The organism is Klebsiella planticola, from assembly GCF_000783935.2.
GTDB lineage: Bacteria > Pseudomonadota > Gammaproteobacteria > Enterobacterales > Enterobacteriaceae > Klebsiella > Klebsiella planticola.
In genome coordinates, this window is sequence record NZ_CP026047.1 from 5,119,777 (window position 1) to 5,177,447 (window position 57,671).

The following is a 57,671-nucleotide window of genomic DNA, read 5'->3' on the forward strand; positions in this document are numbered from 1 at the left end:
CTCGGTTAAGCGCCCGCTGTTGAAGTCGCGCTCAATGTAGATATCGAGGAAAGTGGCGGTGCGGCCCAGCGACATGGCGCCGCCGTTTTGCGATTTGACCGCCGCCAGATAGGCAAAATAGACCCACTGTACCGCTTCCTGGGCATTGCACGCCGGGCGAGAGATATCGCAGCCGTACTTCGCCGCCATCTCCTGCATTTGCAGCAGCGCGCGGCGGTGTTCTGCCAGCTCTTCGCGCAGGCGAATCGTCGCTTCCAGATTCTGCCCGTACTCCAGGCTGGACTGCAGATCGGCAAACTGCAGCTCGCGTTCGCGCACCAGGTAACGAATACCGTACAGCGCCACGCGGCGATAGTCGCCGATAATGCGCCCGCGGCCGTAGCCGTCCGGCAGCCCGGTCAGCACGCCGGATTTGCGACAGCGCAGCATATCCGGCGAATAGGCATCGAACACCCCCTGATTGTGCGTTTTGCGCACGTCGGTAAACAGATATTCAAAGTGCGGATCCATTTCACGACCGTAGGCATCGAAAGAACTTTTGATCATGTTGATGCCGCCGAACGGATGCAGCGCGCGCTTCAGCGGTTGCTCCGTTTGCAGCCCAACGATCTTTTCCAGTTCCTGTTCAATATAACCGGCAGCATGCGCGGTAATCGAGGTGGCTATATTGGTATCGAAATCGACCGGGGCGTGGGTCGCATTTTCAATATGTATTCCCGCCATCACTTTTTCCCACAGTGCGGTGGTTGCCGGCGTGGCCTCGGCAAGAAAGGATTCGTCCCCTTCATATGGCGTATAGTTGTGCTGAATAAAATCACGGACATTAATTTCTGCTTGCCAGTCCGTCCCTTTAAAACCTTGCCACGCTTCGGCATACAGCATATCGCTGGTATCGATATCTACCTTCATGAAAAATAGTCTCTCTGCAGGACAAAAAAAATAAATTATGCAAATTCCACTTGTGCGTTAATTTTCCCTAAGTGAATCGCATCGAGGGCAATCATTTTCTCTTCATTGGTCGGGATAACCGCGCAAATAACCCGGGCGGAGTCGGTGGAAATAATTCTTTCACCGTGGGAATTGGGCAGGCTATTCATGTCAGGATCGAGGGTGACCCCCAGTACCGCCAGATGTTCAATCACCAGGCGACGAATTAATAACGAGTTCTCACCGATACCGCCGGTAAAAATAATTCCGTCGAGACGATGTAGCGATGCGGCATGACCGGCAATATGGCGGGCAATCCGATGGACAAAGGTTTTAATCGCCAGCCGGGCGCGCTCATGACCGGCGTGCCAGGCCTTCTCCAGCACCCGCAGATCGGAAGAGAGGCCGGAAATGCCAAGCAGCCCGGACTCCTTATTCACCACCCGCTCAAGGTCGCTGAGGGTCTGGTTGGTTTCGCAGGCGATCCATGCCATGGCGCCGAAGTCGACATCGCCACAGCGGGTGCCCATCATGAGCCCTTCCAGCGGCGTCATCCCCATTGAGGTATCCACGCTCTGCCCGTTGCGCACGGCGCAGATAGAGGCACCGTTGCCCAGGTGGGCGATAACCAACCCGGAATCCGCTTCCGGCAGCGCCAGCAAGGTCTGCGCCCGCTGAGCGACATAGCGATGCGAGGTGCCGTGAAAACCGTAGCGGCGCACGCCGAGCTCCTCAAAATACTTCCACGGCAGCCCATAGAGATAGGCCTCTGGCGCCAGCGTCTGGTGGAAGCTGGTATCAAACACCGCCACCTGCCTGACCCCCGGAAAGAGCTGTTGCGCTGAGGCAATGCCGCTAAGATTGGCGTAATTATGCAACGGCGCTAATGGCGACACCCGACGGATATTGTCAATCACCTCCTCGGTAATCACCACGGACTGCGTAAATATATTTCCGCCGTGGGCAATACGGTGGCCAATTAAGGCCACGCTGTCGATTAACGACCGTTTTTCCAGTTCAAAGGCAATGGCCTTTAAGGCGCCCTCGTAGTTACGCTGAGCCAGCTTAACTGGCTCTCCGTCGTTGATAGATAAAAAAGCGTTTTCAGAATTAATCCCGTCGGCAATTCCCGCCATTAAAACATCACAGCTGCTTGCATCAAGGACTGAAAATTTAATAGAAGACGATCCACAGTTAATGACCAGTACTACCGGGAATTCATTCATTTCATCACTCCGTTGATCCTGAGCTGAATTAAAACAGTTTGTAGACGATATTCAGAATGGTCAGTAAACCCACCGCGGTGACGAACACGTTATCCAGCCGGCCGCGATATTTCGCCAGCGACGGCGCTTTACGGATGGCATACATCGGTAACAGACACAATAGTGAGGCAATAATTGGCGCGCCCATCGCTTCAATCAGGTCGAGGATATTTGGGTTGGCATACGCCACCACCCAGGTGGAACCCATAATAAAGACCATGCTGATGGTGTTGAGCTTGCGGGTAGAAACTTTGGTTTTATCACCTTTATAGCCGAACTTGAGAACCAGTCCGTTCAGCCCTTCGAGGGTACCGAGATAGTGGCCGAAGAACGATTTGAAAATAGCCACCAGGGCGATAATCGATGCGCCGTACTCCAGTACCGTTGCAAAGGTCGATTTGCTGCCGGACATGGAGGCAAAGTGGTTCGCCAGGTAAGAGAGCACCGGAATGTTCTGCGCTTTCGCATCCGCCATGTTTTCCGGCGACAGCGTGAACAGGCAGCTGAAGGCGAAGAACATCACCACCGCTACCATCAACATACTGGCGCGGGAGATAATCTGCGAACATTTGCGCTCGGTAAAATCGCGGCCGTAATCCTTTTCATACTCTTCCCGCTTAGAGACCACAAACGAGGAGACAATCGGCGAAAAGTTAAAGGAGAAAACCATGATAGAAATCCCCAGCCACACGGTCACGAGGATGCCATCGTGCCCGGTTAAGGCGATATCACTGAGGTTCACCTGATCGATAACCGCAGAGTTCCAGTAGGGAATCAGCGACAGGGAAATCAGCACCAGGCTGGCGATGAACGGAAAGACCAGGAAGCTCATCACTTTAACCATCAGATCCTTACCGAACCAGATGACAAACGCCATCAGCAGCAGCAGGAACAGCGCCACAAAGCCGCGGTTCAGCGCCGGCATCTGCAGCTGGTTTTCCCAGAAGGTCATAAAGGTGTTGGTAATGGTGACGCCGTAAATCCACAGCAGCGGGCAAATGGCGAAGAAGTAGAGGAGCGTGATGACCACGCCACCCGTTTTCCCGAAATGCTCTTCCACCGTCTCGGTGATGTTACCGGAGGCATTCGAACCGGACAGACAGAGCCGGGCCAGCGCCCGGTGGCAATAAAAGGCGATCGGATAGGCTAAAACCAGCATTAAAAGAATCGGGATTAAACCGCCAAATCCGGCGCGAATGGGGAAAAAGAGCACCCCGGCGCCGATGGCCGTACCAAATAATCCCAGGGTCCACGTGGTGTCCGATTTACGCCAGGATGACTGTCTTGTCTCGCTGGATACAATGCTATCAGTAGTACTCATATCCTGTCCTCAACATAAGATTAAGCGTCAACTAAACCAGTAATTTGCGAAACGCGAGAAAGATCGATATTGCCACCAGAAATAATGCTGACGGTTTTCCGGTTCTGAATATAGCTATCTAACTTCCCGCTTAATAATGCGGCGCAGGCTAACGCCCCGGCGCCTTCAGTAATAACTTTATTGCGCTGAATTAATGCGATCATGCTATTACGGATTTCATCTTCACTAACCAGAAAAATATCATCGACGAGTTCGCGAACGATTTCGTAAGTGAGATTTCCCGGACGTGAAACATCGCAGCCATCGGCCAGGGTGCCGGTCGTTCGGTGACTGGTAATCGCGCCGGCGTAATAAGATGCGGCCATACCGTGGACATTTTCTGATTGCACGCCAATAATTCGAATTGTCGGGTTAATCGATTTAATCGCTACCGCGATCCCGGCAATCAGACCACCGCCGCCGATGGGCACAATCACATTATCGACATCATAAAGATCTTCCATGATTTCCAGACCAATGGTCCCCTGCCCGGCAATAACTTTGGCATCGTCATACGGAGGAATAAATATGCGACCTTCCATTTCGACAATTTCGCTGACTTTAGCGATGGTGTCATTGAAGTTGTCACCGTGGAGGATCACCTCCGCCGAATAATCACAGGTGGCGGCGACCTTGGATTTCGGCGCCCCTTTTGGCATCACCACTTTGCCGTCGATTCCCAGCATGGCGCAGGAGAGCGAAACCCCTTGCGCATGGTTGCCGGCGGAACATGCCACCACGCCCTTGCGCTTTTCAGCTTCGTTGAGTGAACTGAGTTTGTTAAAGGCGCCGCGGATTTTAAACGACCCGGTGCGTTGCATATTCTCAAACTTGAGGAATATTTCACCTTTACAGCGCTCGCTAAAATAATTAGAGCGCGGCATGCCTGTTTTATAAATCTTTCCTGCCAGTCTTTTCTTTGCTTCGAGGATATCGTCAATGGCAACCGGGAGATCGTATGTAATGTGCATTATAGCCTCTTAACTGGATATCAAATAATAATCCCGTCATGTTTCAAAGCGTATTTATCCCGGCAGGATTATGTTCCCGCCAACGCTACGATTTGAATTATTCAGGGTATAGTTAGCCGGTACCACCGGCTGATAATCAGCGCGATGATATGAATTTATAACCAAGAATAAATCTGTTTAACTAATCAACTTCAATTAATTGTCTTTTTCTGCAACCGCCAGATGCTGAATATTCTTTCGCTAATTCCACCAATACCGAAGCGGCATTTTTAATGCGGTAATTCTTTGACCAAATTGCCGCATAGCGGGCAACGGGTAAGGCTTCGGTAATCGGGATGGTAATAAACTGGTTGGAGCCAAAGGGCGTCGTCATATCGCAAGGAATAACTGTCAGGAAATCAGCATTGAGAACAAGATTATAAATTGTGACGACGGAGTCGGTTTTAACGATGTTTTCACTGTTGATGCCGCTGCGCTGTAGCGTGGTGAGGAGTTCACTGTAGTAACCCATGTTGGTTTGCGGCAACACCCACTGTTCGTTCTGCAACGACGCCAGCGTGGTGGTGCCGGTGCATGTTCGTGACTTGCTGGCCACCAGCACAAACTCCGATTCAAACAGCGGCTCCACGTGCAGATCGTGGAGCTTCATTTCATCACTCAGCGTGCCAATGGCGAAATCAAGCCGCCCGTCGCGAATGGCCGGCAGGAACGAGGAGAGCTGCGCTTCGTACATCGATACCTGGGCTTTAGGAAACACTTTCTTGAACTTGTGAATCATGTCAGACATAAAGGTGAAGCCAATCAGCGACGGAAAACCGAACGAGACGTCGACGACCGTGTTACAGGTCATGCTGTGCATTTCATTGACCATATTTTTCATTTCACGGGTAATGGATTCCGACCAGGACAGCAGCACCTGACCGGTATTGGTCAAGGTGACGCCGGTATTTTTACGCACCACCAGTTCCGTGCCAAAATATGCCTCAATGTCATTAATGATCTTACTCACTGCGGGCTGAGTTAATCCTAATTCTTTTGCTGCCGAGCCGATGGAACCGCTTCTGATAACTTCCTGGAAAACGACCAGGTGCTGTGTTTTTGGCAGAGGAATCGTATTCATATCAACCTGCTTTAATTATCTTTTCGACGCGGTGAAGTGTACCAAATGGCGATCGCAGGGTTATGTGAGACCACTCACAAACACCTCTGACAGATATTTTCCCGATCAATTAACATAGAAATAAAATCAATAATATCAATATATTACTAATTAAATGTCGATTTTTTGCATGATTTTCGTCAAAAAAAGATGTGGGGATAACAATATTTTATGGGGATAACAAAGGCTAATTTTTGAGCTATTTTGAAAGAAGTTAAACATGATATTTCAACCTTCAGCGTGCAATTATTCAGCGATATTGTTATGCAACTGTTAGCGTAAAAAATAAAATATAATGAGAAATCAGGTTTTTCTTTTTTTAAAAATCGTATGGGGTCACACTTTTCGCCCCTGGTTGTTTGTAAAAGTATCTTTCATTCATTATTGCGCAAAATAACAGACACAACGCATTAGCATTTTGCATACAATTTTAACTCTGCATTTTTCATAATTTTTAGCACGTAATTTCTTGATTAAAATCAAATGTAACTTTTCATACGACAAAAACTTTCATCCATAGACGTTTGTGCCATACATCACAAATTCTGAAATCAATATTCTGCGCCTCCCCCTTTCATCGCGCCAAACGGCAGCAGAATCGTCGTTTTCGCCACGCCTGCAGAACAAAAACGCGCCCTGTGCGGCCGGGCCAGATAAAAACTGCGTTCTGGTGGGACAGAATTGAACAGATTCCAACTATGCAATTGCGAATAACGTATTTGCCCTCCCCATAGCCGCTCTGTAATTTGTATTTTATTCGTGCCGCCGTAAAAGCCATAAATTCTCAATAAATTCAGAGTGCTACAATTCCCCATGATCAGATTAGAAAACATTCATAAGACCTATCCCGGCAGCGCGCATGCGGCAATACGCGGCCTTAACCTGATGATTAATAACGGTGAATTCTGCACGTTTGTCGGCCCCAGCGGATGCGGCAAAACCACAATCCTGCGCATGATTAATCAACTCGATAAACCGGACGCCGGCAGCGTTTATGTCCAGGGCGTTAACATCGCGCAGGCCGATATCATTCAGGTGCGGCGTAAAATTGGCTTTGTCATGCAAAGCGCCGCGCTGTTTCCCCATCGTACCGTGGCGCAAAATATCGCCACGGTCCCTCGCCTGCTGGGCTGGCGTAAAGCGCAAATTCGCGCCCGCATCGATGAACTGGTGGACTTAATGTCGCTAGACCGTCATCTGCTGGCGCGCTACCCGCATCAGCTCTCCGGCGGGCAGCAGGGACGCGTCGCCATTGCCCGGGCGTTAGCCGCCGATCCGCCGATTCTGCTGATGGACGAACCCTTCGCCGCCATTGACCCGGTGGTCCGCGAGCGTCTGCAGGATGAGCTATTGCTTATTCAGCAGCGCCTGCATAAGACCATCGTGCTGGTGACGCATGACATCAATGAGGCCATACGGCTGGGAGATAAGATCGCCATCTTCCAGGAGGGGGGCGTGCTGGCGCAGTGTGATACGCCGGACCGGATTCTGGCGCACCCGGCGAGCGAGTTTGTCCAACGCTTTATCGGTCCCGAACCCAACCTGAAACGGCTGGGGATGATTCAGGTCGGCCAGCTACCGCGACATGATGTCACGCTGGTTGACGAAGGTTTATCCCCGATAGCCACCGCGCATCCGACGGTCACCAGCCCGCTGCGGCTGGTGCTGGATAAAGAACGCCGTCCCGTCCACTGGTTCGACCCGGATAAACGCGTCACGCTGCCGATTGTTCAGCCGCTGCAGGCCCTGAATACGCTGCGTTTTGCCTATAGCGCGCTGCTGGATGCGCCGGGGGGCGTGCTGGTGCACGTGGACAGCAATGGTCAATATCAGGGCACCATTTCTCATGCCCTGCTCCAGCATGTGCTGGATGGCCACGTGGAAATTCGCCGCTATGATTGACTGGCAGTGGATGGTTGACAACAAAATCCTGATTGGCGAACTGCTGTGGCAACATACGCAGCTGGTCTGCATCTCGCTGTTTTTTGGCACGCTGTTAACGGGCGCGCTGCTGGTCGTAACGCTACGCTGGCCCGCCACCGCTCAGCCTTTGATTTATCTTTGCGGGGTCATCTTTACTATCCCGTCGTTGGCGTTATTTATTCTGTTACTGCCCTTTACCGGCCTGTCGCTGACAACCTCGGTCATCGGCTTAACCATCTATTCACTGTTGATCCTGCTGCGTAACGTTATCGCCGGAATCGAAAAACTGCCCGCCGCCGTGCTGGAGTCGGCGCGCGCGCTCGGCTACACGCGCCACTACCGGTTTATGGATATTGAGTTACCTCTGCTGGTGCCCTCTCTGTTTGCCGGTCTGCGGATTGCCTCCGTGACGCTGGTGGGGCTGGTCACCGTCACCGCGCTGATTGGCCAGGGCGGTCTGGGGCAATTGCTGCTGGCGGGCTTTAATCAGGATTTTCTCACTCCCATTGTTGTCAGCCTGGCATTAAGCCTCGTGCTGTCGTTTTTACTGGACTCGCTGATCGCCCACGTTGGCTATTGGCTTACGCCCTGGGCACGCTAATGGATATATTACTGGCCACCGTCCGCTGGTTTTCACAACCCGAACACTGGTTCGGCGATGCGGGTATTTTACTGCGCCTGCGCGAGCATATTTATTATGTGCTGATCAGCATCGCTTGCTCATCGGCCATCGCTTTGCCGCTGGGTATTGCCCTCGGCTACTGGCGGAAAGGCGCCTTCCTTATTATTAATCTGTTTAATATTGGCCGCGCCATTCCCTCATTAGGGCTTATTTTGCTATGCATTATTTTATTTGGTTTTAATGATGTGCCGGTTTTTGCCGCGCTGGTGGCCATGTCGATTCCCCCCGTGCTGACCAATACCTGGGTCGGTATTTATCATGCCGATCGCCCGCTTTGCGACGCCGCCACCGCGCTGGGAATGACGCCATGGCAAAGCCTGTGGCAACTGCGTATCCCGCTGGCGGCGCCGCTGATTATCGCCGGACTGCGCACCGCGCTGGTACAGCTGATCGCCACCGCCGTGGTCGCCGCCTACGCCGGCCTGGGCGGTCTGGGGCGCTTCCTGATCGACGGTCTTGGTCAGCGCGATATTCCACAGGTTATTGCCGGGTCGCTGGTAGTCTCGCTACTGGCTATCGGCAGTGAACTGCTGTTCAGCTACTGTAGCCGGAAATGGAGTCATACCGCCATCGCACCAGAGTATTAAACAACAACCATAAATCATCTGCATATAAAGAGGCACTATGAAGCATATATTGGGGTTCCCTGTTAACGCCCGACGGTTCCGTTTATCTCTCCTCGCCGCCGGATTATTCAGCTTGAGTTTTAGTGTGCTGGCAGAAAGCGTAACTATCGGCGGAGCCAATTTTACGGAGAGCTCTATTCTCGCCAATATTTACGCCAGCGCGCTAAAGAAAAAGAATATCGAGGTCAAAACCCGGCTTAATCTCGGCAACCGCGAGATTATTCTGCCGGCGCTAAAGAGCGGCGAGATCGATATTGTGCCGGAATATCTTGGCGCCCTGCTTAACTATTATGACGGGAAAACCCTGGCTACGCGCCAGAGCGACGTGAGCGCCGAGCTGGCGAAAGTATTGCCCGCCGATTTCACGCTGCTTGACCCCTCCCCGGCCACGTCGATTACCGCCTGGGCGGTACGCGCGGACACGGCAAAGAAATACCAGTTGACGAAACTGTCCGATCTTCAACCTATCGCCCATCAACTGACCATCGGCGGGCCGCCGGAGCTGGCGGTGCGCGCGCTCGGCTTACCGGGGCTCAAGCGCGTCTACGGACTTGAGTTTAAGGCGGTGAAATCGCTGGATATGGGCGGGCCGCTGACTCGTCTGGCGCTGAACTCCGGCAAAATCGACGTCGCCACGGTGGTCTCTACCCAGGGCAATCTGGCCAAAGAGGATTGGGTGGTCTTAGCCGACGATAAGCACGAACAACCCAGCCAGAACGTCGTGCCGCTGGTGCGCAAAGCCAGCCTGTCGGCGAACGTCAGCAGCGTGCTCAATGCGGTCTCCGCCAGACTCGACAATGCGGCGCTGATTGCGCTGAACCAGCAGGTGGATCTTCAGCATAAGGACCCGGCGGCCGTGGCCGAACAATGGGTTAATGCCAACCTGACGACCCCTTAATCATCCGGCCAGGGAGTGGCCATCAGCCAAATGAGCGCGACGATGTCTAAAAACCCGATGATTCTGAATCTGTTCTTCTTCAATCCCCAGGGCGATTATCGCTTCTCCTGGCGTCACCCGCAGGCGCCGGGAAAAGAAATTTTTACCCTTAGTTATTATGCCGAACTGGCCAGGAAAGCCGAGGCGGCCACGCTTGATGCCATTTTTATTGCCGATCATATTGCTATCTGGGATACGGTGCCCAGCGGTCTGACCCACTACGCCAACGCCCGGCTGGAACCCATCACCCTGCTAGCCGCGCTGGCGGCCGTCACCGAGCATATTGGCCTGATGGGGACGGCGTCGACGTCGTATAACGAACCCTACAACCTTGCACGCTACTTTGCCTCGCTCGATTTCCTGAGTAATGGCCGGGCAAGCTGGAATATCGTCACCTCGTGGCTGGAGGAAGAGGCGGCCAATTTCGGCCTCCGGCAGCTGCCCCGGCACGACAACCGCTATCAGCGCGCCGGTGAATTTATTGATGTCGTCACCCGGCTTTGGGACTCCTGGGAAGAGGATGCCGTCCTGTACGACAAAGCGAGCGGTCTGTTTGCCGACAAACAGAAAGTCCATCACCTCGACCATCACGGCGAATTCTTTAACGTTCGCGGACCGCTGAACGTGCCGCGCCCGCCGCAGGGCCATCCGCTGCTGGTACAGGCCGGATCGTCGGAGGCAGGGAAAGAGCTGGCGGCAACCTGGTCAGATATGCACTTCGTGTTTATTAAATCCGTTGCAGAGGGGCTGCGCTATCGCCAGGAGATGAACCAGCGGCTACTGGCGAAGGGACGCGACCCGGCACACTTCAAAATCATCGCCGGCGTGCTGCCGGTGGTGGTGAACTCCAGTGGCGAAAAGGAGGCCCGTCAGCAGCTCAACAACCGGTTGATGAGCGATCGAATGGCCATCGACCTGCTCTCTTCCTACCTGCGTATGGACCTCTCGACCTGCGCTATCGACCAACCGCTGCCGCCGCTGCCGGATGAAGAGACGTTTGACGGCATTCGCACCGCGCTGCGGCTGATCCGCGACTACGACCCGGCGCTGACCATACTGGAACTGGGGCGCTTACTGCTGCAAAGCTCCGATAGCTGGCTGCTGATTGGCAGCGCAGAAGAGGTCGCCAACGGGCTTATCGAGATCTGGCGCGCCGGCGCTGCCGATGGATTTAACTTGATGTTCCCGCTATTGCCTGGCGATTTTGACCGTTTTGTCGAGCAGGTGGTGCCGATTCTTCAGCGCAGCGGTGCCATGAAAAAGAGCTATCCGCCGGGTACGCTGCGGGAAAAACTGGGCTTGCCGAAGGCCGATAACCGCTTTGCCCGCTAGCAGGCGGCAACCTACGCGACGCCTTGACCGGAGGAGGTCAACCTTCTCCGGTCTGTCAAAGTTGCGTCACGCCCAGTTGTCGCGCCTCTTCGCGCCACGCCAGCAGTCTGGAATAGGGCTCCCGGGTCACCGGGCTGAAACCACAGATAAACTGCGCGTCACAGCGCTCCCGATATTGCGCATCGCTGACCAACTGCCGCAGCGCCGATCGCAAACCGGCCAGGGTTTGCGCTGTCGTTTGCGGGCCGGTAATCAGCGGCAGCCCTGGCGCCGACGGCGTCTGGCCGATAACACACAACCCCTCCAGTACCGCAGGTTCATGGCGCGCCAGCAGCGCCCAGCTAACGCAGTCGATGGCGGCAATATCGCCCGCCCCCTGCTGTAAGCCGAGCAGCGACTGTCGGTGGCTGCCGCTGAAATTGACCCCGGAAAAAAAGCGCCCCTCGTGGGCGAGCGGAGCCACCATTTTCAGTAAGACGTTATAACCTGACTGCGAATCGGGCGAATTGCAGATCGCCCGCCGCCCACGGAAATCGGCGAGCGGCCGCGCGTTATCCGCCTTACGGGCCACCAGCAGGCTGCGGTAATCAATCCCTGCGCAGCCGGGCGCCGAATAGTGAAAACAGCCCACCGTCTGAACCTCCGGCAGCAGCGTCGCCAGCGGGTAGCCGCAGGTCTGGCTCAGCAGCAGATCCGGCTGACGCCAGTGCGAAAGTAAGTCCGCCGGCGGCGACGATGGTGAACTCACGGCAATGCCTCGGGCGAGCAACAGCTCCCGCACCGCGGCTTCTAACGCCTGGTTCTCCGGCGGGTGAAGCGCGTACATCGGCAAATTCACGCTATGACTCATCACTTTCTCCCGCCTGCTCTCCTGCCCGGGAGGCTTTCCCGATCCCCGGATGGGCGTTCACCGCCACCGCGCTGAAGAAAAAGGCGCGCAGCCACTCACCATAGCCGCGCACCACGAACCCGTGATTACGCTGCTGGTAGCGCTCCCGCTCCAGCAGATAGAGTTTTCTCAGACCGTACCACGGTACGCCGGGCAGATCATGATGCACGGAGTGGTAGTTCAGGTTCAGAAACAGCAGCCGCCACAGCAGCCCGGCTTCATTGATGACCGAGCGCGCCAGCGGGTCGTCAGCGGCCCGATGCTCGAGGAAGGAGCGAATTTTGGTCAGCGCCAGCGCCGGGTAGCTGATGACCACCACGAAATAGAGCGGCGAAAAATCACAGCGTGCCATCCACGTCAGGAGTGCGGCCAGCAATCCGCCGTGAACCAGCCACATGATCATCGCTTTCCCCTGGCGATAGCGAAAGGCGTTCGCCGCGCTGGCGAGCGTTTGCACAATATCCAGCAGCGGGGCCAGCAGCAGACGGCCGAAAAACGTATTGCGCAGATGTATCACTTTACGCTGCCAGGGCGAGAAACGGCGCCAGCTTTCGGCGCTAAAATAGTAGGATTCGGGGTCATCCACCGGCAGCGTCAGCCGGTCGTTATTGTGGTGCGCCAGATGCGAATCGCGATAAAGCCCGTAGGGATACCACACCGCCAGCGGTAGCGTGCCCAGCAGCTGATTACACCACCGCCAGGGCGTCGGGTGGCCGTGGATCAGCTCATGCTGCAACGACATGTACCAGGCGGTAAACCAGATGAGCAGCACGGTCGCCGGGAAAAGCCCCAGCGTCTGCCAGTAGATCAGGGTCATAAACCAGCCGCTGTAGACCGCAATAATTAATAGCCAGGTGGGTAATTCGCTGCGCCACAGCCAGCGGCGGGAAAGCTGGCGAATCAGATCGCGCTGCTGCTGATGCAGATACTTCGACGAGTGCTGTGTCATCACTACCGGTACTCTCTCCGCGTAACTTTTTGCCTCCAGAAGATGAGAGAAAACGCGGAAAATAACAAAGTATTTAAATCACTTAGCTTTGCCAGAAAATGATGATGCGCGCACTTTTCTGCCCGGCGGGATAGCGCCCCCGGCCCCCATGAGACGCCCGCGCCGCCCGCAGGCCGAGAACAGGTATTCCACAGCGTGCGGCGGATAAAAACGGCTATCGTCTCTTGACATAACAGTATAATGTTAACGACCGGATCCCGTCCGAACGCTGCTGAATGCGCCAGCGCTTTTGGCTAATGAGACAGGACCTGAGCTCCGTGTGAAAGCGCGTAAACCGAGCGAATGAGAGCATCGCCCGGTGGGGGCCTGAAACGGCTCGCGGAGTATAAGACCTGAAGATCAACATTCTTTGACTCGCCTGATGCGGTCATTTTACAGGAGTATGCCATGCCATCGTTAAACGTCGCCTTTATCAAAGCTAACTGGCACAGTGACATCGTCAGCCAGGCGCAGAGCGGTTTTCAGCAGGAGCTGGACCGTCAGCAGGTTGATTATTCGCTCGACAGCTGGGATGTCCCTGGCGCATTTGAAATGCCGCTTCTGGCGCAGAAGCTGGCAAAAAGCGGACGCTATGATGCCATCGTGTGCGCCGCGCTGGTGGTCGATGGCGGTATCTATCGCCATGACTTTGTCGCCCAGGCCGTGGTCAGCGGTCTGATGCAGGCCCAGCTGGCCACCGAAGTCCCGATGTTCTCCGTCTCTCTGACGCCGCACAACTTCCAGCCTGCCGACGAGTTCATCGATTTTTACAGCCAGCATTTCATCAAAAAGGGTCAGGAAGCCGCCAGAGCGGTACTGCAGATCCACAACTTGCCGCTGGCGAAAGAGTGAATCAACGCCTTTAACCGCGTGGTCCGAGCCCCCGCCGGCGGTCCTTTGCGTGGGCTCATCCGCGACGCACGGTGCGGGCGTTGCTGAATTGCGCCGGCGGCCTACTTCATCAATGCCTGAAACTGCGGATTAAACTCATCAAAGATCGGCAGTGCGGCAGCGCCGAGGGCGGCGGTGTCGGTGCCCGTCATCCCCATTTTCACCCGCATTGCCGGGAGATAACGCCCGCGCACCGACTGATACAGCGGCGGCAGGCGGGCCAGCACTTTCTCCAGCAGCGGCGCGGGCATCATGCCGCCGACCACCACCGTTTCCGCATCGAAAACGCATTCCAGCAAATTAATGGCCTGGCGCAGCGACGGTAACGCCGTCTCCACCCAGCGATCGAACAGCGACGCCTCCACCGCCAGCAGGTCCTCGGGCAGCGCCCGGTAGGGGTCGAGACCGCAAAACTCATAGGCCGCCTGCAGAGAAACGTAGCGTTCAAGACAGCCCTGGTTACCGCAGTAACAGGCGCGCCCTCCCGGTTGCACCACGATATGCCCGACCTCTCCGGCGTTGTGGGCGTGGCCGGTATAAATATGGCCGTCGGTGAAGATCCCGGCGCCAAGCCCGGTGCCGATATACAGATAAACAAACGAATTCAGCTGGCGCGCCACCCCGTGGAAGCGCTCGCCGATAGCCGCCACCGTGGCGTCATTCTCCAGGGTGACCGGCAGACCGCTTATCCGCTCCAGCTCCGACGCTACATCCACCCCCTCCCAGCCGTTGAGAGTGGTCGGCCCGGTCGAAGAAATGCCCTCCACACCAAACGGCCCAGGCATCACTACGCCAATGCCCAGCACCCGACTCCAGTCGAGCCCGGGTAGCGCTTTCATCTCCTGCACCACCTCGGCAATGCGGGCAAAGGTGGCACCAGGTTGGGGCTTTTGCACCAGAATGAGCCGGCGGAAATGGATCTCGCCGGTGAGATCCACCAGCACGATGATCAAGGTTTGATGGTCGAGATGGATCCCGATGGACCACGCGCTGGCGGGGTTGAGGCTCACCGGCACCGCCGGCTGACCGCGTCCTGCGGCGCGACGCGGCTCATGGCTGGTGAGCAACCCCATCTGCTGTAGCTCGGCGACAATATTGGAGACCGTTTGCGGCGTCAGCGCGGTAATTCGCGCCAGCTCCGCCCGGGTCAGCGTACCGTGCAGACGCACGGCCTCAATCACCACCCGCCGGTTGTGTACTCGCGCGTGTTCAAGGTTCGTTCCCGAGGTTTTCATTCCGTCCCTTCCTGGTCGCATCATGCTGCAATTCTAGCCAGCGTCACAATTCGCGCAACGACATTCTCCTCCCCCCTTTCGGGTGGCATAAGCTTTGCTACGCTTATGCTAAGGGCCACGAATGACGTTTGGGCCGTATTGTCGCCCCGATTAAATCAATCAAATTGATTTAATAAATCATATCCCTCTTTTCAGTACCGCGGAGAGCAACATGAACGACTACAGTGCATTTCGGGTTAAAGCCGGTCTGCTGGCTATGCTGGTCATCAGCGGGAGTGCGGCGGCGGCCACCCAGGTTAACGCCCTGTTTATGACCCAGGCGGCGTACAGCGAAAATGACATTCGCGCCATGACCGCCGATTTCGAAAAACAAAACCCGGATATCAAAATCAACCTTGAGTTCGTCCCCTACGAAGCGTTGCATGACAAAATCGTTGCCGCACGCGGAGCCGGCGGCAACGGCTACGACGTGGTGCTCTTCGATGCCATCTGGCCTGCCGAATTTAGCCACTTCGATCTCCTGCAGGATGTCTCGGCACGTATTCCCGCCGCCGAACGGGAGAAGGTTTTCCCCGGCGCCATGAATACCGTGGTTTACAAAGGCAAAACGCTGGGCATGCCGTGGATCCTCGACACCAAGTATCTTTACTACAACAAAGCGATGCTGGACAAAGCCGGGATCAAGCAGGTGCCGACCACCTGGCAACAGGTGCTGGACGACGCCAAAATCATCAAGGATAAAGGTATCGTTAAATACCCGCTGGTGTGGAGCTGGTCGCAGGCAGAAGCGCTGGTGTGCGACTACACCACCCTCGTCTCCGGGTTTGGCGGGCAGTTTTATCAGAACGGCAAACTGGACTTTTCCACTCCGGCGTCGTTGAAAGCGGTTACGCTGATGAAACAATCGCTGGATGACGGGTTAAGCAATCCGGCCTCCCGTGAATATCTGGAAGAGGATGTGCGCAAGGCCTTCTCCAACGGCGACGCGGCATTTGCCCTGAACTGGACCTATATGTACAACATGGCCAACGACCCGAAACAAAGTAAGGTAGCGGGCGATGTCGGCATTATGCCGGCCCCCGGCGATACGCCGGATAAACCCGGCGCGGTGAACGGCTCAATGGGGTTAGGCATTGCCAAAGCCAGCCAGCATCCGGAACAGGCGTGGCAGTATATTCACTATCTGACCTCGCAACCGGTGCAGGATAAATATGCGAAGCTGAGCCTGCCGGTGTGGAAATCCTCCTATCAGGACCCGGCGGTGGCGAAAGGTCAGGAGAGCCTGATCGCCGCAGCGGATAAATCGCTGAACGTGATGCTGTCGCGTCCGGAAACCGCGGACTACTCGCGCCTCTCCAACGCCTTACAACAGCAGCTTCAGGCCGTTCTGCAGGGCAAGGCCGCCCCGGATGCCGCGATGCAAGCCGTCGACAAAAGCGCGGCGCGCCTGCGTTAAGGACATTTGATGCTGAGTTTGCAACAACGCGAGCAGCGTCAGGCATGGGTGCTTCTGGCACCCATGCTGATCGTGATGTTTCTGCTGACGGCCTGGCCGCTGGCGCGCACGCTATGGCTGAGCTTTACCGACACCGCGCTGGTGGGCAATGGCGATGTGACGAATTACCTCTGGCTGGATAACTATCTGTATGCGTTAACCGACCCGGATTTTCGCGCCGCCTTCGCCCGCACCCTCTACTTCACCGTGGTCTCTGTCGCCATTGAAGGGGTTATCGGCGTGCTGGTGGCGCTGTTGCTCAATCAGCCATTTTTCGGACGCAATATCCTGCGGGTGCTGGTCATTTTGCCCTGGGCGCTGCCGACTATCGTTAACGCGATGATGTGGCGGCTCAACTTCAACCCGGACTACGGCAGTATTAACGCCTTGCTCAGTCAATGGGGCATTATCGACGGTTACCGCAGCTGGCTGGGGTCGCCGGACTCGGCCCTCAACGCGGTGATGCTGGCGGATATCTGGAAGAACTATCCGCTGGTCACCCTGCTGGTGCTGGCCGCGCTGCAATCCATTCCGGAGGATTTATACGAAGCGGCTCGCCTTGACGGCGCCTCGTCGTGGCGGCGTTTTCGCGCCATTACCTTCCCGGCGATCGCCGCCCCGCTCGGCGTGGCCCTGGTCCTGCGCACCATCGATGCGTTTAAGGTCTTCGATATCATCTACGTAATGACCCGCGGCGGGCCGCTGGACAGTACCCGCACGCTGAGTTTCTTCGTCTACCAGGAGTCCTTTAGCTACCTGCGGGCGGGCAGCGGCGCGGCCTACGCCATCCTGATGACCCTGATGTGCGCCCTGCTGATCGCCCTGTATCTGTTTATGCTGCTGCGTCAGCGCCGCCGGAGCACTCATGATGAAACGTAAACTGCGTATTCTGCTGCGCTACCTGGCGGCCCTGCTGGTGGCGCTGTCGATCCTGGCCCCCATGGCGTGGCTGTTTTTGATGAGCGTCAGCGCCGCGGCCGATCTGACCCGGGTGCCGCTGGAGTGGCTGCCGCGTCAGTGGGACTTCAGCCGCTACGCCCGTCTGCTGTCGCTGCAGCCCGGTGAGCCCGGCGCGCTGTTTCTCCCCGCCCTGCGCAACAGCCTGCTGGTTGCCGCTGGGGCGACGCTGGTGTCGCTGCTGCTGGCGGTGCCCGCCGCCTTCAGCTTCTCGCGCTACCCCGGACGCGACGGCTGGCTGTACGCCGGGCTCGGCATCTATATGGTGCCGCCGGTGGCCTTCGTGCTGCCGCTCTATTTTATTCTCGAACATTTCGGGCTGCTGAATACCCGCAGCGGGCTGGTGCTGGTCTACTGTTCGCTGATTATGCCGTTTCTCACCTGGATGGTGAAAAATCAGTTCGATGCGCTGCCGCAGGATATTGAGCAGGCCGCCCGACTTGACGGTCTGCGGGTCTGGCAGGTGCTACTGCGCATCACCCTTCCACTGGCAAAACCCATGCTGGGGGCGTCGGCGCTGTTCGGCTGGCTGCTGGCCTGGGACGAGTTTTTCTATGCGCTACTGTTTACCAGCAACATTGCCGCCCAGACGCTGCCGGTCACCATTGCCGGATTCACCGCCGGGCGCGCCACCGACGATGGACTGGTGGCGGCGGTCGGCATCCTCGCCTCGGTCCCGCCGCTGTTTATCGCCATCTGGCTGCAAAAAACGTTGGTCAGCGGTCTCACTCACGGTGGAAGTAAAGGATAACTATGCAAACGCTCACCGCGCCTGTGCTCTATATCGCAGGTAATTACAATATTGATTTAGTTATGGGAACCCTCGCGCAGTGGCCGACTCCCGGCACCGAGGTGATGCTGGAACACAGCGCGCTGCGCCCCGGCGGTTCAGCGGGTAACTGCGCGCTGGCGGCCGCGGCCATGCAGCTCCCCCACTGCACCGTCGGCTGCCAGGGCGACGACGCCTTTACCGCCTGGCTGGCGGCGCAGTTCCCCGGCAGCGCCGAACGCTGGCCGCAGTATCCCTGCGAGACCTCGCTGACGGTGGCGGTGACGCATCCCGACAAAGAGCGTTCGTTTCTCAGCAACTATGGACATATCACCCGCCTGTCCGCCGACGACATCCTGACTCAGCTCCCGGCCAGGGCGACGCCCGGCGATATTCTGCTGCTCTGCGGCACCTTCTTATGCACCGCGCTGTTGCCGGACTATCCGCGGCTGCTGACGACCCTGCGCGACCGCGGTTTTCAGGTGGCGGTCGATACCGGCTGGCCGCCGCACAACTGGGACAGCGCGCTGCGTGAGGCGACCCACCGCTGGCTCGGCGATTGCGACTGGCTGCTGCTCAATGAAGTCGAAACGCTTGGCCTGGCGAACCAGGCCCCTCTGCCGACGGCGGCCCGCGCCCTCGCGGCGCGTCTCAGCGGCCGGGGCGGCTGCATTGTCAAATGCGGCGCCGATGGCGCCTGGTGGTGGACGGCGGACCAGGGGCATCACGCGCCGGTGAAACCAGTCGAGGTCATCGACACCATCGGCGCCGGAGACAGTTTTAATGCCGGGTTTCTTGCCGGTTTGTTAAACGGCCAGTCGGCCTCACAGGCGTTACGTTGGGGCAACGCCGTGGCCGCCTACGCGATCGGTTCATCCCCACGTCGCTATCCCGACTGGCGAACCTTGCAACACCATATCGAGGAGGTCGACTATGGCCAGCGTTGAACTGCTAAACGTCGCCAAACAGTACGGTAAACAGACGGTGCTGCATCCGCTGGACTTGACCATTCCGGACGGCAGCTTTACGGTGCTGGTAGGGCCATCCGGCTGTGGAAAGTCAACGCTGCTGCGCCTGCTGGCCGGGCTGGAAAGCCTGTCCGCTGGAACGATATTGATGAACAACCGCCCGATCAACGATCTCGATCCCGCGGACCGCGATGTCGCCATGGTTTTTCAGAGCTACGCGCTCTACCCCCATCTGACGGTGGCGGAAAACCTCGCCTTTCATATGCAGGTCAAAAAAGTCGACAAGGCGACACAGAAAAACAAGGTTCAGCACATCGCCAGTATGCTGGGTATCGATAAACTGCTCGGCCGCTATCCGCGAGCGCTCTCCGGCGGCCAGCGTCAGCGCGTGGCTATGGGCCGGGCGATGGTGCGTAATCCGCAGGTTTTTCTGTTCGATGAGCCGCTCTCCAACCTCGATGCCCAGCTGCGCATGGAGCTGCGGGCCGAGATCAAATCCCTGCACCAGCGCTTCAACACCACCATGATTTACGTCACCCACGATCAGGTTGAAGCCATGACGCTTGCCGACCAGATCGTGGTGATGCGCGATGGCGTGATCGTGCAGCAGGGGCCGCCGCTGGAGATTTACGATCGCCCCTGCAACACCTTCGTGGCGCGCTTTATCGGCTCCCCGCCGATGAATCTGCTGGAGGGGCAGATTCAGCAGCGCGATGGCCAGCCCGGCGTGCAGTGCGGCGAACTGTGGCTGGCCCTGCCTGAACGCTGGTATCCGGCGGCGGCACAGCAGGGTCAGGCGCCGGTGATTGTCGGTCTGCGTCCGCAGGATATTCAGCCTGCCGCCGAAGGACTGCCGGGGGTCGTCAATATTGTCGAGGTCACCGGCGAGTCCACGCTGCTGCATCTCGACTGGCAGGGCTTCCCCCTCCATGTCCAGGTCGCCGGGCGTCTCGAAGCGACTATCCGTCAGCCCTTATCGCTGGCGGTACGGCGCGAGAAAATCCATCTTTTCGACGCCGCCAGCGGCGAACGGCTGGCTTCCACGCGCTGAGCCTCGCGGGCGGGTCAGGTCGCCTCCGCCCGCGCGGTGCGCAAACAGCGGCCGTAGCATAGCCCGGCGATGCAGCTGACGCTGGCGCACACGATCAGCGCCCCTCCCAGCGATTGCCCCCATCCCACTGCCGCCAGTCCCAGGCCAATCAGCACATAATAGGCCAGGCCGAAGATAGCCCCGGCGGTTCCCCGACAGTGGCCGTATGCGCCCAGCGCCGTGCCGAGCAGCAGCGGGATCGCCATGGCGTAGGCAAAGGTGATGCCGATCATCGGCAGCAGGAACAGCAGCGTATCCGGCAGGCAAAACACCGCTACGCTGCTCATCAGCTGTATCAGACAGGCGAGCAGCAATATTCCCGCTTCCGCGACGGCTTTGCGCAGCAGCCAGCGATTGAACAGCGCCCCGGCCAACGATCCGACGGCCAACGCGATGCCGCTGTAGCCAAAAATCACGCTCCCCTGACGCAGCTGCGCGAAGATGAACGGCGCCAGGCTGTAATAGCTGAACAGACTGACGTTGAAGGCCGCCACCAGCAGGACCGCCAGCGCCAGCGGCTTATCCGTCGCCATCCGGCGTAAGAGCGGTAAAAACGCGGTATGAACATGCTGCGACGGGCGAGTCTCCGGCAATAGCCAGCAGCACAGTAGCAGTAATACCGCGGCCAGCAGCGCGAGGGCCGTCAACACACCGTGCATTCCCCAGCCGGCAACGATTGCTCCGCCGAGGTAGACGCCTGCCGCCGGGCTGACCGCCAGCACGAGGCCCATCACTGAAAAAAGAGCGGCAAGCTGGCGGCCGTTAAAACGGTCGCGAAGGATAGTCTGGCTCACCACCGATCCCGTTGCCGCACCGAACGCCGACAGCATCCGGGCGACCAGCAGTAACGTGAAATCACGCGCCGCCAGCGCCAGCACGCAGCCCAGGGCATAGGCCGCGAGGCCCGCCAGCAGCGCCGGACGCCGGCCATAGCGGTCGCTGAATCGTCCCCAGTACAGCACGCCGATGGCGAAGCCGATAAAGTAAACCGACAGGGTCTGCGTCGCCTCTACCGCGCTGACGGAAAAATAGCGGCTGATATCGGTCAGCGCCGGACTGTAAATCGTCTCCACGATCTGCGGAAACATCAATAATGCGGTAACCAGCACCATGGCCGAACGCCCGAACATCATCACCTCCGATACAATTAAGAGGCGCTATTGTAGGCGGGCGGTGAATCGTACATTATAAACATAATGACTTTTTATATCGGAAATCAGACATCATGGCCTGGCTCGAGGCGAATGCGCTATTTAATCCGGAGGATCTGCATAACAGAGTGATTGGCGTGTGCTCGGCGCTGGGTCAGCATGATTCCGGCAGCCACCTGCACCGGATGGGACAGCTGCTTTTTACCCGTCAGGGCTGCATACGACTGACCCTCAACAACGGCGCGCTGCTGTGCCTGCTGCCGCCCACCCGGGCGGCCTGGATACCGGCCGGCATGGACCACCGTGCGGAGATGAAAAGCATCGTCGACTATCGCTCGGTCTGGTTTCATCCGACCCACTATCCTGCCCTCCCGCGCCATCCGGCGATCCTCAACGTCGGCCCGCTGCTGCGCGAACTGCTGGAGCGAATCGCCGCCAGCCCGTGGGATAGTGACTGGCAGAACGGTATCGGCTGGCACCTCGCCGCGCTTTGCGAGGCGGAAATGTGCAGCGCGGCGCAGGAGCCGATGATGCTCGCCCTGCCTCAGGATAAGCGTCTGGCGCTGCTCGCCGGCGACGCCCTGCCGCCGCTGCTGCAGCAGCTGGCGGTCCGCTGCGGAGCCAGCGAAAAGACCATCAGCCGGATTTTCCGTCGCGATACCGGGATGACTTATCAGCAGTGGCGGCAGCAGTGGCGCCTGATGAAGGCGGTGGAGCTGCTGGCCACCGGGGAGCGCATTACCGATACCGCGCAGGCGCTGGATTTCGCCAGCGACAGCGCCTTCATCTACTTTTTCCGCACCATGACCGGCATGACGCCGGGACGCTATTTCTCACCGCAGACCGCGCCTTAGCGATCGCCGCCCGGCGCATAGGGCGGCAAGGTCTGGAACGTGTTTTGCAATCCTTCCGACCACGCCTTGCGGATGGTGTTGAAGTACGGATCGCTTTCGGTGATGCGATGCTGGCCGGCGCTGCTCAGGCTCCCGCTGCGGTACAGCAGCGTATCCAGCGGCAGGCCAACGGAGAGATTGCTGCGCAGCGTGGAATCAATCGAGATAAGCGCGCAGCACATCGCCTGTTCCAGCGGTGTCTCCCGGCTTAACACCCGATCGATGATCGGTTTGCCGTATTTGCTCTCGCCAATCTGGAAGTACGGGGTATCGCGCGAGGCTTCAATAAAATTGCCTTCCGGATAGATATGAAACAACCGATGCGTTTCTCCGGCAATCTGCCCGCCCAGCAGCAGGTTGCAGTTGAAGTTAGTATTGCCGCAGTGCTGCTGATTGCTGCTATCGCGCTGAATCACCTCCTGCAGCGTTTTGCCAATCAGCATCGCCGCGTCATACAGCGAGCTCACCTGCAGCAGATTAGGCTCCTGCTGAGTCGCAATCCGCGTACTCAGCAGGCTTATGACGCTCTGGGTGGTGGCCAGGTTGCCTGCGGACTGCAGCACCAGGACCCGTTCGCCGTCCTCGGCAAACACATGGAGTTTTTTAAAGGTCGCGATATGATCCACTCCCGCATTGGTGCGGGAGTCGGAGGCAAAGACCAGTCCATCCGCTAAACACATGGCCACACAGTAGGTCATCGTTCTTTGTTCCTGCCTTTATTGCTGCTGCGCCTGTTGCGAATGCTCGCGCACTTCAGCGTTGGTTAACATTATTTCCCCGCCGCCGCCCAGCCGGGTGCCGCGCACCGGACAGGCATCCAGATAGTCCAGCCCGGTCGCCAGCCGCAGATGCTGGTTGAGGTGACGGGTATTATTGGTGATATCAAAAGATTGCCAGCGTCCGTTCACCCACACCTCTGCCCATGCGTGCATTGCGACATGCTGGGCATTATCGCTGTAAACGTAGCCGCTGACGTAGCGCGCCGGGATCTCCAGCGCGCGACAGCAGGCGAGGAAGACGTGGGTATGATCCTGGCAGACGCCTTTTGCCCTGGCAAAGGCGTCTGCGGCAGAGTCCTGCACCTGCGTGGCTCCCGGTGAGTATGGCATTCTCAGCAGCAGGTCCGCCATCAGTTGATTCAGACTCTCCTCCGGCTCATCGCGGCGATACAGACGCTGGGCAAATTCGCGAATCCTGTCGTCGGCGCGGGTCAGCGGCGTACAGCGTAAATAGACCAGCGGAGAGAGCAGCTCCTCTTCCGCCACATCGCTCTGTTCGCTGTCCTCGGCAATATCCACGATCCCGCTGGCGCGGATGGCAATCTCTTTGTGGGGATTGTCGAGCGTTAATACATGCAGGACATTTCCCCATGCGTCGGTGGTCGTCACCGCCGCCCCCTCCGGCAAGGTCAGGGTCCAGGAGGTAATGGTTTGCCGTCCGGTACTGCGCGGCGTCAGGCGCAGGTACTGGGTCGAAAACTTCACTTCTTCATCGTAGCCGTAGCGGGTCAGGTGATCGATGACCAGTTTCATAGCGCCTCCAGATAAGTTTGTCTGATGCTGTCGGACAGAGCATTAATACGCGCCAGCAGTCCGTTGAGGTAACTTTGTAAATCGGCGCCCGCCAGATCGTCGCGGGTGCTGAAGCGCAGATCGACATTCAGCTGATGCGCCAGGCGCAGCGGCAGGTGTGAACGGTCGTTCGCGATATGCTCCAGTTGACCAATCAGATCGGAGATACAGGCTCGCAGGGATCGCGGTACGTCGTTGCGCAAAATCAGCAGCTCCATCACCGTCTCCCGGGTGACCGGCTGGCGAAAGATACTGTTGTAGGCTTCCCGGGCGCTGACCGCGTTAAGCAGGGTGTCCAGCCGGTAGTATTCGCGTACCGAATCCGGATCGCTGCTCAGCTGCTGATCCTTGATCAGCAGCAGTTGCGTGGTGGCGTAGGCCCGTTCAATCAAGGTGCCGATACCGATAAAGCTCAGCGCGTCATTGCGCAGCAGCGTACCCAGCACCGCGCCGCGAAACAGGTGCACCCGCTCCTTCACCCAGTCGAAAAAACCATCGGTGCCCAGTTCGCTAATCCCCCGCTGGCGGAGCTGGCGCAGTTCAATACGTGTAGCGTTGATGCACTCCCACACCTCGGCGGACAGGCTGCCGCGAACCGCATGCGCGTTGTTCCAGGCCATCTCCACGCAGCTGTAAATACTGCAGGGGTTGTTGCCGTCGAGCGCGAAGAAATTAAGCAAATTGCTCATGGTGAAGCGCGCATGTCGCGCCTGAAACAGTTCATGGGTTAAGGACAAATTCAGCGGCAGAGCCAGATCCCGCGACTGCTGGCTGTGACGCGGGATCATCGACAGTTTCCACGTCACATCAAGCACCCGGGCATAGCTTTCCGCGCGCTCCAGGTAGCGCGCCATCCAGAAAAGTTCACTCGCAGTCCGACTCAGCATGATTCACCATCCTCCATCACCCAGGTATCTTTGGTGCCCCCGCCCTGCGATGAGTTCACCACCAGCGAGCCTTCGGTGAGCGCCACCCGCGTCAGTCCGCCCGGCACCAGACGAATCTCCTGGCCGGAGAGGACAAAGGGACGCAAATCGATATGCCTCGGCGACAGCCCTCCCTCCACGAAGGTCGGACAGGTGGACAACGCCAGGGTCTCCTGTCCGATATAGTTAGCCGGATTGGCCAACAGACGCTGGCGAAACATCTCCCGCTCTTCTTTGGTTGAACGCGGCCCCACCAGCATGCCGTATCCCCCGGCGCCATGAACTTCCTTGACCACCATCCTCTCGAGATTCCCCAGCACGTACTGCAAATCCTCCGGCTTGCGACACTGCCAGGTGGGAATATTGTTCAGTATCGGCTGCTCGCCAAGATAGAAGCGGATCATCTCCGGGACGAAGGGGTAGATCGACTTATCGTCCGCCACACCGGTACCAATCGCATTAGCCAGCACCACGCCGCCTGCGCGATACACCGACAGCAGGCCGGGCACGCCGAGCATCGAGTCGGCGCGAAATGCCAGCGGGTCGAGATAGGCGTCATCAACACGCCGGTAAATCACATCCACCCGCCGCGGCCCTTCGGTGGTGCGCATATAGACCGCGCCCGATTTAATAAACAGATCGGCGCTTTCCACCAGCTCAACTCCCATCTGCTGGGCGAGGAAGCTGTGTTCGAAATAGGCGCTGTTAAAACGCCCGGGCGTCATCACCACCACGCAGGGATCGTCCACCGGGGAACTTTCACGCAGGGTTTGCAGCAGGTAGCCCGGATAGCGCTCAACCGGCGCAATATGGTGATTTTCAAACATCTCCGGATAGAGACGCATCATCATTTTGCGGTTTTCCAGCATATACGAGACCCCTGAAGGGGTACGCAGGTTATCCTCCAGCACGTAATACTGGCCGTCGCTGTTGCGCACCATATCGACGCCGGTAATGTGGGCATAGGTATTATTGGGCAGATTGATGCCCTGCATGCAGGGCTGATATTGTTCATTGGCCAGTACCTGCTCCGCCGGAATGAGGCCCGCGCGCAGGATATTTTGCTCGTGGTAGATATCGTACAAAAAGGCGTTCAGCGCTTTGACCCGCTGACGAATACCGCGATCGATCTTTTTCCACTCTCCGCCGGGAATGATGCGCGGGACGCTATCGAATGGAATCAAACGCTCGGTACCTTCATCTTCCCCATACACATTAAACGTGATGCCGATGCGGTGAAAAAGCAGCTCCGCCTGCTCTTTCTTTTGCCGGATAGAGAATTGATCGGTGTTGTGAAACCATTGCCACCAGGCGTTATAGTGGTGACGCTGCTGTCCCTGCGCGGTAAGCATCTCATCATAATAATGCCCGTCAGGAAGCGTTATTTTTATCATGGCCGTCTCCTCCGGTTATACTCACGTTGGGGTAACCCCGCAAAGAGATAAGCATTTATTATGCCAGGTAGCAGAGGGCGTGAGACCAGTGCAATTCCCCGCAATGCGCCGCTTTATTGTGCAAAAAACAATCACCCCGATAGCCGATGCCACGCCGGTTTTGCACCATCATGAAGCAAATATCGCGCGCCTGCGCCATCAGGGTTAGCGCCCGTTCAGCCAACGCGCGTAATGCTCCGGCCATTCGACGGTCGGCGTACCGGGACGCCCCATGGCAAAACCGTGTCCACCGCGGGCATAGCGATAGAGGCTGACCGGCACCTGATGCTGTCGGCAGGCGGCGGCCATGATCAGGGTGTTATGCGGATCGGACACCGAATCATCCTCCGCCTGAGCCAGAAAACAGGGCGGTGTCTGTGAATTGACGTAGGTCTGCACCGACCAGGCGCGGTCAACCGCTTCCGAGGCATGGGCGCCCGCCAGCATCCGGTGCGTCGCGGTATGGCTATAGGGCGACATCAGCGAAATAATCGGATAAATCAGCGCGGCTTTATCGGCACGAGCCGGATGGTCATCGAGAGCATCCTGCGGCGAATAAGCGGCAAAATCGGCCCGGCAGGCCGCCATACCCAGCAAATGCCCGCCGGCGGAAAACCCCAGCAGGCTGACCTGTTCTTCCCGCGCGCGAATCAACCGCAGCGCCCGCTGGGCGTCCTGCAACGGCGCCAGCGCGCCGGCGCCCCACCCTTCGCCGGGAAGCCGGTAGCTCAGGACGTAGGCGGTATAGCCGCGTGCCGTCAGCCAGCGCGCGGCAGGCCAGGCCTCTTTCGCCATTTCGATGCGCCGGTAGCCGCCCCCGGCGGCAATCAGTACGCCATGACCACGGGGTTGCGCCGGGCGCCACACCGCCAGCTGCGGCCGGACAATATGAGTGAGCGCGCCGCGCGCAGAGAGCCGCGGCGCCCCGGATGGCCCGCCGCCCCCCGGCGGTTCGGCAGGCCATAAGCTGAGCACCTCATCCCGGCGCTCGCTGGCCCCGGCACGTGCCGCCGCCCACAGCGATGCCGCGCTTAACAGCAGAAAATGACGTCGATTCACCCGCAGTTCTCCTCAGACTTTGATCGACCGATAACAGCACATCGCGATGACATGGCGATTTCCACGGCTCTGCTTATTGTTTGTCTGCCAGGACAGGCAGGTAAATTGTCTGTTTTCACGCAAAATGTTACCTGCAACACCCCGGATAGCAGATATTCGTCTAAGGTTTTCTGATGGTCAAATGCAGTGGCAAGACCGTCTGAAATGATAAGGAGAATTCCCCATGACGAGATCGGTTTCACGTCGTCCCGCAACGTTGCCTTACGCTTTATCTCTGGCGCTCGGGGGCGCGATCTTCGCTTTATCGACGCTGGCCGCCCAGGCCGTGGAAACCAAACCCGTGCCGCCATCCCCGGATGTGATGCTCGGCCCGCTGTTTAATGATGTGCAAAATGCCCGACTCTTCCCCGACCAGAAAACCTTTGCCGATGCGATCCCCAATAGCGATCCGCTGATGATCCTGGCCGACTATCGCATGCAAAAAAACCAGACCAGCTTCGACCTGCGTCATTTCGTCGAGCTGAATTTCACCCTGCCGAAAGACAATGATCGGTACGTTCCGCCGAAGGGCCAGACGCTGCGTCAGCATATCGACGGCCTGTGGCCAGTGCTGACCCGCAGCACCGTTGAGGTCGAAAAGTGGGACTCTTTGCTGCCGTTGCCCAAACCCTACGTGGTTCCCGGCGGCCGCTTCCGGGAAGTGTATTACTGGGATAGCTACTTCACCATGTTGGGCCTGGCCGAGAGCGGGCACTGGGATAAAGTTGAGGATATGGTGAGCAACTTCGCGGCGGAGATCGATGCCTGGGGCCACATTCCCAATGGTAATCGTAGCTACTATCTGAGCCGCTCACAGCCGCCGTTTTTCTCGTTTATGGTGGAGCTCCTCGCGACCCATGATGGCGATAGGGTGCTGAAAACCTGGCTGCCGCAGATGGAAAAAGAGTACCAGTACTGGATGAAAGGCGCCGATGCGCTGGAGCCGGGAAAAGCCAACCAGCGGGTGGTGCGAATGGAGGATGGCGCGCTGCTGAACCGCTACTGGGATGATAACGATACCCCGCGTCCGGAATCGTGGCTCGATGATGTCACCACCGCGAAAAACAACCCGAATCGCCCGGCGACCGAGATCTATCGCGACCTGCGTTCTGCCGCCGCCTCGGGCTGGGATTTCAGCTCGCGCTGGATGGATGACCCGAAAAAACTGGGGACCATCCGCACCACCAGCATTGTGCCGGTCGATCTCAACGCGCTGATGTTCCACATGGAGAAGACCCTCTCGCGTGCCAGCAAGGCCGCCGGCGACAGCGCCAAAGCGGCGCAGTACGATGCCCTGGCCAACGACCGCCAGAAGGCGCTGGAGAAATATCTGTGGAACGATAAAGCGGGCTGGTACGCCGATTATGACCTCAAGACCCATAAAGTCCGTAATCAGCTCACCGCCGCGGCCCTGTTCCCGCTGTACGTAAACGCCGCTTCCCGCGAGCGAGCGGCGAAGGTCGCTGCGGCGGCAGAATCGCAGTTGCTGAAACCCGGTGGCTTAACCACGACCACCGTGAACAGCGGTCAGCAGTGGGATGCACCGAACGGCTGGGCGCCGCTGCAGTGGGTTGCCGCCCAGGGGCTACAAAACTACGACCAGCAGAAAATTGCGATGGAGGTGAGCTGGCGCTTCCTCAGCAATGTCCAGCATACCTACGACAGTCAACAAAAGCTGGTCGAAAAGTATGATGTCAGCTCGACGGGCACCGGCGGTGGCGGCGGTGAATATCCGCTGCAGGATGGTTTCGGCTGGACCAACGGCGTGACGCTGAAAATGCTGGATCTGGTCTGCCCGAAAGAGAAACCGTGCGATTCACTGCCGGCCTCGCGCCCGGTCGGGAATGTGGAAAAATCCGCTGCGGCCGTCAGCACCCAGCCGGCCGCCAACGATGCGCTCGCCGAACCGGATAAAAAACCGGCGCCGTAAACCTCGTACGCGGCGGGCTCACCGCCGCGTTTTTTTCTCCCGCGCGGCTCGCAATCGCGTTAGTCTGCTGTTTTCAGGTCACCCGCCTTGATGGAAGACTCTTATGTTGATTGACGATATCGATTTTGCCCGCCTCTACCAACAACAGCTCGCACTGGCAGGACGGAAAGAGAAACCGCCCGCCCACTGGGATGCCCGGGCGGAAAACATCGCCATCGTCGACGCCCCGGTCATCGACAGCTATCTGCAGCAGCTGCTGGCAAAAATCGATTTGCACGGCGCCAGCAGCCTGTTTGATATGGGCTGTGGGCCGGGTACCGTCTCGCTGGCGCTGGCCAGCCAGCTCAAAGAGATCTGCGGCGTCGATTACAGTCAGGGGATGCTGGAGGTCGCCGCCCGTCGGGCTACGGCGCAAGGCGTTCGCCACGCGGTCTGGCGCCAGCGGGCGTGGGAAGAGAGCTGGGAGGGGCTACCGCGCTGCGATATCGCCATCGCCTCCCGTTCCACCCTGGTGGCCGATTTGCGCGATGCGATGACGAAGCTCGATCGTCAGGCGCGGCTGCGGGTCTACACCACCCATTTGGTTAACCCGGGGTTTGCCTCGCCGACGATCCTGCGCGTGCTGGGACGAGACGGCGCGGCGCTGCCGAACTATATGTATGCCGTGAACGTGTTGTATCAAATGGGGATTAATGCCAGCGTCGACTTTATTTATGGCGACACTCAGGATAACAGCAGCTATCCGCTGTTTGAGCGCAACGTCGTGGCGGCGTTCGGCGCACTCAGCCCGGCCGAGCGGGAACGTCTCGCCCGCTGGTATCCGCAGCAAAACCCGGAGACAATTCAGGTTGACGCCCGGGACTGGGCGCTGATCGGCTGGAATTGCCGTCGCTGAACGCGTTATCCCCCACCTGAATTAGTAGGTAGCGGGTTTCCCTCTCTCCCCCTTCGGGCGCATGACGCGCCCCTTACGCAGCAACATCCTGATATTTATCGCGGTCTTTGCCAGCGAGCGCGACAAAAACGCGCTTGATCGCGAGAAAGCAAACGATAATAATTCGCATTACTTTTTTACGAAAGATGACACTTTCGTTTTTTATGCGTGGTGGCGTACAGGAGTACCAGGCTACGTCAACTCAGGATTATGTCATGACCGCTCGCGTCATCTTCAAACGCCCGGCGCTGCTGTACGCGCTGGCCACCGTCTTCCCGTTTGCCAGCCTGGCGGAAGAGACGGTTATCGTCACCGCGCAACCCATCGACTCTGCCATCTCGCCAACGCAGGGCTATAGCGCCAAAACCTCGGCCGGCGCGACCAAAACCGATCAGCCGTTGATTACCACCGCGCAATCGGTCTCCGTCATCACCCGTCAACAGATGGATGATCAGGGAGCCAATACCATCAGCCAGGCGCTGGAATACACTCCGGGGGTTTACTCCAGCTTCGGCGGCGGCGCAACCCGCTTTGATACGGTATCGCTACGCGGCTACCACGGCGGTGATGTTGATAACCTGTTTCTCGACGGCATGCGCCTGATGAGCGACGGCGGTAGCCACAACGTCCTGCAAATCGATCCGTGGTTTGTTGAACGGGTTGACGTCATCCGCGGCCCCTCTTCGGCGCTGTACGGTCAGAGCGTGCCGGGCGGGGTGGTGAATCTGACCTCCAAACGTCCGCAGTTTACCTCGGAAGGCCATTTCCGCCTCAGCGGCGGGACGCAGAACACCAAAGGGGCCGCCTTCGATTATACCGATGCCCTCAACGATCAATGGGCTTACCGGATTATCGGCATGACGCGCACCAGCGATACTCAGTACGATAACACCCGCGAAGAGCGCTACGCTATTTCGCCTTCCCTGCTCTGGCAACCGGATACTGACACCTCGCTGCTGCTGCGCGCCTACCTGCAAAAAGATCCGTCAGGCGGCTATCACGGTTCGCTGCCGCTGGAAGGCACCCGCTATGCCCACAACGGGCGTAAGCTCTCCACCAGCACCAACGAAGGCGATCCGTCAGACGGGTATCAGCGCCGCGAGCAGATCTACAGCTACGAGTTCACTCACCAGTTCAATGACGTCTGGTCGGCCTACTCCGCCGGAAGCTATACCCACACCAACGTATCGCTGGATCAGGTGTATCAGGTCGGCTGGATTGATGACAGCGATAGTCTGGCGCGCGGCTACAGCGGCTCGCGCGGTTCGCTGGATGCCTGGTCAACCGATAACCGCCTGCGCGCCGATTTCACCACCGGCGAACTGGCCCATACGCTGATTCTCGGTGGAGAATATCACCGTTTCCGCAACGATCTGTGGACCGGCGCCGGCAGCGCGTCGCCTCTCGATCCGTTCAGCGGCTATAGCGCGCAGACCGGACATACCGTGACCTACAGCGATAACAACAACCGCCGCTATTACCAGACCGGGATCTATCTGCAGGACGAAATGGTCTGGGCGCGCTGGCATCTGGATGTGTCCGGGCGTTACGACCGTATTGTTTCGCAGCAGGTCAGCGATACCTTCGGCACCTCCAGCCGCCGCTCCGATGACCATATCAGCGGCCGGGCATCGCTGCTGTATGCCCTGGAAAACGGCCTCTCGCCGTATCTGAGCTATAGCCAGGCGATTACCCCTGCGATGCTGCCGGGCGCCGACGGTACCCTGCTAAAACCCACCACTGCAGAACAGCTGGAAGCGGGGCTGAAGTTCCAGCCGCCGGGCTCCGCCGATATGTACAGCATCGCGGTCTACGATTTAACGCAAAAAGATGTGGCGACGCGCGATCCAAACATCGCCACCGCGACCTTTATTCCAGCAGGAAAAGTTCACTCTCAGGGCGTGGAGCTGGAGATGCGCAACCAGATTACGCCTGAGCTGAGCACCCTCGCCTCCTACACCTGGAACCGCCTGCGCTTCCAGGACACCAAAGATGGGACGAGCGACAATACGCCGCAGCTGACGCCGGATCAGATGGCCTCTTTCTGGGCGCGCTATCAGTTCCCGGCGGGGATCAGCGCCGGGGCTGGCGTACGCTATATCGGGAAACAGTGGGCGGATGACGCTAATACCGAGCGCCTGCCGTCGGTCACCTTGCTGGATGCGATGGTGCGCGCCGATCTCGGCGTCTGGTCGCCGTCGTTGAAAGGGGCTTTTGTGCAGGTTAACGCCAATAACCTCAGCGACCGGGAGTATCTCTCCGGCTGCTACGGGACCGGCAACTGCTACTGGGGAGCCGAACGCAGCGTGACCGCCACCGTCGGCTACGACTTCTAAGGATTGTCTGAAAAACATTCCACTCGCGCTGTGCTCTACGGATGACACCCGACGTGTCGCCCCGTGAAGCGCAGCGCGAGCAGAGGCGGCTACATGGCGTCCAGCGCCTGCTGCAGCTTCCAGATATAGCGCGGAGCCTGCGGAGCCGGATGTTTTTTCACCACGTGCTCAAAGAACTCATCGGCATCCAAATCGTTAATCTCGTCAATCGCATCCTGACGATTCGAGGAGAAGGTACGCAGGAGCGCCCCGGCGCCATTGGCGTAGGAAACCACCACCGCATAGCGCATCACCTGCGGATCTTTAATCCCGGCAAGCGGGCCATTCTCAAGGATACTCAGATAGGCCGCGCCCATCGAGATATTACGTTCGGGGTTTTTCAGCTCGCTGACCGACGGCTCGCCGCGCCAGCCCATGCGCCGGTAGACATCGCGCCCGGAAGTGGAAGGCTTCAGCTGCATCAGGCCTACTGCTCCGGATTTGCTGATAACCGTCGGGTTGCCACCGGATTCAATGGCGATAATCGCCGTCACCAGCTGCGGGTCAACGCCCCACGCCGCGCCGGCTTTTTCACTGATCGGCATCCACTGCATCGCCCGCTTAACCGGAACTTCAGCGTTCCACGGCGGGTTACGGTAATCCTGTTTTGAGCTACAACCGGCCAACAATACAACGATAAAAACACACCATCTCAATTTCACACATCTATCCTTATTGGCTGAAGTTTGCCGCCTGGAGATGACAATAATCGCTCCAGGCGGCATGATAACCCTTTCATTCTTAGCAAGGAATTGTCATGTCTCAGTTTTATCTGGTCGCCCCCTCAGGTTACTGCCTCAACCAGGAGGCAGCATACCGCGGCGTTCAACGTCTGCAGGAAGCCGGGCATCAGGTCCTGCACCAGGAGGTCATCCCTCGCCGCCAGCAGCGGTTTGCCGGAACTGAGCATGAGCGCCTGAACGACATTAACCAACTGGCGACCCTCGAAGGCGCTAATCGCATCGTGATGGCGGTACGCGGCGGCTACGGCGCCAGCCGCCTGCTGCCGCACATCGACTGGCAGGCCCTCGCTGCGCGCCAGCGGCAGAACCCGCTAATCATTTGCGGACACAGCGATTTTACAGCGATTCAGATGGGCCTGCTGGCAAAGGGTAGCATAATCACCTTCAGTGGTCCGATGCTGGCCGGTAACTTTGGCGCCGAAACCATGGACCCGTTTACCGAACACCACTTCTGGCAGGCGCTGCACAACCCGGAATTTACCCTCGAGTGGCAGGGCGAAGGCCCGGATTGCCGGGCCCAGGGAACTCTGTGGGGCGGCAATCTGGCGATGATAACCTCGCTGATTGGCACGCCGTGGCTGCCGCAAATCGCCAACGGCATTCTGGTGCTGGAAGATATTAACGAGCATCCGTTCCGCGTCGAACGGATGCTGCTGCAGCTGCTCAATAGTGGTATCCTCGCAAATCAGCGCGCCATCGTCCTCGGCAGCTTTACCGGCGCCCGACCTAACGATTACGACGCGGGCTATGATTTACCGCAGGTCCGTGATTATCTTCGCGCACAGCTCGCTGTTCCGCTCATCAGCGGGTTGGACTTCGGCCACGAGCAGCAGACAGTGACTCTGCCCCTCGGCGCGAATGCGCTGCTGGTGAACAACGCGGCCACCACCACCTTAACGCTCAGCGGGCATCCGGTACTGACAGAATAAAAACTTCCGTTACACATTTTCGGATACTCTGCAGATTGTTAAAATGATGTCACTTTCATAAAACCTTCACGCCAGTAAGGAGTACGTCAACTTTGGACGCCGGTGCGGTCATTAGTCTGTTTATTCTGGGTTCTGTATTAGTAACCTGTAGCATTTTATTGAGTTCCTTTTCCTCACGCCTTGGCATCCCGATTCTGGTTATTTTCCTTGCCATCGGTATGCTGGCCGGCGTCGATGGTATCGGCGGCATCCCTTTTGACAACTACCCTTTCGCCTACATGGTGAGTAACCTGGCGCTGGCGGTGATCCTGCTGGACGGCGGCATGCGCACCCAGGCGAGCTCGTTTCGCGTCGCGCTCTGGCCCGCCCTCTCACTGGCGACCGTTGGCGTGCTGATCACCTCCTGTCTGACCGGGATGATGGCCGCGTGGCTGTTCCATCTCGATCTTATCGAGGGGATGCTGATCGGCGCGATTGTCGGCTCCACCGACGCCGCGGCGGTCTTCTCGTTGCTCGGCGGCAAAGGGCTGAACGAACGCGTGGGCTCCACGCTGGAGATTGAATCCGGTAGCAATGATCCGATGGCGGTATTCCTGACCATTACCCTTATCGAGATGATTCAGCAGCATGAAACCGGCCTGAGCTGGATGTTTGCCGTGCATATCGTGCAGCAGTTCGGCCTCGGTATTGCGATTGGTCTCGGCGGCGGTTATCTGCTGTTGCAGATGATTAACCGCATCGTGCTCCCTGCGGGACTCTATCCGCTGCTGGCGCTGAGCGGCGGGATTATGATTTTTGCCGTCACCACGTCGCTGGACGGCAGCGGTATTCTGGCGGTGTATCTGTGCGGCTTCCTGCTCGGCAACCGGCCGATTCGCAACCGCCACGGGATCCTGCAGAACTTTGACGGGCTGGCGTGGCTGGCGCAAATCGCCATGTTCCTTGTTCTCGGTCTGCTGCTCACGCCGTCGGATCTGTGGCCTATCGCCATCCCGGCGCTGCTGCTGTCAATGTGGATGATTTTCGTCGCCCGCCCGCTGTCGGTCTTCGCCGGCCTGCTGCCATTTCGCGGTTTTAACCTGCGCGAGCGGGTGTTTATCAGCTGGGTTGGCCTGCGCGGCGCGGTGCCGATTATTCTCGCCGTCTTCCCGATGATGGCGGGCCTTGACAACGCCCGCTTGTTCTTTAACGTCGCCTTCTTCGTGGTGCTGGTCTCGCTGCTGCTGCAGGGAACGTCCCTCTCCTGGGCGGCGAAAAAAGCCAAAGTGGTGGTTCCGCCGGTGGGCTGGCCCATCTCCCGCGTCGGGCTGGATATTCACCCGGAAAACCCCTGGGAGCAGTTTGTTTACCAGCTGAGCGCCGATAAATGGTGCGTCGGCGCGGCGCTGCGCGATCTGCACATGCCGCCGGAAACCCGCATTGCCGCCCTGTTCCGCGACAATGTTCTGCTGCACCCGACCGGCAGCACCCGCCTGCTCGAAGGCGATATTCTCTGCGTGATCGGCCGCGAGCACGACCTGCCGGCGCTGGGTAAAATGTTCAGCCAGTCGCCGCCGGTGGCGCTCGACCAGCGCTTCTTCGGCGACTTTATTCTCGACGCCAGCGCAAAATTCGCCGATGTGGCGCAAATTTACGGCCTTGACGGCGGAGAGGAGTTTCGCGAACGCCAGCAGTCGCTGGGGGACGTGATTCAGGACCTGCTCGGTGCCGCGCCGGTTGTCGGTGACCAGGTGGAGTTCGCCGGAATGCTGTGGACGGTGGCGGAGAAAGAGGAAGACCACGTGCTGAAGGTCGGGGTACGCGTGGCGGAAGACGAGGCGGAGTGATCCGCCTCTTGCTACTCTCGCTTCGGTGAATGGCACCGACGCATACAGACCCCAGAATCATCTCAATAAACGCGCATCGGCGGCCCTGAGGGCCGCGATGACGCAGGGAAACGCCCCCTGTTTCCTCACCTCTTTTACCCGAGAGCTTTCACAGGAGATATACCGATGACGACTTACATGACTGTGTCTTCCATTGTCGCCGCAGCCGAAAGGGTTAGAGATACAGTCGTACGAACCCCCACGGTTTGGTCTCCGGGATTATCGGATATGCTGGGAAGAGCGGTTTTTCTTAAACTGGAGAATTTGCAGACCGGGGGTTCATTTAAAGCCAGGGGAGTGCTGAACCTGCTTTCCGCTTTTAGCGGCGAGCGGAAAGATTACCGCTTCGCTGCCGTCAGTGGCGGTAACTTTGGTATCGCAGTGGCAGAGGCTGCCAAAGCGCTCAATATCAACGTCACCGTCATCATGCCGGAAAATGCTCCGGCCTCATCCGTTGAAAAAATACGTCATTCCGGCGCCACGGTCATGATTGAAGAAAATGTCGACGCCGCCTTTGAACGGGCCAGAAACCTTTCACAACAGGGATATCATCTCATTGATGACTGTCGCGACACCCGTGTCGCGGAAGGATATGGCACTCTGGCGCTCGAACTCATTGCTGATTGCCCTTCTTTAACCGACGTGTTTGTTGCGGTCGGTGGCGGTGCCATGCTGGCTGGCGTGGGGACGGTACTTAAATCCCACAACCCGCACATCCGCATCTGGGGAGTGGAAACGGTGGGCGCCAGTTCAATGTATCAGGCATTAAAAGCGGGCAAGCCTGTAAATGTCGATATCACCTCCGCCGTGTCAACGCTGGGTGTCCCGGTGATTGATCCGTTGATGCTGAAACACGCTCAGCGCTACCTTGAAGAGATAGTCATCGTGTCAGATAACGACGCCGTCTCAGGGATGATCACTTTTGCTGAGCAAGCCAGACAATGGGTGGAACCCGCCAGCGGGACGCTCATTCCTGCGGCCCATGCGGTTATCCCCAAACTTCCCAAAGATGCGGTCATTGGGCTCATCGTATGCGGGGGGAATATTAGCCAGCGGGAGATGAATGTCTGGGCAAAAAATGCCGGGATTAATTAAATGCCAGCGTCCTGTGCCCCCCTGCTTTAGGCTGGCAAAAATGGGCGATCGGCAGAGAGTACTGAAAGCGGCAAAGGGGCGGGTTCAAATTCCAGCGGAATTTTTACCCGCCGCCCACCGGCAACAGAGGCCCGACAGACCTGCTCAAAAAGAATGGCTAATCCCACGCCGGCTCATGCGGCCTGAAGCGCCATTTCCCCCACGGTTAACACAATACGCCTGCTGAACATAAGCGGGCCTGCCCTTGTCCGATGCGACAGCCTCATGTATCAGGCGGTGCGCCATTTCCGGGTTAACGGTTTTTCGACCTCGACAATCAGGAACATCACAAATCCGATGACAAAAGTGATCACCCAATAGCGGAACGGCAGCGCGGTGGTACCAAACAGCATTTGCATAAACGGCGCGTAGATGATCAGCAGCTGCAGCGCCAGCAGGACGGCACTGACGATCCAGATTCCTCTGTTTGCCAGTAATCCTTTACTCAGAGAAAAGCCGTCGGCGACGCGGCAGTTGAGCATATAAAACCACTGGGCGGTCACCAACGTTTGCAGCAGGACGGTACGAATAAACTCCGGCGAATAGCCGCGTGGCTGGAGCCAGGCTTCCAGAACAAAGGCGCTCACGGCTATCATCGAACCCACAAAAATCACCCGCCAGATAGCGAAACCATCCATAACATGCAGTTTAGGATCGCGCGGCGGTCGCGCCATAATGTTCTTCTCGCCAGCCTCAAACGCCAGGCCGAACGACAGCGTGGCGGAGGTCGCCATGTTCATCCATAAGATCAGCACCGGGGTCAAAGGAATTAAGTTCCCCGCCAGCAGCGCAATAATGATTAATAACCCCTGCGCCAGGTTGGTCGGCATAATGAAAAGGATGGTTTTCTTCAGGTTATCGTACACCCGCCGCCCTTCTCTGACCGCGCTGGCGATGGTGGCGAAGTTATCATCCGTCAGCACCATATCGGCCGCCTCTTTGGTCACCTCGGTTCCCTTGATGCCCATGGCGATCCCGACATCAGCCTGCTTCAGCGCCGGAGCATCGTTCACCCCGTCGCCGGTCATCCCCACCACCTCTTTTTTACTCTGCAACGCCTGCACCAGACGGAATTTATCTTCCGGGCTGGTACGGGCGAAAATGTCAAATTTCTGCGCCGCTTCGCTGAGCTGCTGGTCGTCCATCACCTCCAGCTCACGCCCGGTGATGGCATTGCCGGCATTGCCAATGCCAAGCATTTTGCCGATACTCATCGCGGTTTGCGGGTGATCGCCAGTGATCATTTTCACCCGAATGCCCGCCTGCAGGCAGTCGCCAATCGCCGTAATCGCTTCCGGACGCGGCGGGTCCATCATCCCGGCAATGCCGAGGAGGATAACCCCCTGCTGCAGATCCTGATGGGTCAGCTCGCTTTGCCCGCTGGCCGCCGGTTTCCACGCCGCCGCGACCATTCGCAACCCTTCCCGCGCGTACTCTTCGATTTTCGCTTCCCAGTAGGGCTGATTCAGCGGCTGCAGGCCATCCTCCGTCTGCTGCTGCTGACAAAGCCGGAACAGCACATCCGGGGCGCCGGTGATTAAGATCATCTCTTCATTACCGATCCGATAGAGCGTCGACATATATTTATATTGCGAATCGAAAGGGATTTTGCTGCGCAATTCGGTGGCCACAGTCGGCAGCGCGACTTTCGCCGCCAGCACTTTCAGCGCCCCTTCCGTTGGACCGCCGGTAATTTTCCATAACCCGCTTTCATCCTTGATAAGCTGGCTGTCATTACATAAATCAATGGTCCTCAAATAGCGCTCAAGCAGCGTACCGGGCGCCACCACAACCGGCCCAGCGCCATCTACCGGGTGAATATTCCCGATCGGTTCATAGCTATCGCCTTCCACCCGATAGACGGTATCCGCCGTAATGACGGCTTTTACCGTCATCTCATTCATGGTCAGCGTTCCGGTTTTATCCGAGCAGATCACCGTCATCGCCCCGAGGGTCTCAACGGTCGGCAGCTTGCGGATAATCGCCTTCTGCCGCGCCATGGTCTGCACGCCCAAAGAGAGAATGATCGAGATGATCGCCGGCAAACCTTCCGGCACCGACGCCACCGCAAGGCTAATCAGCGAGAGCATCAGCTCTGAAACCGGCATATCGCGAAACAGCAGGCTGAAGACGAACAGCGCGGCCATCATCACCAGGATGATAATAAAGATGGCTTTGCCGAGCTTATCCATCTGTACCAGCAGCGGCGTACGGTGCTTTTCAATATCCGCCATCATCTGGTTGATATGGCCCAGTTCGGTATCCCCGCCGGTCGCCACCACCAGACCTTTCCCGCCGCCGGAACTGACCGTGGTCCCCGAAAACAACAGGTTCGTGCGATCGCCGAGGGGAAGCTCGCCGCTCAGCGCCTCGGTGTTTTTTTCCACGACCGTCGACTCACCGGTGAGAATCGCCTCTTCCACACGCAGATTATGGGCTTCAATAACCCGCAGGTCGGCAGGGATTCGGTCACCTGCCCGGATCACCACAATGTCACCCGGCACCAGCGCGGTGGTCGCCACCGTTTCATGGTTCCCCTGACGAATCACCACCGCTTCGCTGGAAAGCATATTGCGAATGCTCTGCAGCGATTTTTCCGCATTACTTTCCTGGATATGGCCAATCAGGGCATTGATCACCGCGACGCCGAGGATCACCAGGGTATCGACCCAGTGCCCCATGACCGCAGTCAGCAGCGCGGCTGCCAGCAGGACGTAGATCAGGACATCGTTGAAATGGGCGAGGAAGCGGAGCCAGGCGGGTTTGCCCGGCTTTTGGGGTAGCGCATTCTCACCGTATTGCTGGAGTCGCGAGGCCGCTTCTGCGCTGCTAATACCTTCGGAGGAACTGTTGGTGCTGATCAGGGTTTCATCGACGGAGAGCTTGTAAAACGGGCCAGCCGGTTTGTCTGTACTCATAGTTATCTCCTCACTCCTGTAACGGAAATCAGAACAGCATCAGGCCGCCCCTAACGCACAACGAAAACCGGAACGTGGGCATAACGCACGATGCTTGCCGCCTCGGAACCCAGCAAGTGGGTCTGAATATTGGGGTTACGCGAGCCAATAATCACCACATCCGCCTGCAGTTCGTCGGCCAGTTTGATCACTTCATCACGAATATTGCCGCTGCGGACATGAATATGGATGTCACTTTCCGGCAAGGTGGACTTTTTGGCCAGCTCAGCCAGTTTTTCCTCTGAGTTTTTAACCAGATAGTCTTCCATTTTTCGTGCATCGGAAATAAATCCGCGCGTTAGCGCTGGGGAAAACAGAGGGTTTACGTGTACTAAATGAATTTTCCCGGAAGCGCTTTGCGCAAGAAACTGAGCATGGGATAACGCTTTGTCGGCGAGACCAATTTCAAAGACATCAACCGGGACCAGGATATTTTTATACATAGAGACAATCCTTTTATTACCAATAGAATAGTTGGCGATTAACGCCTGACGTGTCGTATTGAGGAAATAATCTCAGAAACAAAAGCTGGCACAAAAGTCGGTATAATTAAACGTAGCACAGGACGGTTAACATGATTAAGCCACCGGTTATTATATTGAAAAATATCACAGAGCCCGCCCACCTCAGACAAATCGGCTGGAAACAGCGCTAAAACTTCGACATAAGGACAATTTTTACTCTTTTTAACATTTCTGTTTTTCTACGACTATGCTCATAATCAGGAGCTATAGTACTTCCAAAAATCACCCCATAATTAGTCATGTGAGAATTTACTTACTATATATCCAGTACTAAAGGAGGCGCGATGTTTGGCTATAGTCTGGTTCGTCTGAGCCTGTTTATCGCCCTGGCAATCATTGCCTGTACGGCGACAGGTTTATTCACTTATGTCGTTGTCTCCGCGTTGGCTGAATAATCATGGCGCTTGTAACAAACATGTAAAATAAATCTATTCACACTGAGGGGAATACAGTGAAGCGTTATTTTTCTCTCATTCCTGTTGTTATTTTAATAACAACAGCTTGCGATCAGAAAGCACCCCAGGTCACGCCACTACCGCGGATGGTTAAAGCGGTGGAGGTAACCGCCGTCGGTGATTCACAGCAACGTATTTTTCCTGCGCGCATCGAATCCGGGGACTCTACGGATCTGTCTTTTAAACGCGGTGGCCAGGTTGAATCGCTCGACGTTCGCCAGGGGGCGAACATTACGCAAGGACAGGTCCTCGCCCGCCTGAACGCGCGGGAAGCCCAACAGCGCTTCAATGAACGACAAACTGCCGCCACGCTCGCGCAGCGGCAGTTCGATCGCTTCCAGACCCTGGCCGGCCGCCAGGCTATTTCGAAAGCTGAAATGGACATCCAGCGCGCCAGCCGCGACTCGGCAAATGCCGCGCTGAAAATTGCCCGCGAAGAGCTCGACCAGATGACGCTAAACGCGCCGTTTAGCGGGGTAGCGGCCAGCGTGCCGGTCCGCAATCACCAGGTGGTCGCCGCCGGCCAGACCATTGTGACCCTGACGCGTAGCGATCTCCTTGATGTGGTCTTCAGTATTCCGGAAAACCTGTTTAGCGCCTTTGATATTCGCAACGCCCAGTACCGCCCGATAGTGAAAATCAACGCCCTGCCGGAGCGCCAGTTCACCGCCCAGTACAAAGAGCATTCCGGCAGCAGCGACAATCATACCCTGACGTGGCAGGTGATTTTGACCATGCCGCGTCCGGCTGATTTCCCTGCGGTGGGCGGCGTCAGCGGAACCGTGACGGTGAATCTGGCAAATCTGCCCGCCAATGCGGGTCGTGAGGCGCTGGTGGTGCCGGTTGAGGCGGTGTTCAATCCCGATAATCATCCGCGCAATGAGCCGCACGTGTGGGTAATTAAAGGCGATGGAGAACAGCTGCATCTTGAAGATCGCAAAGTGAGTGTCGGGCAGGTAACCACCCAGGGTGTGGTCATTACCGACGGGCTCAACGCCGGCGAGCGCGTTGTGGCGGCTGGCGTAAGCGAACTGCATGCCCAACAGCCGGTTCGAATCTGGACGCGTGAACGAGGCCTGTAATGGATATCTCTCGCCAGTTTATTAATAATCCCGTTCGCGTCTGGTTAACCATTCTGCTGCTGGGCATTGGCGGTATTTTCGCCCTGCTCAATATCGGCCGTCTGGAAGATCCGGCCTTTACCATTAAAACGGCGGTGGTCATTACCCACTATCCTGGCGCATCGGCGCAACAGGTCGAAGAAGAGGTCACCCTTCCGCTGGAAAATGCCCTGCAACAGTTGCCCTATCTGGATAACGTCAGCTCTATTTCGTCCAACGGACTCTCGCAGATTACGGTGAACATCGCCTCGAATTACCACTCCAATGAGCTGCCGCAAATCTGGGATGAGCTGCGGCGCAGGGTGGGCGATGCGGCCCGCCTCTTCCCGCCAGGCGTGGTTTCCCCCTTCGTCAACGATGATTTCGGCGACGTGTTTGGCTTCTTCTTTGCCATTTCCGGCGACAGTTTTAGCAATCCGGAGCTGGTCCGCTATGCCGAGCAGCTGCGCCGGGAGCTGGTGCTGGTGCCCGGCGTCGGCAAGGTCGCCATCGGCGGCGCGATCCCCCAGCAAATTAACATTGATATCTCGCTGCCTAAAATGGCGGCCCGCGGCATTACCCTTAATCAACTTTCCGCTCTTCTCAGTCGCCTGAACGTCGTTTCCAGCGCCGGGGAGATAAAATCCGGCAGCGAGTCCATTCGCCTGCATCCCACCGGGGAATTTGACAATATCGACGAACTGGGCGACCTGCCTATCAACCCGCATGGCACGGGAGCGGCGACCCGGCTGCGGGATATTGCGACGATCTCGCGCGGGTTGAGCGAATCCCCGTCCAGCATCTACCACGCCAACGGCCGCCAGGCGGTGGCGATGGGCGTCTCGTTTATTCCCGGCGTCAACGTCATCGATGTTGGCCACGCGCTGGAGGCTAAACTGGCGCAAATGTCGGCGGAAAAACCCGCCGGGATTCACCTCGATCTGTTCTACGATCAGGCGGCTGAAGTTGGCCACTCGGTTAACGGCTTTATCACTAATTTCTTAATGGCGCTGGCCATTGTTGTCGGCGTGCTGCTGATCTTTATGGGCGTGCGCAGCGGTATTATTATTGCGTTCTCGCTGGCCCTCAACGTGCTGGGCACGCTGCTGATTATGTACCTGTGGGGTATTGAGCTACAGCGGATTTCGCTGGGGGCGCTCATTATCGCCCTCAGTATGCTGGTCGATAATGCTATCGTGATTGTCGAAGGGGTGCTGATTGCCCGCCAGCAGGGGTCAACGCTGCTGACCGCCATCAACTACGTTATCCGCCGTTCCGCCCTGCCCCTGCTGGGAGCAACGGTGATTGCGATCCTCGCCTTCGCACCTATCGGCCTGTCGCAGGACTCGACGGGGGAATATTGTAAATCGCTGTTCCAGGTACTGTTAATCTCCCTGATGCTCAGCTGGTTCTCGGCGCTCACCATTACCCCGGTGCTGATCAAATGGTGGCTGTTTAAAGGCGCGGCATCCCCGGCGCCGGCCGCTGAGACCGATCCTTACCGCGGGCGCTTCTACCGCAGCTACCAGCGGATCCTCAACGCCCTGTTGCGGCAAAAAACCGTCACCCTCGTGGTGATGGCTGCGCTGCTGGCTGGCGCAGTCTGGGGATTTGGCTCGGTGCGGCAGAACTTTTTCCCGTCATCCAATACGCCGATCTTCTTTGTGGATCTGTGGCTGCCCTACGGCACCGACATTGCCGCCACGGAAAAAATGGCCAGCGATATCGAAACCGCGATTAACGGCCAGCCCGGCGTCGTCACCACCGTGGCCACCGTCGGTCAGGGCAGCATGCGCTTTATCCTCACCTATAGCGGCCAGCGGCAGTACAGCAACTATGCGCAGATCATGGTTCGCATGGACGACCGGCGCAGCATTGACGCCCTCACTCGTCACGTGGATGCCTATATTGCGCGTTACTATCCGCAGGTGAACGCCAGCAGCAAGCGGGTGATGTTTGGTCCGTCCGGCGACAGCGCAATCGAGGTGCGGATTAAAGGCCCCGATCCCGACAGATTGCGGCTGATAGCCAGCCAGGTAAGCACGATCCTCACGGCAGATCCGGCCGTCGGCAGCGTGCGTAACGACTGGCAAAACCGCAGTAAAACGATCCGCCCGCAGTATTCCCCTACCCTGGGGCGCGAGCTGGGGGTGGATAAGCAAGATATCGACAGTGCGCTGCAGATGAATTTCAGCGGTAGCCGCGCCGGGCTGTATCGCGAAGGCGCCGATCTGCTGCCGGTGGTGGTGCGCCCGCCGGCCGCCGAACGTCAGGATGCTAATCATCTGCAAAACGTGCTGGTGTGGAGCCAAAGCCGTCAGCAGTACATTCCGCTAAGCAACGTCGTCAGCGGCTTTAACCTCGAATGGGAAGACCCGTTAATTCTGCGCCGCGACCGCAGCCGCGTGCTCATGGTGATGACCGACCCCGACCCGCTGAGCAATCAAACCTCAGGCGATATTCTGGCGCGGGTCCAGCCGCAGATTGACGCGCTCAGCCTGCCGCACGGCTACAGCATTGAGTGGGGAGGCGATGCCGAGAACTCCAGCGAAGCGCAGCAGGGGCTGTTCACCACCCTGCCATTGGGCTATCTGGTGATGTTCGTCATCACCGTGTTGATGTTCAGCTCGCTGAAGAATGCCATTGCCATCTGGCTGACCGTACCGCTGGCGCTGATCGGCGTGACGCCGGGATTTTTAATTACCGGCATCCCTTTTGGTTTTATGGCGCTTATCGGTCTACTGAGCCTGAGCGGAATGCTTATCCGTAACGGTATCGTGCTGGTTGAAGAGATTGAACAACAAAAACAGGAAAAACCGCAGCACGAGGCGATTATCTATGCGGCAACCTCGCGCTTACGCCCGATACTGCTCACGGCCTTCACCACCGTGCTCGGGCTGGCGCCGCTGCTGCTGGACGTCTTCTTCCAGAGTATGGCGGTGGTTATCATGTTCGGGCTGGGTTTTGCGACCCTTCTGACGCTCCTGGTTCTTCCGGTTATTTACGCCTGTTTCCACCCTAAGGATATGCGGCAACCACAATGAACACCACCGGGTTAAATATTATTAAAACGCTGGGATGCATGACGGCGGTCACCTTCTTTACCATCTATAACACCTGGGATCGGTATGATTACGATTATCACTGGATCCTCGGCTTTCTGACGTTTATCTCAACCATCGCCACGCCGCTGTTTTTTGTGGTGGCCGGTTATCTCGATGCTCAGTCCCGGCATAGCGCGAGCTGGCAGATGGGGAAAATTAAAAGCGTGGTGATCGTCTTTCTTTTCTGGATGACGATTTACTACCTCTGGGAGCCCTATCAGCGCGGCTATCTTATCCAGCCGTGGTTTGTCTTCGCCTTTATTGTGATTTATACCTTCCACCCGCTGATCGAGTGGCTAAGCCAGCGAAGAAGGCTCTTCTTTGGCGTGGTGTTTGTATTACTGCTTTTCTCCTATGGTTACGACCTGCTGGCGGCCCTCTATCCCAACGTGCATGCGCTGACCCTGGCGCCGCAGTATCGCCTGTGGACCTGGCTGTTGTTTTATTTAACCGGTCAGCTGTTTAGCGACCCGCTGGTCGTGCGCTGGCTTAATCGCGATAACGTCGTCAAAGCCGCGATGTTTGCTATCCCCTTTATTTATCTTTTCACCTGGTTTTACGAGCGCCATTTCTTTTTCGCCCTGTTCAAGGCCGACAGAAATGCGTTCATTCTCACCGGTTCGCAAATTTATATTCTGGTGGTCGCGCTGGTCATTGCGGCCAACGGCGTGCGTTTTCGCAAAAACAGCGAGTTTAAAGAGAGTATTCTGGCGGCAATCAGCAAAACGATGACCGGGGTTTATATTCTCCATTACTCAATTTTTCATCTCCTGAGCACCCTTATCCCAATCGGTTCGCTGACCACAAAATTAATGCTGATTGCCCTGACGTTTATCGTCTCGGTATTGATTTCCATGCTGGCGTTATCCCACTCCATCACTAAAAAAGTGATCACCCTTTAAATCACCGGCGCCCAGCTGACCCGGGTTTAAAAACCATAGCGGAGCCAGGCAAACAGGACATTGCCGTTATTGTAGGTGCCGGGAATATAGGTGAACTGTACGCTAAGCCGCTGATAGCTTGCGGAAAATAAGGGGAGAATAATCGGTAAGGGGACATAATTAGCAAAATCATCACGGGCGGTGATCCCGGCGGTCACGCCAAGACCAAGGCGGAAATCCTGGCGGCTATCCAGATACCAGCCCTTCTCCCAGCCGTAGCCGACGATCGGCTGCCATTTGTTATGCGAATCCTTAAACATCATGGCATACAGCGAACTCCAGTCGCCATCATCGTGATAGCGAGAGACGCCGAAGCCGCCGCCCCAGGGCATCTCATTGTAGTTATCCGTTTTCTCTTTATCGTAGGTTAAGCGGTTGTGCCAGCTAAGAAACGGCAGATAGAGGTCATAATTTTGCGGCTGATTCCAGGTTTGCGAAACATCGTTTTTGAGCCAGTTCCACCAGCCGCTGATACGCTGTTCGCCGTAAACATGGTCTTCAGCCTGTACCGCCGTGGCGAAAATAATCAGGGTTGCCCACACTATCAGCCGACAATGTTGCATAGGTTTTTCCTTAAAAAATCACCGGGAACGATTCAGTCCGGGAATAATAAACGCGCTTTGCCAATATCACCGCCGCTAGTTTGCTGGTCACAGGCGTCCCTGATGACAGGGCTATAGTAGCCGGCAAGGCGCTCCCCCAGAGCGATAAACCCTACCATTTCTGAATCAGGACATTCTCACGACGCTCATTGAATCTGGCGTATGCGCCGGTCGGGAAATCAAAGGATGTCCTCGCATTATAATCCCGATTCAGGGAGAAGGCGGGACAGCGCCGCGAATATGTTGCTGAATACGCTCCATCATAAATGGGAAGAACGGGTTGGAGGTGACGCGCATCAGCGTATCCAGCCCTACGCTGAGGGTTGAGGTCTCTCCGCGTAGCGAAATGGTGCCGATACTAATGCCGTAAAGGTTCTTCTCCGTCGGCTCGCGACCGTACAGGGAGTCGGTCATCGGGAATGGCACCGCGACGTGCGAGAGCGAATACATATCCTGCGGCCACGCAATGTTCAGCCGCGTCACCTGCTCCTCTTGCGCGCCTGCTGGCGTGGTACGAGCGACGGTATCATACGTGGTGGGCGAGGCATTGGTAATCACCGTTGTGCGATAGCGCCGCGGCGCTGGCGGTAATAGCGTGCTGAGCGCAGAGTAGACCGCGGGTCGAAACAGCGCGCGCAAATTCGCCGCCTGGTTGATATCAAAAATCACCAGTTCACTGCCGTTTTCCGGCAAATAGCGATACAGCGAATCCACCACGGCCCTGGTGCTGACGGTGGAGTCCATCACCGACTGAAAAGTCAGCACCGGAGCAAGCGCAGCGAGCCGCTGGCTGCGGGAATCCTGGACAATTTTCTCCTGCAGCGCCTGGGTTAACAGCCACGACTGCCGGGCCGCCTTCACCGGAAAGGAATTGTATTTATAAGGATTAAACTCGGGGACCACGTTCAGCCATGCCGCCCGCGCAAAAGCAGGAAACACCGCCGGTAACCCCGTCAGCCCGGCAAAGCGGGCAAAAGCGGTCACCCCAATCATCGGCGACAGCAGGACTATCTGCTGCGGCTGAGACAAGGTCTTATCATCCAGCGCGTCGAGCGCATATTTCAGCGCCAGCGCGCCGCCGTTGGAATAGCCGATAACATGCAGCGGGACGTTCGCTCCGGCCAGTCGGGTTGCTTCGCGTACCGCCAGTCGCGTTGTCGCCATCCACTGTTGCCAGTCAACGGCGGTCAGCGAACCCGGCGCAGTACCATGCCCCGGCAGCCTCGGCACAACGGCAACGAACCCCTGCTGCTGGTAGGCCTTTGCCAGATAGCGCACGCTGTACGGCGAGTCCGTCAAGCCATGAAGTAACACCGCGGCGCCGCGCGGTGTCCCCTCCGGCAGCAGCACAAAGGAGCGATTCCAGTCAGGCTGAAACTGTTGCGGGTAGACCTGGCTTTGGGCATAAAACCGATTAAGCGGCGTTTTTTGATCGTCAGGAAGCGTATTGGTCAGCTGAATTTTCATCTCGTGAAAAATCGCGTCTTCTCGCGCCAGATAGCCCGCGAAGGTCGAGCGGTCAATCTCCGCTGTCGACATTTCATCAGCAGACCAGGTATGCCACGGATGTAGTGCTGGCCCACGCTGCGTTTCGTAAATACGCCCGGCAATAAAAACGGTAATAACGATAAGCAGGCCAATGGCTATTTTTTTCCCCAGCGAGGCCACTTTTAAGCCAGCTTTAATCAGGGGGCGGGTAAATCTCATCATTGGCATCTCGCTGTCCGTGTTGGGTTCTGTACATGACGACCGTTGGCTCGCTGGGGCATTGTAGTCAGGTGCTGGACATTGTTTCCAGAAGTAGTCGGTTGCTGATTTTTACTGCCTGCGCTGAAGACGGCAGTCAATGACCGCGCCACAAGCGGGAGTGTCGGGATGGATATCGCCAATTCGGTCTGCCATGCGTCCGGACGTTTGAGGGCTCAATCCCGTGGAACAGGCATCTCTCGGTTTGATGTCCGTCATGTTATCCGCCCGTTCGGGCCATCCACGCCTCTGGCGATGGCAGCCTGCGTTAAGCAGATCGTAGCAGGCAACGGAATCGAATCAAGAAGCCAGGCAGGCACGCTGTATTGCTGGCAGACCTTCGGCGGTCGGAGCGAGGCGTACAGGGCGAGGATGCGCAGCGGGCGGGCGCCGCCGACATACGGCTGACGCGGGGGGTTCCCCGGTTTACCACCGGGCCGGTTTTTCCGACTACAGCAAACGGAAAACCAGAATTCCAGTCACTGACTGCAATTCTGGCTCATCAGACCGGCGAATAGCGCCGTTCAGGCAAGTTACCCGGTCACCACCGGAACGCGGGGCGCCAGAGCGCACATCAGCTCATAGCCGACGGTGCCGCAGACGCTGGCGACATCGTCAATTTTGATCTCTTTGCCCCATAGCTCTACCGGCGCACCGATCCCGGCCTGTGGGCAAGGCGTTAAATCGACCGCCAGCATATCCATCGACACCCGGCCTACCGTGCGGGTCCGAACGCCGTCAACCAGCACCGGCGTACCGTCCGGCGCCACGCGCGGATAGCCGTCGGCGTAACCGCAGGCCACAATCCCAATGCGCTGTTCGCCGGATGCCCGATACAGGCCGCCGTAGCCCACCGCCTCTCCCGCCTTCAGGTTCTGCACGGCGATGATTTCGCTGCTCAGCGTCATCACCGGCTTGAGACCGCTATTGGCGATATCCTGCCATTGGCCGGAAGGCGAGGCGCCATACAGCACAATCCCCGGCCTCACCCAGTCGAAATGGGCTTCTGGATGCCACAGCGTCGCCGCGGAGTTAGCCAGCGAACGCCGGCAATCCAGCCCTTCCGCCGCCTGCTCGATACGGCGCATCGGCTCAATAATGCCCTGCGGGTTTTCCGCATCGGCAAAATGCGACATCAGCGTCATTTCGCTGACGTTGTTCAGCGCCCGCAGCTGCTGCCAGACGGTATGAATGCGATCCGGCATAAAACCGAGGCGATTCATCCCGCTGTTAACCTTGACGTAGATATCCAGCGGCGCGTGGAGTTTGGCCTGCTGAAGCGCCTTAATCTGCCAGTTACTGTGCACGCTGGTGGTCAGGCGGTACTTATCGAACAGCGCCAGCTCATCGGCGTGGAAGAAACCCTCCAGCATCAGAATCGGCCCTTTCCAGCCGTGCTCGCGGAGCAGGATCGCCTCTTCAAGGTTGAGCATCGCGAAGCCATCAGCGCCGCTCAGCGCGCTCCAGACGCGCGACAGGCCGTGACCATAGGCGTTGGCTTTCACCACCGCCCACAGGCGCGAGGCGGGGGCCGCACGCCGGACAATCTGCAAATTCTGCCGCAAGGCCGACAAATCAATGCTGGCCAATACAGGACGGGACATGAAGACTCCTTAGTTATGAACGCCGTGCAGATGCTGAGCGCGTGCCGGAGTAAAGCCGGGGCTATAGCGCGCGACGGCCAGATCATCGTACGGAATGGCCGGTGTACGGCCTGAGATCAAATCACTGAGCAACTGTCCGGAACCGCAGGCCATGGTCCAGCCCAGCGTGCCGTGCCCGGTGTTCAGCCACAAATTCTTATACGCTGTACGGCCTACCACCGGCGTACCGTCCGGCGTCATCGGGCGCAGCCCGGTCCAGAAGGTGGCCTGCTCAACGTGGCCGCCGCGCGGGAACAGATCGCGGACCACCATCTCCAGCGTTTCCCGGCGCGGCTTCAGCAGCTCTTTATTAAAGCCGACGATTTCCGCCATCCCGCCCACGCGGATACGCTGGTCAAAGCGGGTAATGGCGATTTTGTAGGTTTCATCAAGAATAGTCGAAACCGGCGCGCCGTCCTCCTCGGCAATCGGAATGGTCAGCGAATAGCCCTTCAGCGGATAGACCGGAATGTCCACCAGCCCTTTCAACATCGCGGTAGAGTAAGAGCCAAAGGCCATCACATAGGCATCGCCTTTGATTATTTCAGCGCCGCATTTCACGCCGGCAATCTGTTCGCCTTCATACAGCAGCGCGTCCACCGGCGTATTAAAGCGGAAGGTGACGCCCGCCTGCTCCGCCATCGCCGCCAGGCGCGTGGTAAACAGCTGGCAATCGCCGGTTTCATCATTGGGTAGACGCAGGCCGCCGGTCAGCTTATGGTTGACTTCGGCCAGCGCGGGCTCCACTTCCAGCAAACGTTTCGCTTCCAGAAGCTGGTACGGAACGCCGGCATCTTCCAGCACGGCGATGTCGCGGGTGGCGTTTTCATACTGTTTTTCCGTACGGAACAGCTGCAATGTGCCGCCCTGGCGGCCCTCATACTGGATCCCGGTGCTCTCACGCAGCGCTTTCAGGCAGTCGCGGCTGTATTCCGCCAGACGCACCATCCGCCCTTTGTTCTCCATATAATGGCGGGTATCGCAGTTGCGCAGCATTTGCCACATCCACTTTAGCTGGAACTGAGTCCCGTCAAGCCCGATAGCCAGCGGCGCGTGGCGCTGGAACATCCATTTGATGGCCTTCAGCGGCACGCCTGGCGCCGCCCACGGCGCAGCATAGCCCGGGGAAATCTGCCCGGCGTTAGCGGCGCTGGTCTCTTCCGCCGCCCCGGGTTGACGGTCGATAACCGTCACTTCATGACCCGCCTGGCTTAGATACCATGCACTCGCAACCCCAACTACCCCACTTCCCAGTATGACGACTCGCATAGCGACTCCGTAATAGTTAAAGAACAATCATCTGATTACAAATTGATAACTCAGTTGAAAATATTATTCAACATACGCTTTATTTATGGTGACTTAACTCACAGCAAACCGCACCAGCACTGACCCTATAGATTTACTATCTCCTGCTGCGCTTCATTTTTACTCAGAATAATATTCTGCTGGTTTGGGTAAATAAGGCCTTTAAGATTGCGAAATCGCGAAGAAAAGAAATTGTCGGGAGGCGCAGTTTGTCATCCCCTGTTCTATGCTTGATGAGAGGCTTTCCGTACAGAGAGAGCCACCTACAACGAGGGCGCGCTAATGGCTACGATTGATTCCATGAACAGGGACACTACTCGTTTAAGCGATGGACCCGACTGGACTTTTGAACTGCTGGAAACCTACCTTGCCGAGGTTGACCGGGTAGCGAAGCTATACCGTCTCGACACCTATCCGCACCAGATCGAAGTCATTACTTCCGAGCAGATGATGGATGCCTATTCCAGCGTCGGCATGCCCATCAACTACCCGCACTGGTCGTTCGGTAAAAAGTTTATCGAAACCGAGCAGGCGTATAAGCACGGTCAGCAGGGGCTGGCCTATGAGATTGTGATTAACTCCAATCCCTGCATCGCCTACCTGATGGAGGAGAACACGATAACCATGCAGGCGCTGGTGATGGCCCATGCCTGCTACGGTCACAACTCTTTTTTCAAAAACAACTATCTGTTCCGCAGCTGGACCGACGCCAGCTCGATCATTGATTATCTGATTTTCGCCCGCAAATACATTACTGACTGCGAAGAGCGCTACGGCGTTGATGAGGTGGAGAAGCTCCTCGACTCCTGTCATGCCCTGATGAACTACGGCGTCGATCGCTACAAACGCCCGCAAAAAATCTCGTTGCAGGAGGAAAAAGCGCGGCAGAAAAGCCGGGAAGAGTATCTGCAAAGCCAGGTGAATATGCTATGGCGCACCCTGCCGAAGCGGGAAGAAGAGAAGACCATTGAGTCGGCCCGCCGCTACCCTTCAGAGCCGCAGGAGAACCTGCTGTACTTTATGGAGAAGAACGCGCCGCTGCTGGAGCCGTGGCAACGCGAAATCCTGCGTATCGTGCGCAAGGTCAGCCAGTATTTTTATCCGCAGAAGCAGACCCAGGTGATGAACGAAGGGTGGGCCACCTTCTGGCATTACACGATCCTCAATCACCTTTATGACGAAGGGAAAGTGACGGAGCGCTTTATGCTGGAGTTTCTGCACAGCCACACCAACGTGGTATTCCAGCCGCCCTATAACAGCCAGTGGTATAACGGGATTAACCCGTACGCTCTGGGCTTCGCCATGTTCCAGGACATTAAGCGTATTTGCCAGTCGCCGACCGAAGAAGACCGCTACTGGTTCCCGGATATCGCCGGCTCTGACTGGCTGGAAACGCTGCATTTCGCGATGCGTGATTTCAAAGACGAGAGTTTTATCAGCCAGTTCCTGTCACCGAAGGTCATGCGCGACTTCCGCTTCTTTACGGTGCTGGATGACGATCATAATAACTACCTGGAGATCTCCGCTATCCATAACGAGGAGGGGTATCGGGAGATCCGCTCGAAGCTGTCCGCCCAATACAACCTCAGCAACCTCGAGCCGAATATTCAGGTATGGAGCGTCGATCTGCGCGGCGACCGCTCATTAACGCTGCGTTATGTGCCGCACAACCGCGTCCCGCTGGATAAAGGGCGTCGCGAAGTGCTCAAGCACGTCCATCGTCTGTGGGGGTTTGATATCCTGCTGGAACAACAAAATGCCGATGGCAGTATCGAACTGCTGGAGCGTAGCCCGCCGCGCCAGAACGCGCTGTAAAACGATGAAAAAATGCCCGACAGCTTGCCGGGCATTTTTTATAACGTCGGTGTCCCTTAACGCATGCCGATGACTAAATCACCCGACATGGTTTTCTGCATCCGGTGCCAGATCTCGCCGCTGTCGTGGCCGTAACGACGGACAATCTCGTAAACTTTCTCGTGCAGCCCCTCTTCGCACACTTTCGCCAGCTGATGATAGAAGCCCAGCGCCAGGCTGCGCGCTTCCGGATTGGCAAAATAGTGACGACCGATGCGAGTGTACAGCCCTTTCATTCCGTTGAGGATCAGGCCGTAAATCGGGTTACCAGAGGCGAACGCCAGGCCGCGGAAGATGTTGTAATCCAGCTCGGCAAACGCGTCGGCGTGATCTTCGACTTCCCGCGCGCTGGCAAGCACTTCCAGCGCATTGTCAGGATGCTGGCGGAACGCGGTGCGGATGAAAATGGTAGAGATGTTGGTACGTACCGACAGCAGGTTATCGATCAGCTGCGGAACGCTGTCATGATCAAGACGCGCCAGAGTTTCGAGAATATTCAGCCCGGACGTTTCCCAGAAATTATTCACCTTCGTCGGCTTGCCGTGCTGAATCGTCAACCAACCATCACGGGCCAGACGTTGCAACACTTCGCGTAAGGTGGTGCGGGTCACACCAATGAGTTCAGAAAGTTCACGTTCGGCGGGGAGGATGGTGCCTGGGGGAAAACGATTATTCCAGATACTCTCGATGATGTACTCTTCCGCGAAACCCGCAGGGCTTTGCGCCTTAATGACCATAATTAGATTTCCATTACACAGCGTTGCAAATTCCACTCATCATACCAGAGCCGCTATAGAGCAGATAGCGTCAGAAAGTAATTAAAAGGGGATCGCCGTTTCATTTTCAACTTTTCGTTACCCCCTGCCATCGCGCGAACGCGAGGCGAAGTAAGTTGCTTCCCGTTTTGCTCAACTGGTAATCTTGTAAATAGTTACGCGTAAAATTATGTCATTAATTTGACGGGAAGGAAGTCTGTCGTGGAAATGTCTTATGGCCGCGCTCTGTGGCGCAATTTTCTTGGCCAGTCCCCTGACTGGTATAAACTCGCTCTCATCATTGTTTTGATCGTTAACCCTCTGGTTTTTCACCTCAATCCGTTTATTGCCGGCTGGATGCTGGTGGTGGAATTTATCTTTACCCTCGCCATGGCGCTCAAGTGTTACCCGCTCCTGCCGGGAGGCCTGCTGGCGATTGAGGCGGTGATGATCGGCATGACCAGCCCGGAACATGTCCGCGAAGAGATTGCCAGCAATCTGGAAGTGCTCCTGCTGTTGATGTTCATGGTGGCGGGGATCTATTTTATGAAGCAGCTGCTGCTGTTTATCTTTACCCGCCTGTTGCTGGGGATTCGCAGTAAGATGCTGCTGTCGCTCTCTTTTTGTCTCGCAGCGGCCTTCCTCTCCGCCTTCCTCGATGCGCTGACCGTTGTGGCGGTAGTGATCAGCGTCGCCGTTGGCTTCTACGGCATCTATCACCGCGTCGCCTCCGCGCGCCCGGATGATAACGATATCCTCGACGATAGCCACATCGACCAGCATTATCGTGACGTGCTGGAACAGTTCCGCGGCTTTCTGCGCAGCCTGATGATGCATGCGGGCGTCGGGACGGCGCTCGGCGGCGTAATGACCATGGTGGGCGAGCCGCAAAACCTGATCATTGCCAAGGCGGCGGGCTGGCACTTCGGCGAGTTCTTTTTGCGGATGGCTCCGGTGACGCTGCCGGTGATGATCTGCGGCCTGCTGACCTGCCTGCTGCTGGAGAAAACCAAACGGTTCGGCTACGGTGAACCGTTGCCGCCAGTCGTACGTAAGGTGTTACAGGAGTTCGACGATCGCAGCCGTCAGCAGCGCAGCCGTCAGGATCGCCTGCGGCTGATTGCGCAGGGGATTATCGGTATCTGGCTGGTGACCGCGCTGGCGATGCACCTTGCTGAAGTGGGGCTGATCGGTTTATCGGTGATTATTCTGGCGACGACTTTCTCCGGCGTCACCGACGAGCATGCCATCGGCAAAGCCTTTACCGAGGCGCTGCCGTTCACCGCCCTGCTGACCGTATTTTTCGCCGTGGTTGCGGTGATCATCGACCAGCACCTGTTTACGCCGGTGATTCAGTTTGTCCTCCAGGCATCACCGCACGCCCAGCTGTCGTTGTTCTATCTGTTTAACGGGTTACTGTCGTCGATTTCCGACAACGTCTTCGTTGGCACGGTGTATATCAACGAAGCCCGAACGGCGCTGCAGAACGGCGTTATCAGCCTGCCGCAGTTTGAACTGCTGGCGGTGGCGATCAATACCGGCACCAACCTGCCTTCCGTCGCCACCCCTAACGGCCAGGCGGCGTTTCTTTTCCTGCTGACCTCCGCGCTGGCGCCGCTGATTCGCCTTTCCTATGGCCGTATGGTGTGGATGGCGCTGCCCTACACCATCGTCATGACCCTGGTGGGGCTACTGTGCGTTGAATTCGCATTGATGCCTGTCACCCAGTGGATGCTCGATAACCACTGGCTTATCACGCCGTCACTTCCTTAAATTAAGCTCCGGTTATCCGCCTCCGTCAGGCGGATAACCGCACTTCTTTTATGTAATATTTTCCAACAAGCTGCTGGCGTCGGTACGGTTTTCGTTTACACTGCCATGATTTGGCATGTTCCAGGGAAATGACTATGTTGCGATATTTAAACCAGTGCTCAAGGGGACGCGGAGCCTGGCTCCTGATGGCGTTAACCGCTTTTATCCTTGAATTAGTTGCGCTGTGGTTCCAGCACGTGATGTTGCTGCAACCCTGTGTGATGTGTATTTATGAACGTTGTGCATTATTAGGCATTATGGGCGCCGGTATTGTCGGGGCTATCGCGCCAAAAACGCCGTTACGCTATGTGGCGCTGGTCATCTGGCTGTATAGCGCGCTGCGCGGTCTGCAGCTGGCGTGGGAACACACTATGATTCAGCTGCACCCTTCCCCGTTTCAGACCTGTGATTTCGCCGCGCGTTTTCCAACGTGGCTCCCGCTGGATAAATGGATCCCGCAGATGTTCGTCGCCAGCGGCGACTGCTCCGTTCGTCAGTGGGAATTTCTGACGCTGGAGATGCCACAGTGGCTGGTAGGGATCTTCGCCGCCTATCTGATCGTGGCGCTGCTGGTGCTGATTGCTCAGCCTTTCAAACCGAAAAAGCGCGATCTCTTCGGCCGCTAAGTTAGTGGTAAAAAAACGCTCCTTCAGGAGCGTTTTTTTTGCCTGTCGATTGACGACGACAGATCAAAAGATGCATATTAAATACATCTTTTGATCTGTCCACTAAGGAGCTGATGATGTCTCACCTGCGTATTCCTGCTCACTGGAAAGTTAAACGCTCCACCCCCTTTTTCACCAAACAGAACGTCCCCGCCGCCCTGCTCAGCCACCACAATACCGCCGCCGGCGTTTTCGGTCAGCTGTGCGTAATGGAAGGAACCGTCACCTATTATGGCTTTGCTGACGAACAGGCAAGCGAGCCGGAAGTCAAAGTGGTGATTAACGCCGGCCAGTTTGCCACCAGTCCGCCGCAGTACTGGCATCGCATCGAGATGAGCGATGACGCGCAGTTCAATATCAATTTCTGGGTTGAAGAAGAGAGCCATGGCGAAAACGGGCTGTTTCACGCTAAGAAAGCCTGACCCAGCCGCTCAGATACCTTGAAACACAAAACCCGCCTCGCGGCGGGTTTTAGCAAACGATAGCAAGCATCAACGCTTCACTGCGCCCAGTCGGGCTTATTCAAAATATGGTCCTGCCAGTCGCGCACCGTCTCTTCTTTAACCGCAATATGGCGTACGGAGATGCGTTCGCCATGCATCGCCGCTTTCGAGCCGCTCAGCAGCGGGTGCCAGTTTGGCAGAGGCTTCCCTTCTGCCAGCAGGCGATAGGCGCAGGTCGGTGGTAGCCATTCGAACGTAGGCAGATTATCGCGGGTCAGCTTGATGCAGTCCGGCTCATACTCGAAACGTCGTTCAT

47 protein-coding genes and 2 pseudogenes (2 of these 49 only partly in view) are annotated in these 57,671 nt (G+C 57.3%); 25 read left to right on the plus strand and 24 right to left on the minus strand.

What is annotated here, in order from left to right; translation table 11 throughout:
• The 5 genes from pflB to tdcA form a co-directional block, all read right to left on the minus strand.
• On the minus strand, positions 1 to 909 hold the 5' end (the start) of the coding sequence (gene pflB / locus MC50_RS24670; protein ID WP_032695242.1) for a formate C-acetyltransferase. Its footprint begins 1,386 nt before the window's first position; only the first 909 of its 2,295 coding nucleotides appear in the window; the start codon lies at positions 907 to 909; the stop codon falls past the left edge of the window.
• A gap of 35 nt (positions 910 to 944) precedes the next feature.
• Positions 945 to 2,153, minus strand: coding sequence for a propionate kinase (gene tdcD, locus MC50_RS24675; protein WP_032687051.1), 1,209 nt, complete (start codon positions 2,151 to 2,153; stop codon positions 945 to 947).
• 28 nt (positions 2,154 to 2,181) lie between these two features.
• Entirely contained in the window at positions 2,182 to 3,513 is a 1,332-nt protein-coding gene (gene tdcC / locus MC50_RS24680) for a threonine/serine transporter TdcC (RefSeq protein ID WP_032687050.1), read from the minus strand.
• 20 nt (positions 3,514 to 3,533) lie between these two features.
• Entirely contained in the window at positions 3,534 to 4,523 is a 990-nt protein-coding gene (gene tdcB, locus MC50_RS24685; RefSeq protein WP_047665179.1) for a bifunctional threonine ammonia-lyase/L-serine ammonia-lyase TdcB, read from the minus strand.
• Between the two features lie 181 nt (positions 4,524 to 4,704).
• Complete coding sequence (gene tdcA, locus MC50_RS24690) at positions 4,705 to 5,643, minus strand: transcriptional regulator TdcA (RefSeq protein ID WP_032695243.1); 939 nt, start codon at positions 5,641 to 5,643, stop codon at positions 4,705 to 4,707.
• Between the two features lie 852 nt (positions 5,644 to 6,495).
• Here tdcA and MC50_RS24695 point away from each other — a divergent pair.
• The 5 genes from MC50_RS24695 to MC50_RS24715 are packed head-to-tail and all read left to right on the plus strand — an operon-like array spanning position 6,496 to position 11,182.
• Positions 6,496 to 7,584 (plus strand): ABC transporter ATP-binding protein, encoded by a 1,089-nt coding sequence (locus MC50_RS24695; protein WP_032687047.1) that lies wholly within the window; start codon positions 6,496 to 6,498, stop codon positions 7,582 to 7,584.
• Positions 7,577 to 8,206, plus strand: coding sequence for an ABC transporter permease (locus MC50_RS24700; protein ID WP_032687046.1), 630 nt, complete (start codon positions 7,577 to 7,579; stop codon positions 8,204 to 8,206). Before MC50_RS24695 ends, MC50_RS24700 begins: the two co-directional genes overlap by 8 nt.
• A complete protein-coding gene (locus MC50_RS24705) occupies positions 8,206 to 8,874 on the plus strand; it encodes an ABC transporter permease (protein WP_047665182.1) in 669 nt (222 codons plus the stop codon). The genes MC50_RS24700 and MC50_RS24705 overlap by 1 nt, the downstream gene beginning before the upstream one ends.
• A 37-nt stretch (positions 8,875 to 8,911) precedes the next feature.
• Positions 8,912 to 9,811: an ABC transporter substrate-binding protein gene (locus tag MC50_RS24710; RefSeq protein WP_032695244.1), complete on the plus strand. Its 900-nt coding sequence runs from the start codon at positions 8,912 to 8,914 to the stop codon at positions 9,809 to 9,811.
• Positions 9,812 to 9,853: 42 nt separating this feature from the next.
• The gene (locus tag MC50_RS24715) at positions 9,854 to 11,182 is read left to right on the plus strand and encodes an LLM class flavin-dependent oxidoreductase (RefSeq protein ID WP_047665672.1); all 1,329 of its coding nucleotides are present in this window, start codon (positions 9,854 to 9,856) and stop codon (positions 11,180 to 11,182) included.
• Positions 11,183 to 11,237: 55 nt separating this feature from the next.
• Here MC50_RS24715 and MC50_RS24720 read toward each other — a convergent pair whose 3' ends face one another.
• Together MC50_RS24720 and MC50_RS24725 are read right to left on the minus strand one after the other, a co-directional pair.
• Positions 11,238 to 12,032 (minus strand): phosphate/phosphite/phosphonate ABC transporter substrate-binding protein, encoded by a 795-nt coding sequence (locus tag MC50_RS24720; RefSeq protein WP_047665184.1) that lies wholly within the window; start codon positions 12,030 to 12,032, stop codon positions 11,238 to 11,240.
• Positions 12,022 to 13,020: a fatty acid desaturase gene (locus tag MC50_RS24725; RefSeq protein ID WP_047665186.1), complete on the minus strand. Its 999-nt coding sequence runs from the start codon at positions 13,018 to 13,020 to the stop codon at positions 12,022 to 12,024. The genes MC50_RS24720 and MC50_RS24725 overlap by 11 nt, the downstream gene beginning before the upstream one ends.
• Before the next feature lie 447 nt (positions 13,021 to 13,467).
• Between MC50_RS24725 and MC50_RS24730 the strand changes: the two genes are divergently transcribed.
• Positions 13,468 to 13,911 carry a 6,7-dimethyl-8-ribityllumazine synthase gene (locus MC50_RS24730; RefSeq protein WP_032695247.1) on the plus strand — a complete coding sequence of 148 codons (444 nt, stop codon included), beginning with the start codon at positions 13,468 to 13,470 and terminating at the stop codon, positions 13,909 to 13,911.
• Between the two features lie 101 nt (positions 13,912 to 14,012).
• On the opposite strand, the gene MC50_RS24735 is transcribed toward MC50_RS24730, so the two are convergent.
• Positions 14,013 to 15,185: an ROK family transcriptional regulator gene (locus tag MC50_RS24735; protein ID WP_032695249.1), complete on the minus strand. Its 1,173-nt coding sequence runs from the start codon at positions 15,183 to 15,185 to the stop codon at positions 14,013 to 14,015.
• Positions 15,186 to 15,396: 211 nt separating this feature from the next.
• On the opposite strand from MC50_RS24735, the gene MC50_RS24740 reads away from it, so the two are divergent.
• From MC50_RS24740 to MC50_RS24760, 5 genes are read left to right on the plus strand one after another with little or no spacing between them, the layout of a single operon-like run.
• Positions 15,397 to 16,641, plus strand: coding sequence for an extracellular solute-binding protein (locus MC50_RS24740; RefSeq protein ID WP_032687036.1), 1,245 nt, complete (start codon positions 15,397 to 15,399; stop codon positions 16,639 to 16,641).
• A gap of 9 nt (positions 16,642 to 16,650) precedes the next feature.
• Complete coding sequence (locus MC50_RS24745; protein ID WP_032699418.1) at positions 16,651 to 17,559, plus strand: carbohydrate ABC transporter permease; 909 nt, start codon at positions 16,651 to 16,653, stop codon at positions 17,557 to 17,559.
• Positions 17,549 to 18,388 (plus strand): carbohydrate ABC transporter permease, encoded by an 840-nt coding sequence (locus MC50_RS24750; RefSeq protein ID WP_032687345.1) that lies wholly within the window; start codon positions 17,549 to 17,551, stop codon positions 18,386 to 18,388. The genes MC50_RS24745 and MC50_RS24750 overlap by 11 nt, the downstream gene beginning before the upstream one ends.
• A gap of 2 nt (positions 18,389 to 18,390) precedes the next feature.
• Positions 18,391 to 19,353, plus strand: a complete 963-nt coding sequence (locus MC50_RS24755) for a carbohydrate kinase family protein (protein ID WP_047665190.1) — start codon at positions 18,391 to 18,393, stop codon at positions 19,351 to 19,353.
• The gene (locus MC50_RS24760) at positions 19,340 to 20,425 is read left to right on the plus strand and encodes an ABC transporter ATP-binding protein (RefSeq protein WP_046852225.1); all 1,086 of its coding nucleotides are present in this window, start codon (positions 19,340 to 19,342) and stop codon (positions 20,423 to 20,425) included. Before MC50_RS24755 ends, MC50_RS24760 begins: the two co-directional genes overlap by 14 nt.
• 14 nt (positions 20,426 to 20,439) lie before the next feature.
• Here MC50_RS24760 and MC50_RS24765 read toward each other — a convergent pair whose 3' ends face one another.
• On the minus strand, positions 20,440 to 21,594 hold the full coding sequence (locus MC50_RS24765) for an MFS transporter (protein WP_032687344.1): 1,155 nt from the start codon (positions 21,592 to 21,594) through the stop codon (positions 20,440 to 20,442).
• Positions 21,595 to 21,689: 95 nt separating this feature from the next.
• Between MC50_RS24765 and MC50_RS24770 the strand changes: the two genes are divergently transcribed.
• Positions 21,690 to 22,469, plus strand: a complete 780-nt coding sequence (locus tag MC50_RS24770) for an AraC family transcriptional regulator (RefSeq protein ID WP_046852224.1) — start codon at positions 21,690 to 21,692, stop codon at positions 22,467 to 22,469.
• Here MC50_RS24770 and MC50_RS24775 read toward each other — a convergent pair.
• The 5 genes from MC50_RS24775 to MC50_RS24795 all read right to left on the minus strand — a co-directional run bounded on the left by MC50_RS24775 (position 22,466) and on the right by MC50_RS24795 (position 27,497).
• Entirely contained in the window at positions 22,466 to 23,206 is a 741-nt protein-coding gene (locus MC50_RS24775) for a proteasome-type protease (RefSeq protein WP_032687032.1), read from the minus strand. The genes MC50_RS24770 and MC50_RS24775 overlap by 4 nt on opposite strands.
• Positions 23,207 to 23,224: 18 nt before the next feature.
• A complete protein-coding gene (locus MC50_RS24780; RefSeq protein ID WP_032687031.1) occupies positions 23,225 to 24,040 on the minus strand; it encodes a transglutaminase family protein in 816 nt (271 codons plus the stop codon).
• Positions 24,037 to 24,966, minus strand: a complete 930-nt coding sequence (locus MC50_RS24785) for an alpha-E domain-containing protein (RefSeq protein ID WP_032687030.1) — start codon at positions 24,964 to 24,966, stop codon at positions 24,037 to 24,039. The genes MC50_RS24780 and MC50_RS24785 overlap by 4 nt, the downstream gene beginning before the upstream one ends.
• The gene (locus MC50_RS24790) at positions 24,960 to 26,399 is read right to left on the minus strand and encodes a circularly permuted type 2 ATP-grasp protein (protein ID WP_004863765.1); all 1,440 of its coding nucleotides are present in this window, start codon (positions 26,397 to 26,399) and stop codon (positions 24,960 to 24,962) included. Before MC50_RS24790 ends, MC50_RS24785 begins: the two co-directional genes overlap by 7 nt.
• Positions 26,400 to 26,603: 204 nt before the next feature.
• Entirely contained in the window at positions 26,604 to 27,497 is an 894-nt protein-coding gene (locus tag MC50_RS24795; protein WP_047665192.1) for an alpha/beta hydrolase, read from the minus strand.
• Positions 27,498 to 27,720: 223 nt separating this feature from the next.
• On the opposite strand from MC50_RS24795, the gene MC50_RS24800 reads away from it, so the two are divergent.
• From MC50_RS24800 to MC50_RS24810, 3 genes are all read left to right on the plus strand, one after another.
• Positions 27,721 to 29,466 (plus strand): alpha,alpha-trehalase, encoded by a 1,746-nt coding sequence (locus MC50_RS24800; RefSeq protein WP_032687028.1) that lies wholly within the window; start codon positions 27,721 to 27,723, stop codon positions 29,464 to 29,466.
• 103 nt (positions 29,467 to 29,569) lie between these two features.
• Positions 29,570 to 30,361: a class I SAM-dependent methyltransferase gene (locus MC50_RS24805; RefSeq protein ID WP_032687027.1), complete on the plus strand. Its 792-nt coding sequence runs from the start codon at positions 29,570 to 29,572 to the stop codon at positions 30,359 to 30,361.
• A 254-nt stretch (positions 30,362 to 30,615) separates the two neighbouring features.
• Entirely contained in the window at positions 30,616 to 32,736 is a 2,121-nt protein-coding gene (locus MC50_RS24810; protein WP_032695257.1) for a TonB-dependent siderophore receptor, read from the plus strand.
• An 89-nt stretch (positions 32,737 to 32,825) separates the two neighbouring features.
• On the opposite strand, the gene emtA is transcribed toward MC50_RS24810, so the two are convergent.
• Positions 32,826 to 33,437, minus strand: a complete 612-nt coding sequence (gene emtA / locus MC50_RS24815; protein WP_032687024.1) for a membrane-bound lytic murein transglycosylase EmtA — start codon at positions 33,435 to 33,437, stop codon at positions 32,826 to 32,828.
• A 95-nt stretch (positions 33,438 to 33,532) separates the two neighbouring features.
• Between emtA and ldcA the strand changes: the two genes are divergently transcribed.
• Both ldcA and MC50_RS24825 read left to right on the plus strand, forming a co-directional pair.
• Positions 33,533 to 34,447, plus strand: coding sequence for a muramoyltetrapeptide carboxypeptidase (ldcA, locus tag MC50_RS24820; protein WP_047665194.1), 915 nt, complete (start codon positions 33,533 to 33,535; stop codon positions 34,445 to 34,447).
• A gap of 92 nt (positions 34,448 to 34,539) precedes the next feature.
• Positions 34,540 to 36,255: pseudogene (locus MC50_RS24825) on the plus strand (potassium/proton antiporter); the annotation flags it as partial.
• Here the strand turns inward: MC50_RS24825 and MC50_RS29410 are convergent.
• A pseudogene (locus MC50_RS29410) lies at positions 36,211 to 36,309 on the minus strand (hypothetical protein); the annotation flags it as partial. The pseudogenes MC50_RS24825 and MC50_RS29410 sit on opposite strands and share 45 nt — an antisense overlap.
• A 129-nt stretch (positions 36,310 to 36,438) precedes the next feature.
• Between MC50_RS29410 and MC50_RS24830 the strand changes: the two are divergent.
• A complete protein-coding gene (locus MC50_RS24830; RefSeq protein ID WP_032687021.1) occupies positions 36,439 to 37,407 on the plus strand; it encodes a threonine ammonia-lyase in 969 nt (322 codons plus the stop codon).
• 269 nt (positions 37,408 to 37,676) lie between these two features.
• Here MC50_RS24830 and MC50_RS24835 read toward each other — a convergent pair whose 3' ends face one another.
• Together MC50_RS24835 and MC50_RS24840 are read right to left on the minus strand one after the other, a co-directional pair.
• On the minus strand, positions 37,677 to 40,364 hold the full coding sequence (locus MC50_RS24835; protein ID WP_047665197.1) for a cation-transporting P-type ATPase: 2,688 nt from the start codon (positions 40,362 to 40,364) through the stop codon (positions 37,677 to 37,679).
• Positions 40,365 to 40,414: 50 nt separating this feature from the next.
• Positions 40,415 to 40,846: a universal stress protein gene (locus tag MC50_RS24840; protein WP_032695261.1), complete on the minus strand. Its 432-nt coding sequence runs from the start codon at positions 40,844 to 40,846 to the stop codon at positions 40,415 to 40,417.
• A 532-nt stretch (positions 40,847 to 41,378) separates the two neighbouring features.
• Here MC50_RS24840 and MC50_RS24845 point away from each other — a divergent pair.
• From MC50_RS24845 to MC50_RS24855, 3 genes are read left to right on the plus strand one after another with little or no spacing between them, the layout of a single operon-like run.
• Positions 41,379 to 42,464, plus strand: coding sequence for an efflux RND transporter periplasmic adaptor subunit (locus tag MC50_RS24845; protein WP_047665199.1), 1,086 nt, complete (start codon positions 41,379 to 41,381; stop codon positions 42,462 to 42,464).
• The gene (locus tag MC50_RS24850; protein WP_047665201.1) at positions 42,464 to 45,526 is read left to right on the plus strand and encodes an efflux RND transporter permease subunit; all 3,063 of its coding nucleotides are present in this window, start codon (positions 42,464 to 42,466) and stop codon (positions 45,524 to 45,526) included. The genes MC50_RS24845 and MC50_RS24850 overlap by 1 nt, the downstream gene beginning before the upstream one ends.
• Positions 45,527 to 45,564: 38 nt before the next feature.
• Positions 45,565 to 46,488, plus strand: coding sequence for an acyltransferase (locus tag MC50_RS24855; protein WP_162180085.1), 924 nt, complete (start codon positions 45,565 to 45,567; stop codon positions 46,486 to 46,488).
• Between the two features lie 26 nt (positions 46,489 to 46,514).
• Here MC50_RS24855 and pagP read toward each other — a convergent pair whose 3' ends face one another.
• From pagP to MC50_RS24875, 4 genes are all read right to left on the minus strand, one after another.
• A complete protein-coding gene (pagP, locus tag MC50_RS24860; protein ID WP_032695265.1) occupies positions 46,515 to 47,090 on the minus strand; it encodes a lipid IV(A) palmitoyltransferase PagP in 576 nt (191 codons plus the stop codon).
• 249 nt (positions 47,091 to 47,339) lie between these two features.
• A complete protein-coding gene (locus MC50_RS24865) occupies positions 47,340 to 48,839 on the minus strand; it encodes an alpha/beta hydrolase (RefSeq protein WP_373420001.1) in 1,500 nt (499 codons plus the stop codon).
• Between the two features lie 569 nt (positions 48,840 to 49,408).
• Entirely contained in the window at positions 49,409 to 50,479 is a 1,071-nt protein-coding gene (gene dadX, locus MC50_RS24870; protein ID WP_032687020.1) for a catabolic alanine racemase DadX, read from the minus strand.
• A gap of 9 nt (positions 50,480 to 50,488) precedes the next feature.
• A complete protein-coding gene (locus tag MC50_RS24875; protein ID WP_047665203.1) occupies positions 50,489 to 51,787 on the minus strand; it encodes a D-amino acid dehydrogenase in 1,299 nt (432 codons plus the stop codon).
• Positions 51,788 to 52,108: 321 nt separating this feature from the next.
• On the opposite strand from MC50_RS24875, the gene MC50_RS24880 reads away from it, so the two are divergent.
• On the plus strand, positions 52,109 to 53,641 hold the full coding sequence (locus tag MC50_RS24880; RefSeq protein WP_004863842.1) for a SpoVR family protein: 1,533 nt from the start codon (positions 52,109 to 52,111) through the stop codon (positions 53,639 to 53,641).
• Between the two features lie 56 nt (positions 53,642 to 53,697).
• On the opposite strand, the gene fadR is transcribed toward MC50_RS24880, so the two are convergent.
• Positions 53,698 to 54,417, minus strand: coding sequence for a fatty acid metabolism transcriptional regulator FadR (gene fadR / locus MC50_RS24885; protein ID WP_004863845.1), 720 nt, complete (start codon positions 54,415 to 54,417; stop codon positions 53,698 to 53,700).
• A 240-nt stretch (positions 54,418 to 54,657) separates the two neighbouring features.
• On the opposite strand from fadR, the gene nhaB reads away from it, so the two are divergent.
• From nhaB to MC50_RS24900, 3 genes are all read left to right on the plus strand, one after another.
• Positions 54,658 to 56,208: a sodium/proton antiporter NhaB gene (gene nhaB, locus MC50_RS24890; RefSeq protein WP_032687018.1), complete on the plus strand. Its 1,551-nt coding sequence runs from the start codon at positions 54,658 to 54,660 to the stop codon at positions 56,206 to 56,208.
• A 134-nt stretch (positions 56,209 to 56,342) separates the two neighbouring features.
• Complete coding sequence (gene dsbB / locus MC50_RS24895) at positions 56,343 to 56,873, plus strand: disulfide bond formation protein DsbB (protein ID WP_004863849.1); 531 nt, start codon at positions 56,343 to 56,345, stop codon at positions 56,871 to 56,873.
• 116 nt (positions 56,874 to 56,989) lie between these two features.
• Positions 56,990 to 57,334, plus strand: a complete 345-nt coding sequence (locus MC50_RS24900; RefSeq protein ID WP_004863851.1) for a DUF1971 domain-containing protein — start codon at positions 56,990 to 56,992, stop codon at positions 57,332 to 57,334.
• A 77-nt stretch (positions 57,335 to 57,411) separates the two neighbouring features.
• On the opposite strand, the gene MC50_RS24905 is transcribed toward MC50_RS24900, so the two are convergent.
• Positions 57,412 to 57,671 carry the 3' portion of a YcgN family cysteine cluster protein gene (locus MC50_RS24905; RefSeq protein WP_032687017.1) on the minus strand. It continues 187 nt past the right edge of the window, so 260 of the gene's 447 nt are visible here — the last part of the coding sequence; its start codon lies off the right edge, out of view; its stop codon occupies positions 57,412 to 57,414.

Bases quoted from the DNA above. Each gene is read 5' to 3' on its own strand.
- fadR (WP_004863845.1), bottom strand. From the start codon at position 54,417: ATGGTCATTAAGGCGCAAAGCCCTGCGGGTTTCGCGGAAGAGTACATC.
- MC50_RS24700 (WP_032687046.1), top strand. From the start codon at position 7,577: ATGATTGACTGGCAGTGGATGGTTGACAACAAAATCCTGATTGGCGAA.
- MC50_RS24880 (WP_004863842.1), top strand. From the start codon at position 52,109: ATGGCTACGATTGATTCCATGAACAGGGACACTACTCGTTTAAGCGAT.
- MC50_RS24760 (WP_046852225.1), top strand. From the start codon at position 19,340: ATGGCCAGCGTTGAACTGCTAAACGTCGCCAAACAGTACGGTAAACAG.
- MC50_RS24875 (WP_047665203.1), bottom strand. From the start codon at position 51,787: ATGCGAGTCGTCATACTGGGAAGTGGGGTAGTTGGGGTTGCGAGTGCA.
- MC50_RS24785 (WP_032687030.1), bottom strand. From the start codon at position 24,966: ATGCTGAGTCGGACTGCGAGTGAACTTTTCTGGATGGCGCGCTACCTG.
- MC50_RS24850 (WP_047665201.1), top strand. From the start codon at position 42,464: ATGGATATCTCTCGCCAGTTTATTAATAATCCCGTTCGCGTCTGGTTA.
- MC50_RS24725 (WP_047665186.1), bottom strand. From the start codon at position 13,020: ATGACACAGCACTCGTCGAAGTATCTGCATCAGCAGCAGCGCGATCTG.
- MC50_RS24750 (WP_032687345.1), top strand. From the start codon at position 17,549: ATGAAACGTAAACTGCGTATTCTGCTGCGCTACCTGGCGGCCCTGCTG.
- dsbB (WP_004863849.1), top strand. From the start codon at position 56,343: ATGTTGCGATATTTAAACCAGTGCTCAAGGGGACGCGGAGCCTGGCTC.
- pagP (WP_032695265.1), bottom strand. From the start codon at position 47,090: ATGCAACATTGTCGGCTGATAGTGTGGGCAACCCTGATTATTTTCGCC.
- MC50_RS24720 (WP_047665184.1), bottom strand. From the start codon at position 12,032: ATGAGTCATAGCGTGAATTTGCCGATGTACGCGCTTCACCCGCCGGAG.
- MC50_RS24900 (WP_004863851.1), top strand. From the start codon at position 56,990: ATGTCTCACCTGCGTATTCCTGCTCACTGGAAAGTTAAACGCTCCACC.
- MC50_RS24755 (WP_047665190.1), top strand. From the start codon at position 18,391: ATGCAAACGCTCACCGCGCCTGTGCTCTATATCGCAGGTAATTACAAT.
- MC50_RS24835 (WP_047665197.1), bottom strand. From the start codon at position 40,364: ATGAGTACAGACAAACCGGCTGGCCCGTTTTACAAGCTCTCCGTCGAT.
- tdcA (WP_032695243.1), bottom strand. From the start codon at position 5,643: ATGAATACGATTCCTCTGCCAAAAACACAGCACCTGGTCGTTTTCCAG.
- MC50_RS24810 (WP_032695257.1), top strand. From the start codon at position 30,616: ATGACCGCTCGCGTCATCTTCAAACGCCCGGCGCTGCTGTACGCGCTG.
- MC50_RS24865 (WP_373420001.1), bottom strand. From the start codon at position 48,839: ATGATGAGATTTACCCGCCCCCTGATTAAAGCTGGCTTAAAAGTGGCC.
- tdcB (WP_047665179.1), bottom strand. From the start codon at position 4,523: ATGCACATTACATACGATCTCCCGGTTGCCATTGACGATATCCTCGAA.
- MC50_RS24730 (WP_032695247.1), top strand. From the start codon at position 13,468: ATGCCATCGTTAAACGTCGCCTTTATCAAAGCTAACTGGCACAGTGAC.
- MC50_RS24775 (WP_032687032.1), bottom strand. From the start codon at position 23,206: ATGACCTACTGTGTGGCCATGTGTTTAGCGGATGGACTGGTCTTTGCC.
- MC50_RS24770 (WP_046852224.1), top strand. From the start codon at position 21,690: ATGGCCTGGCTCGAGGCGAATGCGCTATTTAATCCGGAGGATCTGCAT.
- dadX (WP_032687020.1), bottom strand. From the start codon at position 50,479: ATGTCCCGTCCTGTATTGGCCAGCATTGATTTGTCGGCCTTGCGGCAG.
- MC50_RS24805 (WP_032687027.1), top strand. From the start codon at position 29,570: ATGTTGATTGACGATATCGATTTTGCCCGCCTCTACCAACAACAGCTC.
- ldcA (WP_047665194.1), top strand. From the start codon at position 33,533: ATGTCTCAGTTTTATCTGGTCGCCCCCTCAGGTTACTGCCTCAACCAG.
- MC50_RS24790 (WP_004863765.1), bottom strand. From the start codon at position 26,399: ATGATAAAAATAACGCTTCCTGACGGGCATTATTATGATGAGATGCTT.
- tdcC (WP_032687050.1), bottom strand. From the start codon at position 3,513: ATGAGTACTACTGATAGCATTGTATCCAGCGAGACAAGACAGTCATCC.
- MC50_RS24695 (WP_032687047.1), top strand. From the start codon at position 6,496: ATGATCAGATTAGAAAACATTCATAAGACCTATCCCGGCAGCGCGCAT.
- MC50_RS24855 (WP_162180085.1), top strand. From the start codon at position 45,565: ATGACGGCGGTCACCTTCTTTACCATCTATAACACCTGGGATCGGTAT.
- MC50_RS24840 (WP_032695261.1), bottom strand. From the start codon at position 40,846: ATGTATAAAAATATCCTGGTCCCGGTTGATGTCTTTGAAATTGGTCTC.
- MC50_RS24705 (WP_047665182.1), top strand. From the start codon at position 8,206: ATGGATATATTACTGGCCACCGTCCGCTGGTTTTCACAACCCGAACAC.
- MC50_RS24735 (WP_032695249.1), bottom strand. From the start codon at position 15,185: ATGAAAACCTCGGGAACGAACCTTGAACACGCGCGAGTACACAACCGG.
- MC50_RS24740 (WP_032687036.1), top strand. From the start codon at position 15,397: ATGAACGACTACAGTGCATTTCGGGTTAAAGCCGGTCTGCTGGCTATG.
- MC50_RS24710 (WP_032695244.1), top strand. From the start codon at position 8,912: ATGAAGCATATATTGGGGTTCCCTGTTAACGCCCGACGGTTCCGTTTA.
- tdcD (WP_032687051.1), bottom strand. From the start codon at position 2,153: ATGAATGAATTCCCGGTAGTACTGGTCATTAACTGTGGATCGTCTTCT.
- MC50_RS24800 (WP_032687028.1), top strand. From the start codon at position 27,721: ATGACGAGATCGGTTTCACGTCGTCCCGCAACGTTGCCTTACGCTTTA.
- MC50_RS24780 (WP_032687031.1), bottom strand. From the start codon at position 24,040: ATGAAACTGGTCATCGATCACCTGACCCGCTACGGCTACGATGAAGAA.
- MC50_RS24745 (WP_032699418.1), top strand. From the start codon at position 16,651: ATGCTGAGTTTGCAACAACGCGAGCAGCGTCAGGCATGGGTGCTTCTG.
- MC50_RS24715 (WP_047665672.1), top strand. From the start codon at position 9,854: ATGTCTAAAAACCCGATGATTCTGAATCTGTTCTTCTTCAATCCCCAG.
- MC50_RS24765 (WP_032687344.1), bottom strand. From the start codon at position 21,594: ATGTTCGGGCGTTCGGCCATGGTGCTGGTTACCGCATTATTGATGTTT.
- MC50_RS24830 (WP_032687021.1), top strand. From the start codon at position 36,439: ATGACGACTTACATGACTGTGTCTTCCATTGTCGCCGCAGCCGAAAGG.